Origin of the sequence: Bacteroides hominis (assembly GCF_033042785.2) — a bacterium.
Lineage (GTDB): Bacteria > Bacteroidota > Bacteroidia > Bacteroidales > Bacteroidaceae > Bacteroides > Bacteroides hominis.
Genome location: NZ_CP178829.1, coordinates 2,936,669 through 2,994,339, shown reverse-complemented (window position 1 = coordinate 2,994,339; position 57,671 = coordinate 2,936,669). Strand labels below are relative to the sequence as shown.

The window sequence follows — 57,671 nt, the reverse complement described above, 5'->3', positions numbered from 1 at the left end:
TTATTTTCGTCCCAATTGGAAGCATAAGCACGTTTACGAACCAGGTTGATATATTTCTCAACACCAGAATTATCACTTTCCATATTAGCAATTTCGGCTAATGAAAGATAAACCCAAGGTAGACGATAGAATGCATAATCCCCACAAAAAACACGATTGCCTTCAGAATTTATGTAACCTATATTCTTTTGGACATGAGTTCCCCAAAGACTTAAATTACCATCTTTATCTTTTTTATAAGAAGCCAGGAAAGTCGCATCACGACGAGTGTCTTCTACGTCAAATAATTGAAAGAGTTCAGGAATATACTCACACCATTGAGCACCACTTTTCTTTAATCCTAAAGGATCGTTCCATGGAGTCCCATCTTCACGAAAACCTCCTTTATCTATCTCTCCCTGACTCATGTATGTATAGTTGACATTTCTATTGGTCGCTTCTCCTTCAAGATAACGAATCGCAAATATTATTTCATTGTTGCCTTTATGGGATTTAGCTTCGAAAACATCTGAAAAATTATCCATCATACTCAGACCGTAATTATCAATGACACTCTGTAAATGTTGTTTTGCTACTGCCAAATCAGCAATATTAGCCTCGTTGTCACCTGTAGTAACCTTGGAAGTCCATAGATAAACTTCTCCCATCAAACACTCAGTAGCTGCTTTGGACCAATATACTTTTTTACCGCGATTATATGGATCAAAAGCTGTTACATTGCCAAAATACTCCATTGAAAGATCCAAATCTTTCTTGATTTGCGTCATTACTTCTTTAGGTGTTGCACGAGCCATATATAATTTATTGGGATCAAGCACTCCATCAATTACTTCTACATCCAATCTCAAAGGTACACCGCCATAAATACGATAAAGTTCAAAATAGATAAAAGCACGTAAACCATATGCCTGTCCTAAATAAAATTTCTTCTTGGCATCATCTACATAATCTGCTTTCGTCACACGGTCAATAAATAAATTAATATTAGCCAAACGTCCATAATGACCTCCAAAACCGGTTACACCAGTATTGTTCTTATCAAAATTCTGCAATATAATACTGCCATAATATAGTGCGTTACCATCAGATGCATTGCCACTTTTATAGATTCCTCCTCTTAGTTCTCCGAAGGTGAAAATGTGTTGTTCGGCTACATCACGCAGATGTTTATGAAGACCATCCATATAACCGGTAACTTGTGCTTCAGTGGTCCAATAAGAACCACTTCCGTAAAAATCAATTGGAGATAAATCCAATAAATCACTGCATGAAGTCATTATGCCACCAGATATTACCAGTAACATACCTGATATAATTATTGATTTTATTGTTTTCATATTTCTTATATTTCAAATTATTAAAATGTAACATTAATACCGAAGAGTAAAGTACGCGGTAAGGCATATCCAGAACCGGCACTTGAAACTTCCGGAGTTGCTACATTGGCTGAAGTAATATATCCTAAGTTTTGACCTGTTACAGATACATCTAATTTCTGGCAATAAAATTTCCGTGCGATATTCTGAGGTAAAGAATAAGACAAAGAGAGCTCACGGATTGCCAGATAATTACCTTTATAAGCAAACATGGTAGAGGTACGATAATAATTGGCAGTGCCTAACTGATCGGCCCATACATATCTTGGATATTTAGCGTTAGGATTTTCTTCGCTCCAAGTATTGAATACATCGGTTGTTGTATTATATCCACCTTGCATACATCCCAAGAACCAGGGAGTCGTATTATCATAAATCCAATAGTCCAATGCAAAGTCGAAGCGTCCATACAGCGTCAAACCTTTCCATGTCAATGTAGTATTGAAACCACCGAACCAATGAGGAGTCGTATTCCCTATTACTATCTGATCAAAAGCATCAATCATACCATCATTATTAATGTCTTTCCATTTTACATCACCGGGTTCAATCTGAAGAGCTTTCGCTTTTTCTGCATCTGACAATGCAGCATACGCTTTCGGACCATATTGATATTTTCCTTGATAATTTCCTGTTTTTACGACCAGATCTTCAGGAATATCCTTCCAATCTTTATATAATCCTTCCGCTTTATATCCGACTAAAATACCCGGTTCCTGTCCTTCTTGTTTGCCACCTACAAAAATTACTTCATCTACTTGATTCCCCGCTTCATCTAAAACTTTACGTCCGGTATAAATTTGCTGGCCACCAATACGATTCTTTGGCTGACCATTGTTCGGTAAGGTAACAACTTTATTTTTATTATACGAAATATTACCTCCCATTTTCCAAGTCCAATCTTTTATCTTGAGTATTGTACCAGATAACTCCATCTCAACACCACTGTTACGAAAATCTCCATTATTATTCTTTACTGATGAAAAACCGGTAGTAGTAGGCAAGCTCAAATCAGCATATTTATCCATCGTTAAACGGTTATAATAAGTAAAGTTTGCGTTCAGTCGGTTATCAAAGAAGCTTAAGTCTATACCAACTTCAGTTGTACGGGTCTTTTCCCATTTTAATCCCGGATTAGGGAGAGAGCCAATCAGATATCCTACATTACCATTGTATTTTTGAGAATTATAAGAACCCTGTAAAGTATAAGCTCCAATACCTGTTGCATTACCATTCACACCATAGCTGAAGCGTAACTTACCAAAAGACAAATCAGGAACGGCATTTTTTATGAAGTCTTCTTTTCCAAAAATCCATCCGGCAGATACTCCCGGGAAAAATCCCCAACGGTTATCCCCAAGCAACGAAGAATAACCATCATAACGGAACACCCCTGATAACAGATATTTCCCCAGATAATCATAATTCAAACGACCAAAATAAGAAAGAATGCGATACTGGCTATGCCATGAATCAATTGTGCGCTTCCCTTCCCCGTTATCTGTCAGGTTGAGATCTGCAAAATCGTCAGTAGGAGCACCGGAACCTGCCGCACTAAATCCTTTTGTCTTTTTATCGTAGTATTCAGAACCCAACATGACATCTATATTATGATTTTGAGCAAATGTGTTATTATAATTTAGTACCACATTATAAGTTTGAGAGAAGTCACGTTCAAATTTGGCAGAAGAAGATCTAGTTGTATTGAATTTACCCGGAGCTGTTTCGAAATCTTTGGTAAAACTCTCATAGACACCTTCCGAATAATACCAGTTGGCGGTACCTTTAATTACGAGGTTCTTCATTGGCCTGATTTCCAACGATTGGATCATTGTAAATTTATCTGTTTGGTTATCTACAAGCCATTTTTCAGGCTGATATGACTGGTTTCCATCGCTATGATTAGGACCGAGAACAGGATTTCCATCTTCATCTTCATATCGAACAGTAGGGGGTAAAGACATTATACGTCCAAAATAGTTCCCTTCATTATCTTGCGAACCGGGCATAGAACGCCAATTAGCACGATTGTAATTAAAATTAGAACTTGCGGTAATCCAATCAGCCAACTTATAACTGCCATTGAAAATAAAGCTATAACGCTCATAAAAAGAAGAAATGGGAAGTCCTTCTGATTTATTATACCCTAAACCAGCATAATAAGTTCCTTTATCATTTCCACCTGACATATTTACATTATAATCCTGAGTTAGAGAAGGGTTATTCAAATTATAATCAGAGGGTCTGATATCTTTATAAAGAAGGGTCACTGAAGGATCAAGCGGATCCTGCATTTGTTGCCAGCCTTTATTCAATAGAAATTCGTTTTCGTTGTCCTTTACCAGTAAATTCCAAACCAAATCGCTGCCATATTTATTTCCTGTCCCATAAGCGGAGGCACCATCCAATGATGATTTACTGGCCCATGGTGTCGTATCATAGGCTGTACGTAAAGCTGTGATAAAATCCTTAGCTCCTAGAAAATCATAGGGATTATTAATGTAGTTCATACCTACCTTAGCCTTAAGATTAATTTCCGCCTTACCGGCTTTACCCGTTTTGGTTGTAATCAATATTACACCATTACTGGCTCGTGCACCATACAATGCAGTAGCACCTGCATCCTTCAAAACTTCCATAGATTCGATATCTTCCGGATTGATATCATTTAAACCGTCACGGAGCTGTCCGTCGACCATTACTAAAGGAGAACCTGATCCATCCCATTCTGTACCTCCACGGAGTACAATGGTCGGCGTACTTCCTGGATTACCGGAACTCTGTGTCACTTTTAAACCAGAAACCGCACCTGATAGCGCTTGTGCCGGATTAGAAAAGACACCAACCTTTAATGATTCCTCACTAACTTTGGAAATAGAGTTCGTAACCTTCGTACGTAGCTGTTTACCACCATAACCGGTAACAACCACTTCATCCAGCATTTCAGAGTCTTCTTTCAACTTAATATTAAAAGAATTTTTGCCTTTTATGTCGATTACTTGAGGCTGATAACCAACATAAGATACTTTGATCTTTCCATTGGGATCGACCATTAACGTAAACTTGCCGCTAATGTCGGTTATAACACCATTGGTGGTACCGACCTCGACAACACTTGCTCCGATGACTGTTTCACCGGTAGCATCCGTAACCACACCTGTGATTGATTTCTTTTGCGCCATAGCTCCGATGGAACATAACAAGCACAAAATCAAGAAGATGGTTTTCTTCATAAGTATTGCTTTTTGAGTTAATAATAAAGATGTTTATATGTGTTTTGAAAATTTTTTGCTAAGTTCTATCGGAACCCCAGCACATTATTACTCTCAAAGCATTAAATAGGGAGAAACATTATATTACTATTAATCAATTATTTATAATCACATTTATAAATTAGATACAAATACATAATGCATATATTTAGTCTATTAAAAGACAGTATCATAATAGTCATTCTCTCTAAAAAGACATTTACCTTATATAGAACATAATAACACTGATTATAAGCAATATATAAATAGAGGAGAGAGAATCTTATAATAAGAAACTCTCTCCTCTCCCATTTGCATAGAAAAAATAAACATCTATCAAATCAATGATGATAGAAATTTACATAACAGCTCTATAATAAAAAACGCCTGGATTATTAATATTAACAATCCAGACGTTTTTTTATTATGCGTTTACCAAACTATAATTTAACTTTTGCTATAAGTTTACGAATCTTACCTTGTCCGATAAGGGGAGCATGGGGATCCTCCGGATATACAATCATGAATTGTCCCGGGAGCAAATCAACGAATGTAGTAGGCACATCAGAGTAAAGAGCACAATCCCCTTCTGCCGCATAAGGTTTCATTTCACTCTTTAGATCTTCAATAGCTTTCCAGCCTATAGTCTCTGTTCCTTCCAACAAAATATGTACATCAATGTAATCGCGATGTAACTCCAAAACTTGTTTATCGCGTGTAACACACTCAGGATTCACATTATTAATAAATAAGTTATCACCATCTATCTCAATTCGTCCTAATTCGGCATGAAGTAAATCATGTGTTTTTACGTAATCAAACAGAGTTTTAAACAGTGGGTGAAGTCCTTCTACCCTTTGGCTGTTCTGTAAATTAGATACAATCATTTCCTTTTATTTTTATTCCATATTATCTGTTTTCGGACGCAGGAAGTAGAGTTGTACTGCCAGTGCTATAAATACAATGATAGCCAACATGGCAAAACCTAAACCTAAATTTCCACCATCGGTCCACTTACCCAGCAAATCTGTGATAAATGCTCCTGCAAATACTCCTGTCATATTCATGATGCCATATGCTGTTGCACGATATTTAGAAGAAACGAACTGACAAAGAATAGGCATATTATTAGCATCAAAAATACCATAGCCGATACCGAATAACAACCCAGCCCCAACAACAGCAACAAAACTATGCCCAAATCCCAATAATAACAAAGAGGGAATCGTCAATCCCAAACCAATTGCACCGGTATATACACGCCCACGAATATTTTTTTGTACCCATTTATCAGAAAGAGTACCACCTAAAATTACACCAATAAATGAAGATAGTGCAATTGTTATAGTCGACATAGGTCCTGCCTGTGACATTGGAATATCAAGGTTTTCAGCAAACAAAGTTGGAAGCCAATTTTTAGTAGCCCATCCCGGCAAACTAGGAGCCGCAAAATAAAGCAATATAACCCAGAAAGCTATATTACTGAATAGTAATGATAGGCCTTTAAACAAACCTGCTTTCTCGCCATTCTTGGATGAAGGTTCCGGACGTTCTACTTTAACATGCTCTTTTTTATCTCTTAAAAATAATACCAAAACAAAGGCATATGCAATACCAATAATACCAAACCAATGAAAAGTAGTATGCCAAGAGAAAGCAGCCGCAACCGTAGCGCCAAAGCCACCAATAGCCTGTCCGGTATAAAGTCCGGTCATGTGAATACCAACCGCCAAAGAACGTGATTTTTCACCATGATAATCAGCAATTAAAGAAAGGCCGGCCGGAATATAAAGAGCTTCGCTCACTCCCATCAATGCACGTAACCAAAAGACTTGATTAAATGTTTCTGCAACTCCCATTAAATAGGTCACAAAAGACCAAACAAAAAGACTGCCAACAATCAACCATTTACGATTCAGTCTATCGGCAATCATACCAGAAATTGGGCTCATAAGACCATAAATCCAAAGGAAAACGGCCATTAAACGGCCAAAATTAGTTGCCGACTGAAGTTCTACAATATCTACTTGCATAGCATCTTTCATCGTGCTAAGCATTTGTCGGTCCATATAATTGAGTAGGGCTACCCCCCATAGGAGGGCAACCACTATCCAAGGATAAATTTTTGAGTTTTTCATGATATAAATAAGAGATTATTTTTCTGACAGCAATTCCTGACAAAGTGCATAGCCTTTCGTCATCATTCTAGGAATGTGGAATGGTCCCTTAAACAAATTTCCTTTTGCAGGCTGAGAAATTGTTCCGTCACGATGAAGATAACCGTACCATTCACCAAATTCCGGATCAGGGAAATGGGCATAAGTCCAATCACTGATTTGTTTATGCATAGCCAAATATTTTTCATCTTTAGTAGCTTGATATGCATATAATGTTGCAATAATGGCTTCTGTCTGTGGCCACCAGAACTTCATATCATGTGCGTAATCTTGCGAAGGCAGGTTTCGACAGTCACGGAAGTTTATAATACCTCCAAATTCCTTATCCCAACCCCATTCCCAGGACCAATCAAGAATCGTAAGCGCTGTATCGACCATCTCTTTATCCCAATTACGACTCTTAGCTTCTTCAAGAATAAACCACGAAGTCTCGATACAATGCCCAGGATTAATGGTACGAGTAGCATTTGTATCAATAAATTCTCCATTGGGACCTACTGTTTCAAGCAAAGCTTTAAACTCCGGATGCATGAAGTCTTTACGCAAAATGGCTATAGATTCCTCTATTTGTTGATCAAGAACCGGATCATTAATAGCAGCACGAATACGTGAAGCTACATTAATAAGAATCATAATAATAGAGTGTCCTTTCATCTGTACGCGTTCACAATATTTCGGTTCCAGAATTCCAGGAGTAGAAAGAAAGCGCCGGATATCATTGAACAGTTTCAAGGCTTTAACAGCGTAATTATGATCGCCCGATGCGATAGCATATTCCGACATCGCAATGGCAGCAAATGTTTCAGAGAAAACATAACGACGTTTACGAATAGGCAAACCCGTTTCAGTCACTTCAAAAAACATACGCCCATCTGTATCGAAACAATGTGCTCCAATAAAATCAAGGGTACTTTTCGCAGCTTCCAGCCATTCTGAATTATGTTCAATGTGATTATATGCATATGAACATGTAAAAGCAAATCTCCCTTGGAACCAAACAGATTTGGTTGTATCCATCAGCTGGCCATCTCGGTCTACGCAGGTATAAACACCTCCGTTTTTGCGATCCCAACCATATTTCATCCAAAAGGGCATGATATTGCTTATCATGTCATTTTTATAAGAGTCAGACCATGTCTGTAGATATTCTGTAGTATTCATAGCAATTGCAGTATTAGTTTATCTTAAAACTTATTGCAACGATCAAAGAAATGAATAGCCTCTAACTCAGCTTTCATACGTATTTCTTCATCATCTGTCATATTCTGGAAAGGAGTACGATTCTTACCTAAATCCAATCCTATCAATTTCATAATCCGCTTTCCACCTACAATATTTCCTCGGAAATGACAGATTACATTAATAACTTCCTGAGAGAAATTCTGTAATTCGCGCGCTTTATCAAGATCTCCGGCTTTCCATGCTTCTATAATACCAACCAGATTTACACCATTATAATTGGTAGTTCCTCCAATGCCGCCTTGAGCACCACCCATAGCCAGACATGGAAGAATGGTTTCATCTTGCCCATGCAGCATATCAAATTTACCTCCTTTATACAAGCGGCACTGATTGTATTCATACATACTCTCAAAAGTATATTTAATTCCCGCAAAATTCGGAATACGTCCATCTACTGCCTCCAGAAATGAAACCATTGATAAGAATGCTCCATTAAATGCAGGAATATGATAATAATAGAATGGAAGATTTGGAGCGCCACAGGCTATTTCTTCACAGTATTTCACGAGTTCTTCGACACGACCCACTTTCGGAAAAGGAGGAGCCATAGCGCCAATTCCCCATGCACCGATTTTCTGAGCATGTTCGGCAAGCTTACGACTTGACTTTACACAGCAACTACCTACATGTACAATTACCTTAAATCCTTCCGGTGAAACTTCTACCCAACGTTCGGCGAGTTTCATACGTTCTTCATCGGTTAACATATATCCTTCACCAGAAGATCCATTAATGAATACACCTTGCAGACCGTTCTTTACTAACATCTTAGCATATGCTTCAATGGGTTCATAATTTACTTCTCCATTTTCATAAAACGGAGTAAAAGGAGCATTGATCAATCCAATAATCTTTTCCATGATAATTTCGTTTTTATATTAATGATATAGAATTTTAATATGGATTAGGAACTAGTTTTTCATAATACACTCGTAATATCCTTAGCATATCGGTACAAATATACGCATATTTATTAAACAATCAACATATAATAAAATATTTTATTAATAAAAAGAAGATTCAAATATCCGCTTAATAAAATTCATTCACTATTATTATCAATTAAAAACAATAGAGAAACATCTTTTCACCCTGAAAACTCAGAATTAATAAACAAATTAACTATCTTTGTAGATATTACCAAAATAATTAATCTATATGAAACAACATCTTTTAAAAGAAATAGAACTAGGAACCAAAAGCGCTCTTCTCAAAAAGAAAATTATTACACATTATATATATAATGGCAGTTCAACAATTACTGACCTGTCTAAAGAGTTGGATCTTAGCGTCCCCACAGTTACAAAATTTATTAGTGAAATGTGTGAGGAAGGCTATATTAACGACTACGGTAAATTAGAAACAAGTGGAGGGCGCCATCCTAATTTATATGGCCTAAACCCGGAATCCGGCTATTTCATAGGAGTTGATATTAAAAGATTTGCTATTAATATCGGTTTGATAAACTTCAAGGGCGACATGATGGAACTTAAAATGAATATCCCTTATAAATTTGAGAATTCAATAGAGGGATTGAATGAATTATGCAAACTCATTTCAAACTTCATAAAGAAACTGACAATAGCCAAGGAGAAAATACTGAATATCAATGTAAACGTTTCAGGTCGTGTCAACCCGGAGTCCGGATATAGTTTCAGCCAGTTTAACTTTGAGGAACGTCCATTATCAGAAGTCTTGGCAGAAAAATTAGGATATAAGGTCACTATAGACAATGATACACGCGCCATGACCTATGGAGAATATCTAAAGGGATGCGTAAACGGTGAAAAGGATATTATTTTCGTAAATATCAGTTGGGGATTAGGTGTTGGAATTATTATCGATGGCAAAATTTATACCGGCAAATCAGGATTTTCCGGAGAGTTTGGCCATACCAGTACTTTTGATAATGAAATCATTTGTCATTGTGGCAAAAAAGGCTGTCTTGAGACCGAAGCTTCTGGTTCCGCACTACACCGTATCTTGTTAGAACGTATACAAAACGGAGAAAACTCTATTTTATCCAGCCGTATAGGAGATGTCAATAATCCTATAACACTGGACGAAATCATTGCTTCTGTAAACAAAGAAGACCTTTTGTGTATTGAGATAGTGGAAGAAATTGGGCAGAAACTAGGAAAACAAATTGCCGGACTTATCAATCTCTTCAATCCAGAACTTGTCATTATCGGTGGAACAATTTCACTTACAGGTGACTATATCACCCAACCTATAAAAACTGCCGTCCGCAAATATTCACTTAATTTAGTAAACAAAGACTCAGCAATCGTAACATCAAAACTTAAAGACAGGGCAGGTATCGTAGGAGCTTGCATGCTTGCAAGAAGCAGAATGTTTGAGTGTTAAAACTCAAGCATTCGCTCCATAAATAATCGGGCAGCCTCCTTGTCAGCAACTGGAGGTGCCCAAGATGCCAGATTCTCCGGAGTAAGAGGTACAAAAGGCCCCTGCTTAATCTCATAAATAACCGTTCCTGATTCCAAGACAATAATAGTATGCCATACGCAAGGAGGAATTTCAATTCCATAACAACCTTGAGTCGGATTCAGATTGACCTTTTCCATTACATTACCCTCATCATCAAATAAAATAGCCAATAAGCTCCCTCGTAAAACCAAGTAAACTTCTTCCTTATCCGGGTTTTTATGGCGATGAGGGGGTAAATAAGTTCCAGGCTCTAAAGCATTCAACATCCTATGAATAGCAGCTTCCATGGATTCATGGAAATTATAATTCATTCGAAGACGTGAATTCTCCTTAGCCTGATCAGTTACTCTATCAAGAAGTTCTTCGGTAATCAGTTTCATTGTTTTTCTTTTGATACTACACAATCTACAGATACTGTAGCCAAAGCACATCCCAACCCTTCAATCCGAAGTAACAACTTATTATTTCCCTGACATTCAACTAATTCAGCCACTAATCCCTGCAACTGTCCACGAATCACCTGTACAGTAGCTCCTGGAACAAAATCTGTAGGCGCGAACTCAACCAATTCATGGGAACGTTCTATCATCGTTCTGAAAGTTTCCATCTGCACCTCAGGTATAGAAACGTATTGTCCCTTTTCCTTCAACAAAAAAGCTACTCCATGAATACTGGTTATTTGTGCAATCTCTTCAGAGGAGATATATACAAATAGACATCCCGGAACAACAGGAATAAAAATCTTTTTCTTACGATTGTTCCACATACGAATCACTGGCTGAAGAGGCAGGTAGTTATCAATACCTATCTTATCCAGTTGTTCCTTCACTTTCTTCTCTGCTCTTGGTGCCGTATATACAGCATACCAACAAGAAGCATTTTCTTTTATTTTTCTGGCTGTTTCTTCCATCCGTTCAATAAATCTTTAACAAAGAGAATCCATCCTATACTACCAACACCCGCTAAGAATACAAAACCAATTAAAATCATGATTTTATTAGGTTTAGCCGGTCTCAAAGGGACTGTTGCAGGTTGTACTACAGTATAAACAGGAGTAATTTCCTGTACTTTAGCTTTCGCTACTTGCAATTGTTGCGCCACTTGAGTGAACACTCCATAAGCTAAATTTACCTCATTTTGCAAGCGCTCTTGCTCTGTACGAAAACTCTGCATAATGATATTCTGGTTGCCATCCATGAAGTGAGCATATTTCTGCTGAGCCTCATAGTAGTTCCCCTGAGCTTCATCAAATAGTTTCTCCGTAAAAGCCAAATCATGACGCGCTTTATTTGTGCGATAATCAGTTATATAATTTTGCAAGCAATGCATTACTGTATCTGTTAAAGCTGCAGAAATTAACGGATCCTGCATTGTTACAGAAAGTGTAGTCACTCCTGTTTTCTTATCTACTGAAACAGATATACGATGACTCAAAGCATCTGCAATCCCGGCCTGATCCGGAGTCAGACAAAAAGGATTTATTTTTGCGTCTCCAAGTTCTTCCGGTGTATCTTTAAACAAAGAAACCACCCAACCTAATGCTTTAAAAGGAGCTGATGCAATCGCCCCCCACCATGGAGATCGCTGATGTTTATCCAAGTACTCATATAGAGTCGTATTAATTTTGCCTTTCTGGTCAGTCACTTTTACATCAAACATTTCCAACAAGAATGGCGTAGAGCTGACAATATCCGGATATAATTCGGGAGAAAGAGCATCTTCTCCACTTGAACTGCCAATATTGATACCAGCCATAGCAGCTAATGCTCCCATACCTCCTGTAGATGACTTACTACCAGTCTCAGGCGCCAGCGTCACACTAGTAGAATATTCTTTGGGAATACTAAAAGCTACCACAAGGCCTACCAACAGGGCAATCCCACAAACTTTAAATACCAATTTCCGACCAGCCCAAACATTCTGAGCCAACTCTATCAAATCGATCTCTTGTTCTTCAGGTTGTGGAGTCGTTTTATTTATATTCTTATCTTCAGTCATAGTCATTACTTAAAAAGGTTAACCATAGTTGCAATCATAGTAGCTAATGAAGCCGCAGAAGTACCCATTCCTATAATTTCGGCTGCCGACATTCTCTTCTTCGGATCCTTACTTGGTACAATAATCTCACATCCCGGTTCTATTGCCTTGGAATTACCTGTACGCAGACGAGAAACGGTACCATTCATATAGACAACAAAAGCTCTTTTCTTTTTCGCAAGACTTGCAAAACCACCAGCCTGATTAATATAGTACTTCAAACTTTCATCCTTCTTATACAAGACTGTATTAGGATACATTACAGCACCATTGATTTTTACTGTACTTACATATTCCGGCACGAACAGAATATCACCTTCACGCAACACCATATCAAAGTCCGATCCGGGATTAGCCAAAGCCTTTTCCAATTCTATACCCACAGAATAAGTATCAGAAACATCCAGTGTCTTGACAGAGATAGAATCAGCCCCACCTTTATTAGCCATGCGGAGCGCATCTTCCTTGCGCCGTAATTCCTCTTCAGTCATTTTACGAATCAAACGCGCACCTTTTACATAAGCATCTTGGGTAATCCCACCGGCCTTGGCAATCAAGTCACTAAGGCGTTCATTCTTTTTCGATAACGCATAGCGACCACCAAATAAAACTTCACCGCCAACCGTAACATTTTGTTGTTGATGATAAGCAGGACTACGACGAATATACACCTCATCAAAAGGCTCCAAATGGAAATCCTGATCGCCTCCAACAAGGAAACCATCCTTCAACTCAAAAGAGAAAGTCTTACCAACCACATTGCTCAATTCTGTACTTTTTGAATTTTTAATTCGACGGGACACATCAACACGAGCTGTTGAAGCAGCTTCTAATAATCCACCGGCCTGCAAAACAAGATCCTCAACCGACATATTCGACGAGTATAAGTAAGTACCCGGATTGGCAACCTCGCCATGAATAGTAAGTGTCGCTTCTTCTTTCAAATCTTCAATACTTGGAATATAAAGTATATCATTCTTCTGAAGAGGAATATCAGCGACTGTGCCATTCAACAATCCCTTCAGATCAATTTGAATCATTTCATGAGTAAGGTCGTCGTTTTCACGATCGATAATGGCACGATTCAAAAAAGCATCTCCTCTTACCCCTTCAGCTTTCTTTATTAGCTGTTTTACAGTATTTACAGTACCATCAATTTGATACATACCGGCACGATAAACAGCTCCACGGACTTCTACACGATTCTCAAAACGTTCTAATACCGAATCAACAGCTAAAACGTCTCCATCATCCAGTTTAAATACCGAATAGTCCATTTCGTCCACATTATATACTTGATGTTCACGACCCGTTTTACGAATCAGGCGTATAGCTTTCTTATAAGCATCTCCAGTGAATCCTCCTGAGTATTTCAAAATAGTAGCCATCGTCTCGGAAGGTTTCATTTCATAAAACATTGGTCTTTTTACCTTGCCAGTAATTTGTACTAAGGATTCATAAGGATCAACAATAACCACATCACCGTCTTGCAAGCGGACATCGTCATTCAATTTACCTTTCATTATAAAATCGTAAACATCCAAATCGGCTATTTTCTTACCGTTACGCACGACTTTGATACTACGCAGACTACCGATCTTATTAACGCCACCAGCGCGATACAAAGCATGGAATACAGAAGAGAATGCCGAGAGCGCATAAGTGCCCGGTATAGCCACTTCTCCCATAATACTGATTTGGATAGTACGTATATTCCCCAATGTTAAATCGACAGAGGTGTTAGGGTTCGGACCTGAAATGCCGGCATAGATTTTTGAAAATTCACGACGCACCGTATTATTAGCTTCACGAACAGTCATCCCGCTTAAATAAATAGGACCGAGATTATCAACTAAAATACTGCCCTCTGGCGAAATAGTCTGTCTTATTGTTGTCTGAGAAGCTCCCCAAACATCTATAATCACCTCGTCTCCAGGACCCAAGCGATAGTTTACAGGAGTAGCAATATTTACATTAGGCTCGAATGTAAGATTCTCGTTAGTGAAGATATTATGTCCAAAAATCTGTTGTGTCGGATCCTCTTCCGGTTTCATCATATATTCATCAGACCAATCCTCTTCATACATCATGTCCTCATCAGTCATTTCCTGATTATCATCGCCCATACCCCGTTTATTTTTCTGGTTAGCCGATTGACGGAGACCTTTTATATTTTTCTGATTCTTTTGATTTTTCTGATCCTTCAGGTTTTTCTGAGAACGATTCGAATAGTCACTTTCATCATTTTGCTGAGTACGTGTACGAGCCCTTGTTGTATTCTGGTTACTCTGTGTACTTGTACTACCATTTCCATTTTCATATTTTTCCTGAATACGCTCGACCTGTTCCTTCGTAACGCCTCTTCTCATCAACTCTGTTGTAATCTGCTTCTGAGTTTTACCCATCTTTTGAGCATCTTTTACATACTGTACGACCTGATCATCGGACATTTGCTGAGCTACAGCTACACCGGATAAGGTAAAAATCAAGAAGAATAGTGTAATAAATCTACGCATAAGATATTCTGATTAATCTTTAGTGTTCCTCTAATAAATTATAAACCGGGCACAAAGGTAACATATTATTTTCATAATATACATTTATTTCATTCCTAAGTTTTCGAAAATAGATTAAAAGAGGCTTTATCCAATATCTCAAACTCAGAATTCTTACTAACAAACTCTGGAACGATCTTTTTCATAGAAGCAACAATGCCCATGGTGTCGGAAGTATAACTCAAATCTATTAACCTTTGAATTTCTTGCTTTATCTTCTCATAATCATATTCACGAACTTTTGCTATCATTATTTTTTCATGATAAGTAGGACAAGTAGACTCTTTTACATTCAGCAACTCTTCATACAGCTTCTCACCATGTCTTAATCCGGTAAACTCTATTTTTATATTTTTCTGCCCACTTAAATAAATCATTCTTCGCGCCAAATCAACAATCTTCACAGGATTACCCATATCAAAAATATAGATTTCACCTCCATTTCCCATGCTTCCAGCCTCCAATACCAACTGACAAGCCTCTGGAATAGTCATAAAATAACGTATAACCTGAGGATGTGTCACAGTCACCGGACCACCCTTTTCTATCTGCTGCTTAAATCTGGGTATTACAGAGCCATTTGATCCGAGTACATTTCCAAAACGAGTTGTGATAAACTTCACTTGTGCCCCATCTTTTGCATATTTAGATAACTTACGAGCAAGGGACTGAACATAGATCTCGGCAAGCCTTTTACTGCACCCCATAATATTGGTCGGATTAACAGCTTTATCTGTAGAAACCATCACAAACTTATCTACGCCATATTTCACAGCCAAGTCGGCCATAATGCAAGTTCCCAATACATTCACCTGTATCGCTTCAGACACATTATCCTCCATCATTGGCACATGCTTATAAGCAGCAGCATGAAAAACATATTGCGGCCGATACTCCTTATAAATATACTCCATCCTCGTTCGATTAGTTACATCAGCCACCAACATTTTAGCATCAATATCCCGCCAATTATCCAGTAATTCTAATTGCACATTATGTAACGGAGACTCCGCCTGGTCAACCAAAATCAACTTATATGGGTTCAGCCCCGCTATCTGCCTAACCATCTCACGTCCTATAGACCCAGCAGCTCCCGTGATCATAATCCGCTTCCCTTCAATGTGTGAAGATATTTTCCGGATATCAACATGTATTGGATCCCGTTGTAACAAATCTTCAATCTGTATATCTTTTATTTGCACGCCTTGCCTTCCAAGATCATTGATAGGAGGTACTGTAAGAATACGGATATCTTCAGCTATCAACCGATCAATCATGCCGGAAGTTTCAAGGCGATGTACTTTCTCGGAAGAAACAATAATAGCCTCGACTCTTTCTTCTTCTAATATATCAAACAAAGACTCATTATTCGCGTATACCCGGCAACCCATTGTTTGCTTCCCAATAAATCCCGTATCATCAGAAATAAACCCTTTCAATCTAAAATGATTACTTCTACTAACCCGTAGCGATTTGGCAATATTAATACCAGACCCTTTTGAACCATAGACAAAAACGCGAATACTGTGCCTACGATCAAAAGTCATCAACTCATGTATCATTTTCACCAAGATTCGCAAACAAACCATCAAGGAAAAATTAACTATATAAGCTGTAAGAATAACACTAATCGGCAGAACTTCTCCTCCACTCCACCCTATCCAAAGCAAATTGCCGATACAAACAACAAAATAGCCCAGAGTTAAAGAAATAAAAATACGAGAAATGTCAATAAAGGAAGAATAGCGAATTACTCCTACATAAGTACGATTCAGATGAAAGAAACACACATTACATATTACGCAGAATAGAGTTGTCCACACCCATAGTGAGAATTCAAAAACTAACACAGACAAACCTATTTGCAAAAGGCTCGCCAAAAACATTGAAAAAATCACTAAAAGAACATCGACAGCAAGTATCAGCCATTTTGAAGCAACTCGTGATGAAAGATACTTATAATAAAATCGTATATTCATAGTAATATAAAAGTAGATTTATCAGTAAATATGCAAAGATGAGTTTTAATATTTGAATCTACAACTATTTTCTAATTTAATCCTCAACCTTTTTATTTTATAAACATTTCAGAGAAAATATCACGAAAAAAGTATAGATTCATTTTGTTTTTAAAAATAAAGATGTAATTTTGCACGCCGTAAACGATAAAATGCAACGCCGCTATAGCTCAGTTGGTAGAGCAACGCATTCGTAACGCGTAGGTCGCCAGTTCAAGTCTGGCTAGCGGCTCTTTTATTATCCAAAAGGTGTAACTTGTATATAAATACCTGTTACACCTTAATTTTATCCATACAATAGCTGCTAACAATAATCATTGGAATACAATAATGCCTACGTACCCACATATTACTCGAAATTTCAAGCTTTAAATTTTCAATATCATGAAAAACAAGCGAAAAAAGTCGTCTAAAAAATATCATAGAAATTCGTTTAAGAGTATTTTCGGAATAGCCCTATTTGCAATCTTACCTTTAATTTATGGAATCTATCTTTGCATACCGGAGATTCAGACTACCCTCTTTCAGACAATAAAGGAATCAAAAAAGAAAGCTGTACCTAACTGTTTACGTTATGAGAATCTGGAGATTCCAATTTCTCAACACTCGCTAAACGGACAGCTGGTTTGTCACAAGGGATACACTGTATCTTATAATACAATCCAAAAGATTCCAAACTGGGTAGCTTATGAACTCACTCGACAAGAAACAAAGGGAAATGCCCAAAGAAACAATCAATTCCTCGCCGATCCTTCTATCAAAGGCAATATGGCAACTAATTCTGATTATTCACATTCCGGATTCGACAAGGGACATATGGCCCCCGCTGCCGACATGAAGTGGAGTAACGAAGCTATGAAAGAGTCTTTCTATTTCAGCAATATATGCCCGCAACACCCCGAATTAAACCGGCGAAAATGGAAAGACTTGGAAGATAAAGTACGTGAGTGGGCAGTAGCCGACAGTTCCATCTTCATTGTCTGCGGTCCGATAATGAATAAAGAATCCCATACAATCGGCAAGAACCAGGTAACCGTACCAACAAGATTTTTCAAGGTCATCCTTTCTCTTTACGGTTCTCCCCCCAAAGCTATTGGATTTGTTTTCAACAACGAACCTGCAACAAAACCACTACGAAATTATGCAGTCTCAGTTGACAGCGTTGAACAGCTCACCGGCTTAGATTTCTTTTCTCCTCTTCCCGATTCTTTAGAAAATAAACTAGAGAGCCAAACAAATATCGCTTTGTGGAAAATATGAACGGGAACAAAAGCGTATATCAAAAACTAAAAATGAAAAAGTAAATACCCCTAAAAAGTAAATAATAACTAAACAGACAGAAAACATTTATTATCCAAGAACAAACATCTTTGAAATCTTCTTAACTTTGGCACAACTTTATAAATAGTGAATATTCTATATGAATAAGAAAAGAAAAAATATATTTTTCAGCATACTGGCTATTATTCTCTTCATTGGCATTGCTGGTTCCGGAATAGTTTATTACTATTTGTTCTATCCTCAATTTCATCCAAGTAAAACCACTTATATTTATATAGATCGTGATGACACTACAGATTCTATTTTCAACAAAATAAAAAAGCAAGGAAATCCTCATAACTTTGATGGTTTTAAATGGATGGCCCATTTCCGTGAATTTAGTAAAAACATCCACACCGGACGTTACGCTATCAAACCGGGTGATAATGCATACCACCTATATAGTAGGTTATCAAGAGGATATCAAACACCTGTCAATTTGACCATCGGAAGTGTACGAACTCTGGACAGATTAGCCCGCAGCATAGGAAAACAGTTAATGATTGACTCCACTGAAATTGCTACAGCGTTATACGATCCCGCTTTCCAAGAGAAAATGGGATATACGAAAGCTACCATGCCTTGCCTTTTTATCCCTGAAACCTACCAAGTATATTGGGACATCAGCATAGAAGACTTTTTCGCCCGGATGAAAAAAGAACATAATAAATTCTGGAACGAGGACCGATGTTTAAAAGCTAAAACGATCGGAATGACACCTGAAGAAGTTTGTACATTAGCCTCCATTGTAGAAGAAGAAACTAACAACAACGATGAAAAGCCGATGGTTGCGGGATTATATATAAACCGTTTACATACAGGTATGCCTCTGCAAGCTGATCCAACAATCAAATTCGCCTTACAAGATTTTAGTCTGCGCAGAATTACCAACCAGCATTTAAGCATACAGTCTCCATATAACACTTACCTGAATACGGGTCTTCCTCCGGGCCCTATCCGGATACCTTCTCCCAAAGGGCTTGATAGTGTATTGAATTATGTAAAACATAACTATATTTATATGTGTGCCAAAGAAGATTTTTCGGGTACTCATAATTTTGCTTCCAACTATGCAGACCACATGGTCAATGCAAGAAAATACTGGAAAGCACTGAATGAAAGAAAGATTTTTAAGTAATCCCGTGATAAAATGATCTTAAAAACGTATCTTTGCCCGATATTATAACAAAATACGTGATTAACACCAAAAGAAAATAAGATATGAGCAAACAACTCTTACTTGGCGACGAAGCCATTGCACAAGCAGCACTGGATGCCGGACTTTCAGGCGTTTACGCTTATCCCGGCACTCCATCCACTGAAATTACCGAATACATCCAGATGGCTCCTATCACGAGCGAACGTAACATACACAACCGCTGGTGTGCCAATGAAAAAACGGCTATGGAAGCTGCCTTGGGTATGTCTTTTGTCGGCAAGCGTGCATTAGTCTGCATGAAACATGTGGGAATGAACGTAGCTGCTGACTGTTTTATCAATTCAGCCATCACAGGCGTAAAGGGCGGGCTGATTGTAGTTGCGGCAGACGATCCCAGTATGCACTCTTCACAGAACGAACAAGATAGCCGTTTCTATGGCGACTTCTCATTAATACCCATGTACGAACCGAGCAACCAACAAGAAGCTTATGACATGGTATACAATGGTTTCGAATTTTCCGAGAAAACCGGTGAACCGATACTAATGCGCATGGTAACACGTTTGGCTCACTCTCGTTCAGGTGTAGAAAACAAAGCACAAAAAGCACAAAACGAAATCTCATTCAGTGAAGATCCACGCCAGTTTATCCTGCTACCGGGCAACGCACGCAAGCGTTATAAAGCATTACTTACACGTCAGGATGAATTTATCAAAGCATCCGAAGAATCACCTTATAATAGATACGTAGATGGTCCCAATAAAAAAATGGGCATCGTAGCCTGTGGAATCGGCTATAATTACTTGATGGAGAATTATCCTGACGGTTGCGAATATCCCGTTTTAAAAATTGGGCAGTATCCACTTCCCAAAAAGCAATTGATGCAATTAATCAATGATTGTGACGAAATCCTCGTATTAGAGGATGGACAACCATTCGTTGAAAAGCAACTGAAGGGATATCTGGGCATAGGATTAAAAGTAAAAGGTCGTCTCGACGGTACATTGTCACAAGACGGAGAATTAAATCCGGACACCGTGGCACGCGCTGTCGGCAAAGAGAATCGTTCCGAATTCAGTGTTCCGAATCTTGTAGAGATGCGCCCTCCGGCTTTGTGCGAAGGCTGCGGGCATAGAGATATGTATATAACATTAACTCAAGTATTGAAAGAAGAATATCCCACTCACAAAGTATTCAGCGACATTGGTTGTTATACGCTGGGAGCAAATGCACCATTTAACGCAATCAATTCTTGTGTAGACATGGGAGCATCTATCACTATGGCTAAAGGTGCATCCGATGGCGGACTCCATCCGGCTGTCGCTGTAATCGGAGACTCTACTTTTACTCACTCCGGAATGACCGGACTTTTGGACTGTGTCAACGAGAATGCCAATGTTACCATTGTCATATCCGATAATGAAACAACAGCAATGACCGGTGGACAAGATTCTGCCGGCACAGGCCGACTTGAAGCTATTTGCGCCGGATTAGGCGTAGATCCGGCTCACATCCGTATAGTTGTTCCTTTAAAGAAAAACTATGAAGAGATGAAACAGATCATCCGTGAAGAAATAGATTATAGAGGAGTATCCGTTATCATCCCACGCAGAGAGTGTATACAAACATTAGCACGTAAAAAAAGAAGTAAGTAAGCCATGAAAAAAGATATCATATTATCAGGTGTGGGTGGACAAGGTATCCTGTCCATCGCTACAGTAATCGGAAAGGCCGCCCTCAAAGACGGTCTGTACATGAAACAGGCAGAAGTGCACGGCATGAGCCAGCGTGGCGGAGATGTACAGTCGAATCTCCGAATCAGTGACCAGCCCATTGCATCAGATCTGATCCCCTCAGGTAAATGTGATTTGATCATCTCCCTTGAACCCATGGAAGGGCTTAGATACCTCCCCTACCTCAGCCATGAAGGTTGGTTGGTAACAAACGAAACTCCATTTGTTAATATCCCCAATTATCCCGCTGAGGCAGATGTTATGGTAGAAATCAATAAACTGCCGCATAAGGTTGTTCTGAATGTAGATAAAGTAGCCAAAGAAATAGGCTCTACACGAGTTGCCAATATTGTTTTATTAGGTGCCACTATCCCATTCTTAGGCATCGATTACGAAAAGATACAGGATAGTATTCGTGAAATATTCCAGAAAAAAGGTGATACAATAGTCGAACTCAATTTAAAAGCCTTGGCTGCCGGAAAAGAGATCGCAGAAAAAACGATGAAATGACCAGGAACAATTGAATATAGAAAAGGTGATAATGTGATCGGGACAACCGTTGCATTATCACCTTGATACATTATCACCCCTACTTAAATAATTTATAAGCCATGAATACAACATATTGGGAAGAAGAGATAGAGACCATGAGTCGTAAAAAACTGCAGGAACTACAACTCGAGCGACTCAAGAAAACAATTAATATAGCAGCCAATGCCCCTTATTACAAGAAAGTATTTCAAGAGCATGGCATCACTTCGGAAAGTATCCAATCACTGAACGACATCCGTAAACTGCCCTTTACCACAAAAGCAGATATGCGAGCCAATTACCCTTTCGGACTTGTCGCCGGAAATATGAAAGAAGACGGAGTACGTATTCACTCTTCAAGCGGAACAACAGGAACACCAACGGTTATTGTCCATTCACAGCATGACTTAGATTCATGGGCCAATCTGGTTGCACGATGCTTATATTGTGTAGGCATACGTAATACAGATGTTTTTCAAAACAGTTCCGGTTACGGTATGTTCACAGGAGGACTCGGATTCCAATATGGAGCTGAACGGCTGGGAGCTTTAACTGTACCTGCCGCTGCCGGTAACAGTAAACGCCAGATCAAGTTTATTACCGACTTTAAAACAACTGCCCTCCACGCCATCCCCAGTTATGCCATCCGCTTAGCTGAGGTCTTTCAGGAAGAAGGGATTGATCCATGCAGTACCACTCTCAAAACTCTCGTAATCGGTGCAGAACCACACACAGACGAACAGCGAAAAAAAATAGAACGCATGTTAGGTGTTAAAGCATACAATAGTTTTGGAATGACCGAAATGAACGGCCCCGGTGTCGCGTTTGAGTGTACAGAGCAGAATGGCATGCACTTTTGGGAAGATTGCTATTATGTAGAAATCATTAATCCCGAAACCGGAGAACCTGTCCCAGAAGGAGAAATCGGAGAACTCGTACTCACTACCCTTGATCGGGAAATGATGCCGCTCATACGTTATCGTACACGTGACCTCACTCGTATTTTACCGGGAGAATGTCCCTGTGGACGTACCCATATCCGAATTGACCGCATCAAAGGCCGTAGTGACGATATGTTTATCATCAAAGGAGTCAACATCTTCCCCATGCAAGTAGAAAAGATATTGGTACAATTCCCCGAATTGGGAAGCAATTACCTTATCACACTTGAGACTGTTAACAACCAAGATGAAATGATTGTAGAAGTAGAATTGAGCGATCTTTCTACAGACAATTACATTGAACTTGAAAAGATACGTAAGGACATTACCCGCCAGCTAAAAGACGAAATACTTGTCACGCCCAAACTCAAATTGGTAAAGAAAGGCTCTCTACCACAAAGTGAAGGCAAAGCTGTCAGAGTGAAGGACCTGAGAAACAATAAATAATCATCCAATGAACCCAATATGCCAATGTACCATCCGAATACATCGGCGCATTGGCATATTGGGCACATTAACTTATTATTATAATCATGCAATTACTTAAAAAAAGAATCCTGCAAGACGGAAAATGCTATGAAGGGGGAATTCTCAAAGTAGATAGTTTTATCAACCACCAGATGGACCCGGTACTAATGAAGTCAATTGGCGTAGAGTTTGTGCGCCTTTTTGCCGGAACAAACGTCAATAAGATCATGACCATAGAAGCCAGCGGAATTGCTCCGGCCATCATGACGGGCTATTTAATGGACTTACCCGTCGTTTTTGCCAAGAAAAAGTCGCCAAGAACCATACAAAATGCCTTGAGCACTACAGTACATTCATTCACTAAAGACCGTGATTATGAAGTAGTCATCAGCTCTGACTTCCTTACCCCAAAAGACAATATATTATTTGTCGATGACTTCTTGGCCTATGGAAACGCTGCTTTAGGTGTTATCGACCTCATCAAACAGTCTGGTGCCAATCTGGTAGGAATGGGATTCATCATTGAGAAAGCATTTCAAAACGGACGTAAAACACTTGAAGAAAGAGGAGTAAGAGTAGAGTCTCTTGCCATTATTGAGGATTTATCCAATTGCCAGATTACAATAAAAGATTAACTCTGTAAAAAAGCCTTTGTATTCTCCCGGACAGGCTATACAAAGGCTTTTCTTTATAATACTTTCTACTTAGCTGATTCGTGTGAAATACTCACATTAGGGTTTAAATACTGCCCTTTACTTCTGGTTCTTTTCCCATATTGCACTGCATGCTTCGGACAAACGTGGTAACAAGCCAAACAAGATGTACAGTCCATCCCCCACACCGGTCTCCACCCTATCACAACTACATTCCCAACCGGACATATTCTTTCACAGCGCTTGCAACCGATACAATCATCAGTAACATAAAACGGTTTTGCAGAAGTCATAAAACGATTAAAAAGCGGATTCAGTATCTTCGTTTTCAACCATGGAAAACTCCCCTCATTGCAATGAAAACCCGTCTCACGAGCATTTATCGAGTAGTTAACTTCTTCTACCCTGCCGACAGCTTTTTCTAATTTCTCTTTCTCCAATTCTTTCTTATCCACGTCAAATCCGGGAAGCAACACATAATTATTAGGCATCGTCACCGAAAATCCGGCATTACACTCTATTCCTTTACGAGATAACGCCCTGCAAAACACTTTCTCCGTCAATCCTGTATCATCTCCGCAAGAACACACGAAATAGACATATTGGGAGTGATAATTAGCCAAAGTGACCCAATCCAGAAACTGCAACACGGCCAACGGAGGTCCCCATGAATAAACAGGAAAAATAAAACCTACTTTTTCATTATCCGCCAACACAAACTCTTTTATTCCATCCCTAATGGCATTCGGCATAAAAACAAGTGTTTCGTTTTGTACCCTTGCAATCTGCTCCGCAATCCATTTAGAATTTCCAGTTCCTGAAAAATAGAATATCATAACTATATGTGTATTTAAAAGAAAACAGCATAAAAAAAGGACGGTAGTCTTTAAATGATTACCGCCCTTTTCCTTTATTAAAAAGCCGCACCGATGATGTGATGAAACTCCGAATGACATGATTTGAGTGCCCGTCCTCTTTGTAATCCACCGACTATAAAGTTATCCCGAAGGATGTGGCCCGCCATTGAGAAGCGAAGCTTGTCTCGGTTTTCAGTTTAATTGATGAGTTTCCCGATCCAATCAATGCGGCTAATATTTTACTACAACAAATGTAGTTACTTTTAGTGAGATAAACAAGGAAAAAGAAGATTTTGTTTCTCTCTTAGACTATTTTTTAAATTATAAACCCAGCTTTAAAAATGAAAAATGCCGGTTACAGTTAATGTAACCAGCATTTTGTAAATCATAAAACTGTCGGAACTTAAGCTGCTTTAGCCTTAGCGACTACAGCTTTGAAAGCTTCCGGATGGTTAACAGCTAAGTCAGCCAAAACCTTACGGTTGATTTCGATACCGGCTTTGTGCAGACCACCCATCAGTTTAGAATATGACATTCCCTCCAGACGTGCAGCAGCATTGATACGTTGTATCCAAAGAGCACGGAAGTTTCTCTTCTTGTTTCTACGGTCACGGAACGCATAGGTCAAACCCTTTTCCCAAGTGTTTTTAGCTACGGTCCATACATTTTTTCTTGCACCAAAGTAACCTCTGGTCAATTTCAAAATTTTCTTTCTTCTTGCTTTTGAAGCAACATGATTTACTGATCTTGGCATAGTTTTCTCTTTTTTGAATGTTAGCGCCGTTACTTCACGTAACGAACTTGAAGCTAAAGCATTCGGTTAATAACTTTAATAATACTTTGTACGCTTTTGATTACTTCATAGCTAAGAGTTCCTTAACCTGGCTTACATTTGTTGTATCAACAGTTGTTGAATAACACAGGTTTCTTTTTCTCTTCTTAGACTTCTTAGTCAAAATGTGACTGTGAAAAGCGTGCTTTCTTTTGATTTTACCTGTTCCGGTAAGGGTAAACCTTTTTTTAGAACCGGAGTTAGTCTTCATCTTTGGCATCTTAATTGTTTTTAAATTATTAAATTATATGGCAACGCACTATACCTGCGCGTTACGCATTTTTCTTACTCTTCATTGTTTTCAGCAGGCTTTTCTGCTTTTACTGTAGCCGGAGCAGCTGGTTTGGGAGCCGCAGGCTTCTTTACAACTCCTTCTTTCTTCTTCGGAGAAAGCTGAATCGTCATACGTTTACCTTCCAGAATCGGCAATTGATCGACTTTTGCATAGTCTTCCAGATCATTAGCAAAACGCAACAGAAGCACTTCACCTTGTTCCTTAAAAAGGATGGAACGACCTTTGAAGAAAACATAAGCTTTCACCTTGTCACCATCTTCCAAAAAGCCTTTAGCATGTTTCAACTTAAAATTATAGTCATGGTCATCCGTTTGCGGACCAAAACGTATTTCTTTTACGTTTACTTTTACCTGTTTAGCCTTTTGTTCCTTCTGACGCTTCTTTAACTGATACAGAAACTTGGAATAGTCAATAATACGACAAACAGGTGGTTGGGCATTGGGAGAAATCTCCACGAGATCCATTTCTTTTTCTTCAGCCAATTTTAATGCCTGAAAAATGGGATATACTTTAGGCTCTACATCATCACCTACAATGCGGACTTCTTTCGCACGGATCTGTTCATTGATCCGATATTGCGATTTCATACTGTCATTCTTCATTAAATAACGTTTACTTCCAGTTTGTTTTTTATTGTCTACCAAATTAAATTATGTATTAAAGTAAAAGCTGTCTTTAGAACATTATCAAAATGCTGTGCTTTTACAATTGGGCGCAAAGTTACCATTTATTTATCATATTCTGAACTTCTTCGTTCAAAATTTCACCAAAATCTTCAAATTTCATGGTTCCTTTGTCTCCTTCTCCCTGTCTGCGGACAGAAACTTCACCATTTTCAGCTTCTTTCTCGCCGACAATCAGCATATACGGAATGCGCTTCATCTCGTTATCACGAATTTTACGGCCGATCTTCTCATTGCGATCATCCACAATTGCGCGAATTTCTTTTGTTTTCAAGTAAGTCTTCACTTTTTCCGCATATTCATTGAACTTCTCACTAATCGGGAGAATAACGACTTGTTCCGGAGTCAGCCATAACGGGAATTTACCGGCGGTATGTTCAATCAATACAGCAACAAAACGTTCCATAGATCCGAATGGAGCGCGATGGATCATCACCGGACGGTGCTTCTGGTTATCCGATCCCATATATTCCAGTTCGAAGCGCTCCGGCAGATTATAATCCACCTGAATAGTTCCTAACTGCCAACGACGACCGATAGCATCTTTCACCATAAAGTCCAATTTAGGACCATAGAACGCAGCTTCACCATATTCGATCTTAGCTTTCAGCCCCTTTTCTTCGCAGGCCTCAATGATAGCTTGTTCAGCTTTTTCCCAGTTCTCATCACTGCCAATGTATTTTTCACGGTTCACTTTATCGCGCAAAGAAATTTGTGCTTCAAAGTTAGTGAAATCCATAGAACGGAACACGATTGAAATAATATCCATCACGCGAAGGAACTCTCCCTTCACCTGATCCGGACGACAGAAAATATGTGCATCATCCTGTGTAAAGCTACGCACACGTGTTAATCCATGAAGTTCACCGCTCTGCTCGTAACGACACACAGTACCAAATTCAGCAATGCGCAGAGGCAAGTCCTTATACGAACGAGGGAAATTCTTATAAATTTCACAATGATGAGGACAGTTCATCGGTTTCAGGAAGTATTCTTCACCCTCTTCCGGTGTATGAATGGGTTGGAATGCATCTTTACCATATTTTGCATAGTGCCCCGAAGTCACATACAATAACTTGTTACCAATAGGCGGAGTAATCACTTCCTGATAATCGTAACGAGTCTGGATACGGCGAAGGAAATCCTGCAAACGCAAACGCAAAGCAGTTCCTTTCGGCAGCCACATAGGCAATCCCTTACCCACCGTATCGGAGAACATGAAAAGTTGCATTTCTTTACCAATCTTACGATGGTCACGTTTTTTAGCTTCCTCCATTAAAGCCAGATACTCATCCAGCATTTTCTTTTTAGGGAAAGTAATACCATAAATGCGAGTCAGCATTTTACGGTCTTCATGTCCGCGCCAGTATGCACCGGCAACAGAAGTCAGCTTAATAGCTTTAATAGGTGCGGTTGTCATCAAGTGAGGGCCACGACAAAGATCCGTAAAGTCACCCTGTGTATATGTTGTAATATGTCCGTCTTCCAACTCCGAAATCAGCTCACATTTATAAGTTTCCCCACGGTCGCCAAACATCTTTAAAGCATCGTTTTTTGCAATATCCCGGCGAACCACAGCTTCTTTCCTTGCAACCAGTTCAGCCATTTTTGCCTCAATTGCAGGCAGATCAGACTCTTTGATGACAGCCTCTCCCGGATCAACGTCATAGTAGAAACCGTTTTCAATAGCCGGACCAATACCGAACTGAATACCGGGATAAAGCTCCTGCAAAGCTTCAGCCAACAAGTGAGCACTTGTGTGCCAAAAAGCATGCTTACCCTGTTCATCTTCCCATTTATAAAGCACTACCGAAGCATCTTCATTGATGGGACGTCCCAAATCATAAATCTCACCGTTCACTCCACACGCCAATACATCTTGCGCCAGACGCGAACTGATACTTTCTGCAATTTGCAGTCCGTTTACTCCCTCGTTATACTCACGAACAGAGCCATCAGGAAATGTTATTTTTATCATAATGTTATGTTATATTTTTCATTATTGCACGCAAAAATAAGGATTTCTTTTTGAGTTTACTATTTTTTATCTAAAAAATGTTATTCCGGCACTTCTGTAAATCGTTTCAGGATATTATAGGCCGAAACAATGCCCAACTCGCCTGCCTTACTTAAGTCAGCTATTCCATTCTTATTGTTACCCAGGAAAATATGTGTCAATCCACGATTAAAATAAGCCTCCGCAAACTCTTTATTCAATTCGATAGCTTTATCATAGTCCGCAATTGCCGCACGATAATCTTTCAACATGGCCAATACATTGGCACGGTTATAATACGCATAAACAAAATCGGGGGCTAAAGAGATCACATGATCCAAGTCACTTTTCACTATATCATAGTCCAAGGCACTGATTTCCGACTTCGGTGGAGCGGATATACCCGGTAGTGTGGCCGGTGCTGCCGAGGCTGCATTAGCTTCTTCTGCCTTTTGATATTCCAACTGCTTGCAACGCACCAAGGAACGCATAAAGTAAGCAGGGAAGAATTTATCATCCAACAAAATGGCCTGAGTCAGATCTTCAACAGAACTGGCAAAATCTTGTACCAGATAGAAATCAAGTGCACGGGAGAATCGTATGCGTGCATCCTGCGGATTTTCAACAATTGCCGAAGTATGTGTATCAATCAATGCAAAGTGGAACTTCACTTGTTCTTCGGTAAGCGGTGATTCCATATTAGTGATATACAAACGTTTTGGTAAAACACCGGCACGATTCAAATCATCTATATACTTATAATAATGTACCGTCCGCTTCACATCGCTCATCTTCTCGTAATAGGTAAGAGCATACATCGGTTCCATCTTGATATTAACATTACGATCCTGTACCCTGCCCCGAATATCACTCTTATATTTCTGTTCCACTTCAGAATTATCTGCGATAACGATTTTCCGGTAATTATTCATATCCTTATCGGACTTTTTACGAGTTTTAGTCTCCTCTTTCTTATTACTTTTTTTATTATCAGCCACGGTCTTATCGCTATTACTTACACCATTTTGCTTGTCAAGTTGCGCTTTCATGACTTTAAACTCGTCCATTTCAGCACCTTTACGGTCGCCGATCTTTCTCCTTGCCTCTGCACGTTGATAATATCCGGCCAAAAAGTTCGGATACATATCAATCACAGTTGTATAATCCTTAATGGCTCCCCGGTAATCCCCCGTTTGTGCACGAAGTAATCCTCGGTTAAACGTAGCCATCATGTTATCCGGTTCTATTTGCAGTACAAAATCAAAATCCTCAATAGCTCGATTGTCATCTCCTACTTGTGCCCGAAGCAAACCACGGTTATAATGTCCGATAAAATTATTCGGATCAATATCAAGAGCCAGATCATAATCACTCATGGCTCCCCGCAGATTATTCTGATGGAAACGGGCTAAAGCACGATTAATATAATTCCCGGCGTTTCTGGCATTCAAATGCGTTGCATGATTCAAATCCGATTCTGCCTCTGCATATTTTCCCTGTTGTAACCTGACGATGGCCCGGGATGCCCAGGCATCAGGATCATACTTATCCATCTCAATAGCTGTATTGAAGTCATTCAAAGCCCGCAATGTATCCTGTTGCTTCAAAGCCACCTCTCCTCTCATCAGATAGGCTCTTGTATATTTGGGAGCAACTGCCAGCAATTTACCCAAATCATCTTCAGCAGCTTTATAGTCTTCTTTCTGTATATGGCATAAAGTCAGATTATGCCAAAGCGTAATATTTTCAGGGTCAAAATGAAGTGCTTTCTTATAGTCTTCAATAGCCCCATCATACTTATTCTGTTTAATCCTTGCAAGCCCACGAATCTGATAAGCACCCACTACAAAAGGATTCCTGTCAATGGCCGCATCACAGTCATCTTCAGCTCCCTGATAATCATCCAGGTTGATCTTGGCAAGCCCTCTGAAAAAATAGGGTTCATACAGGTAGGGTTTTGCATTGATCACTTGATTAAAATACTGAATGGAAAGGACATAGTCCTCAAAGTATAACGCGTTTCGGGCAATCATCATTACCCTGTCTGTGTTTATCTGAGCATATATAAATGTAGGAAACAACAATAATGCTGCTAATATCTTTTTAATCATCGGCTTCTGAATACTTTTTAAGTAGAGCAAAAGTAATGCTTTTCATCTATTAAACAGGGATAACGGACAACTTTTTATATTTTTTGATTATTTTATAGGACCCCTCCATGCAGATATTCAGTAGTCTATACACCTTCTTAACACCTATTAACCTCACATTCATTATTAATTTACGATTATTTCGTAGATTTGTAATATGTCCATAAATCAATATATGAAACGGGTTATCCGAAAATTAAAAATACAGAAAGAAAGACACCTGTACAATATTGCAAACAGGAACTCTTTTATACATAAAATAGTATCAACATGAAACAAAAATCACTTCTTTTACTACTACCTTTCCTGCTGCTTTCTTGCAGCGGAAAGAAGAACAGTGACCAGCCGTCCGAAGCAACGGTCCAAATTACAGAACCAGAATTCCCTCAAATCGTACCTTTCGAAACAGGTATCGAAACAGAACGGGAAATACTACTGAGTGAAATAGCCGATTCAATACGGTATATCCCGTTGGAGACAAACAATAAATGCCTGATAAGAGGGTTAAAGGGAACCAATATCATCCAGACAAAAGAGTATTTCTTCCTACCATGGCTCGATAAATTATTTCAGTACACAAAAGATGGTAAATTCATACGGACACTGGGCCGCAAAGGCGGTGGACCAGGTGAATTTAACTGGATCATGCAGATTGACGTGGATGAAGAAAAAGGATTGGTCTACATGCTAACAACTACAGGAAAAATCAATATCTACTCTATGGAAACAGGTAAATTCATCCGTGCAATGAAAGTTCCTAATATAGAAGTTAGTGAGTTTGCGATGTTACGTGTTCAGGATACAATTGCCGCAACATTCATGCGCAATAATAACGGAAGACGAAAAGAACGTATTTACCTTTCCAACCTGAAAGGTGATACGTTGCAAATCTTCAATCGTTGGGACCTATTTGAGCTAAACAGCCAATATCGCTGGATGATCAGTAGTGATATAGATCGTTATATGTTCCATTACGAAAACCACACCTGTTATAAAGAATATTATAACGACACCCTATTCACCGTCACTCCAGAAGCTTTAGAACCCCGATATATATTCCAGATGGGCAAATACTCATTACCGATGGAATGCAGGTTTGAATATCTCGATGGAAACGGAAAGCGTTTTCAGGAAATGGCCGCTCCTTACATACAGTACAGTGCCATAGAGACTGACTCCTACATATTCATGCCTTATTCCAATTGGGCAGGAGAGAAAGCGCGAGAAAGACAAATGGCTATTTACGACAAAAAAGCCAAAAACTGTTTCAAAGTAGCCACAGGCCATATAAAAAATGACTTGACTCCTGGTTTACCATTACGCCCGATAACGGCACTTGACAGCCATACACTGTTATATGTATGGGAAGCTCCTGAACTTTTAGAAAAAGCGGAAGAAACACCTTCCATACTTCAAATCGAACAGTTGAAAGGCTTAAAGGAAGACGATAATCCGGTAATGATGCTGGTATATTTAAAGCAACCATAACCGGGCTCTTTTAAGAAAAACATCAAATAGCCGTTGCAGGATATTTGAAATGCAGTCCTGAAAAGGTAATGGGTAAAATTGATTTATATGATCAACTTTACCCATTGCTTTTTATTCGAAAATCTCAGGTATATCATTTCACCTGCTTCATCTTATAGGAGCTACGAGCCTTTCCTTTCAACATCGTATTCAGTTTTCCTTTTATCATTTGTTTACGCAAAGGAGAAATGTGATCTATGAACATTTTCCCGTCCAAATGGTCAAATTCATGCTGCATAACCCGTGCCAGAAACCCTTTTACCACTTCGTTATGCTCTACAAAATTTTCATCCATATATCGTACGTGAATCTTACTGCCTCTCTTTACAGACTCGTGTATGCCGGGCAGACTAAGACATCCTTCTTCCATGGATACTTCTTCACCCTCCACAACATCAATATGTGCGTTTATATAAGCCTTACGAAAATCCTTGTATTCAGGATAATCTTCTGAAAGCACATCCAGGTTAATAACAACTACGCGGACAGGTAAGCCAATCTGAGGAGCGGCAAGCCCTACCCCATCGGCATGATCCATCGTTTCAAACATATTTTCAATCAGCTCTTTCAGGTTCGGATAATCCGGCGTGATATCCTCCGCCACCTGCCTGAGAACTGGCTGACCATATACATAAATAGGTAAAATCATATCTTATAATTATTCTTTTTAAATATTCTTTCTTCTTACAAACGTTTGCTTTCCAGATAAGACTGCAAAATAATAGTTGCGCTAATTTCATCGACCAATGCCTTGTTCTGTCTGTCTTTTTTCTTAAGCCCGGCTTCAAGCATCGTACGGTGTGCAAGCACAGAAGTAAAACGTTCATCTACATATTCAACGGGAATATCAGGCAAACGTTTTCTTAACGAACGTACAAAAGGCTCTATATTTTTCATATTTTCAGAAACCTCATTATTCATCTGCTTCGGCAAACCTATAATAATGCGTTCCACCGGTTCCTGTTTTACATAATTGGTTATGAAATCCAGAAGTTCATGACTTGATACAGTTGTCAGCCCGTTAGCGATAATCTGCATCGCATCACTCACAGCTATTCCTGTACGTTTTCGCCCGTAATCTATTGCTATTATTCTACTCATATTTGGAGTGCAAAAATACGATTAAAATTTGGATTATTCCCTATTTAACAAACAAAAAGGGTATCCGTTGTGCGGATACCCCTTCCATTATTTATCGGGCTATTGCCTCAATAAAGTTGTATTATTCCAGAATCACAACGCGGTTCAAGAAGTTCTTGCCAAACATGTTGGCAGTTCCACCGAAGCCTACCAGTTCAAGCTGATCCTTGCTTACACCTTCTTTAATAAGTGCATCGTAAACAGCCTGTGCACGAGCTTCAGACAACTTCTGGTTCCACTTGGCGCTACCGGTAGCTTTATCTGCATAACCTGCCACCTTATATTTCTTATCCGGATTAGCCTTCAGGATCTTAGCTGCCAACTGAATATTAACCATACCATAGTCGTCAATCTTAGATTTGCCAATCTGGAAGAAGATAGCACGAGGTCCGGCTACTTCAACTTCCTTCACAACTTCTTTTGTTACAGGTTTCACGTTAGCCAGCGCGTTCTTGGCATCAGCCAAGTCAGACTGAGCCTTAGCCAGTTCGCTTCTGTAACGATTCAGTTCTTCATTGATAGCATTCTGGTCTACCTGAGAACCACAAGATACGAATCTCTTGCCACCAAATGTATAAGTTACACCTGCAGTCAGAGAAACAGCGCCGTCGGTATGGGCAGAGCTAATATTACCGAACGGAGAAGGAGAAACCTCGCCTCTTGCTTCAATGTTGATATCTAAATACTTATTGATATTGAACTGTCCAGCCAAACCAACAGAACCGTTGATCAGTGCATTTACTTTATCCTGATCGCCATAAGCTTTGGCAAATGTCAAACCGGGACCTGCAAAAACAGAAACTGTGAACAAACGGTCCGGATTGTAACCGCCAATAGCATTCGACAAGTTAAACATACCGTCCGCACGCAGAGTGAAGTAATGTTTATTCTTACTCTTAATATAAGTATCGGCAGGTTGTCCGTAGTTAGAATACAAGGTAGTCCATGCGCCAGCCACCTGACCACGGATACCCCAAACCGGATTGAACAGTTTACCAACTGACACATTGATCAGCGGAGTTATGGCTTTACCAAAGCCATAATCAAAGTTGTCCGGGTTTACACAACCCTGAGCGCCAACACCTACACTCACAAAGATATTGTCCTTAAAGCTTTCGCTATAGAACGTCTCTTTAGTCTGAGCAGTAGCTGCAGTAGCACCGGCCAACAATAAAGATAATATTACTAATTTACTTTTCATTGTTTTTTGTTTTTAAATATTTCAACTCTTTTAGTTTCTTATTTGCTCCGACCATTCTGCTTACTTCAAATAAATCTTATATGTAAGCCCGCCGGTAAAATATTTCATTCTTTGCAATTCTACCTGCGCATGCAAATGGTTGAAAAGCAAATAGGTAGCACCAAACGCGAAGTCCTTTGCATCATATTCTGCGATCACTGTCAGATCAGGAGCAAAAGATGGAGCATAAGTGAACCCTCCGGCTAATCCATTCAAGTGGTAATCCACTCTTCGGTTGTACAGATATGACAGATGCACACCTATCTTCTCCTTTCCAACCGGGATATGCTTGGTGGCTGCGACATAAAAACGGCAAAAATAGCCATTACCATCGGCAGAACCTACTTGCCCATCGCCTGACTCAGTATAAGGATCAGAAGTTCCCACTACAACAGCCGGCATATGCTTCCACAATTGTCCTTCTTTCAAAACTCGCAAACGGGCAGAAAAATATCTGTCCTGATTCGTAAACTTCTTCTTTCCAACTTTCCAGTCAATCCCTATAGTCTGCGACTGAAACAGCGTACATGTATAGGCTATTTCGAGCCAGGGAAAGATAGTCACGTTCAAAAAGTAATTATACGTATGGTAGTCCCATGTAGGAGGAGTTATCTCCTTATTTAGAAAATTTCCACCGATCATCACTGTCTTATCCCGTTGCATTTCTGCTGACGGAGCATGGAGCAAACCGGTAGTTCCGTACGTCAACTGAGCCGAAAGTGCCAAATGACAGCAAAGGAACAAGCCCATAAGAAGTATCTTTTTCATCATTACCTGCAATTTCTATACTTTCGGTTCAACTCGTACTTTTTAATTCTCAACAATTACTTTTACCTCTGATTAGTCGTTAGATCCACCACCGGCGTTCGGGTTGAAGCCGTGAGAGTCATGAGAATCGTGAGAATCGTGGCTGTAATAGTTAGGATAGATCATTACGCTGTTCTGGTAAGAAACGATACCTTCATAATATTTGCCAGAGATCAAGAATGTCAGTTTCTTAGAAACCAATTGTCCTTTAACTCTATAGCCAATAATACCATAACCGCTCAATACGCTGATCTTAGCATAACCAACCTTCTGTACGAAACCGGCATTCTTATTCAAAGCTTTAGCAGCATTTGCAAGGAAAGCAGCCTGAATATCAGTAGAAACAGCGCCTTCTGCTCTTGTTGCAGGAGCAGCCACTTCTTTTACATCACCTGTAAGTTCACAACCTTCATTGTAGAAGTAAGGAACCAAGATAGCGGCATCTTTAACAGAGTTTGCAAATTCAAACGGAGTAGTAACCAAGATCGATCCATCAGCCTGAGCTTCAGCAGTAGTAGCTCCAGTAGTAACGTCACCGGTCAACTCTTTTGTAGTTTCCAGACCAGCCTTTTCCTCAGCTGTAGCTGTTGCACCATCCCACATATTCTTAACTGTTTCAGCAGAAGGTTTAGCTTCTTCAGCTGCTTTAGTTACCAATGCTCCGGCTTCAGATTCAGTAACATCAGTCTTAGGATCAGTCGGAGAAACTACCGGAGGAATAGTTGCTGCTTCAACAGAAACCAAAGCAACGTCTACAGTAGCAACACTTGTCTGACCGTCACTAACCTGGTTCAGGTATACTTGTCTTGTTACAGAATAATAACCGGTTGCAGAAACTTCCAAGCTATATCCTTCTGCTTTATAAGTAACTTCTTTGTTGAATGTAGCTCCAACTGATTCGCCACCCAATGTAACTTTAGCAGTAGTCAAAACCTGACCTGTAGTTGCGTCAGTAATAGTACCGGCAATATAATACTTTGCAGGGGCTGGTTTTGTTGCTTCATCAACTTCTGCTTTCTCGTAGCAGCTTGTAAACAGTGTACCGCAAACTGCCAAAACGGCTAACGCTAACTTAGCGCCATTACCGAAAAATTTACTTTTCATTTTCATCTCAATAAAATTAAAAATTTAATAATTCTGATTTTACAAAATATGGATTAAAACTATTATCATTCATTACATTATCACTTGCCTGAGAGTTATACCCTTTACCATATATACGTTCATTACCCGCATTATATTGGAATCCGAAATTATTAGGCATTACTCTTGGGATATACCCCTTTCTCTTATATTTGTATGGAGGCAAAGCTATCTGAAACAAGAAACCTCCATTCAGTCCTTTATTACCTGCATGTTGCACTTTCATTCCATAAAAGCCAATAGAGGCATAGCGAAAATGGCGAACCATATCAAAACGGACTCCATATTCTTCCTCCAAATATCGCTCTCCTTTTAAACTAAACTGTGTATTGTATTTCGGCCAATAGAAATTAGCTCCGATAGAACCGGTCAGAGTCCATTTGGTACCATGATAAAAGGCCCAATCTTCAAAATACCCTCTTCCGGTATACCCGATACGCGCATCTACTGAAAAGCGCTCATCTTTAAAGAAGTGTTTTGCTTTTAAATCACCTCCCCAGCGAAACTTATTAAAAAATCCGACTGAGGCGGTCAGAAATGTGCGTTGAGGCAAACGCACTGTCTGTGACAAAGTCACAAATCCGGGACGGATCTGCTTATACCTTTGACCATAATCATTATAGATAGGGAAAATCACTTGTCCGGTCAGTTTCATTCCCTTCCACAAAGAAACTTCTATGGCAGGAGAGACATTAACCACTATTTCATAGACCTTAGACAAAATATAGTTTCTGAATAATAATTCCGGATATACCACTATATCTACCTTAAACAAAGAACTGTTTTGCTTCTTAATACGTCTTGCTTGCTTCCATCCTTCTCCCAAATCATAACTTACATTCCAGTCGGCCCGATTTGCTTCAGCAATACTATCTCCTTTCATAGGCTGATAATAGAGAGATATCTGAGGTATATTATTGTCCAAAACTATTAACCTACATGGCTTATTTTCGGGTAAACCCATCTTTTGAATCAAATCAACAGCTTTACCTATTCCGACTCCTTCAAGACGATAGGCTGAATTCTGTATCACAAAAACCCGTTCCTCATTATCTTCTGTCCACCCTACATTCTCAAATCCCATTTTCACCAGTGCGTCAACAGTAGCCTCTCCTGTTTGACATACACCTTTTAAAGGGAGTAAACAGAATGATATGAGTAAAATTCTGAGCAAAGTAGCGTCAATTGTTATGTTTTTCCTCATGTAAGGGCTTTTGTGATTCATTTGTTTGCTTTAAAACTTATGTACCCTAAAAATTATAGATACAAAATATGGTGCAAAAATAGACACAATTTTAATAATACCAAAGAGTTTTACATGTTTTTTCGCAGATTTGTATCAGTTTTTTTTCATTCGAACTCCTGCTTACTTAAAAATAGACCAGAAAAACCATTTATAATCTTAAATAATATCCATTATATATTTTAGAATCACTAATAGAGCAAGTTATATAAATAAAGAAGTGATAAAATAAAATAGAAATATATATTAATACTAAATTTCCAATAAAATACCGCTATATTACAAATTTACTAAATCCGGGTAAAATCAAGTAGTAGCTAATCTAACCAAATGCACAATTATTACCAACTAAAACAGAAATGCATCGGAAAGACCAGTATATATATAATAATGTATTCATATATTAATATAAACCTACTATATAAAGCAGTTGAATTAACAATGTTAACTACAAAAGCAGCCAATTATATTCTTAGATTTACGAAGTTAACCTTATGTATTTACGAAGTTAATATCTTGGGTTTACGAAGTTAACTTTAACACAGTGTTAAAGTTAACTTCGTAAACCCAAGATATTAGTATTTAATGTCACTGTTTGTCAACATCTTATGTCTTATTAGCTTTTTATCGTTACTCCACAACATTCAGGCATAAGATTGAGGTTCACATTTTCGCAACTACATACCCGAACCATTTATCACCCTCTCAAGTTATATCCGGAATCAGATCAATAGCTTTCTCTTTACTTTCATCTACTATCTTGGCATATATCTGAGTTGTTTGAATGTTAGTGTGTCCCAGGAGTTTGGACACGGTATAAAGATCAGCCCCAAGAGTAATCATCATCGTAGCATGAGTATGGCGTGCCGAATGAAATGTGATATGTTTTTGAATACCGGCTTTAGCAGCCCATCTTGGCAATATCTCATTGGTCCTTCCTAAACTGATCAGTCCTTTGAATACTTTCTCTGTATCCTGAGCCTTCCCACGGACCGGGAGTTGTTTTAAAGCTTCATTACTCAAAGGAAGCGAAAGGAGTTCCTGAGTTTTCTGCTGTGTCATATGCAGTTCTATTTTCCCTATCTTATTTTTTTTTAGATTTCCCCATGTAAGTGCCACTATATCACTATGTCTCAACCCACAAAAACAACTAAATAGAAAAGCCCTCTTCAAAGTCTTATTATGAAAATCCGTTTGCGATAATGTTTTAACTTCATCAATAGTTAAAAAGGCCCTTTCGGTTCTTTTACGTTTAGGTTTTTCCTCTTTTTTTATCTTATCCATCGGGTTTGAGATTATAATTTCATCAATTATGGCACTATTAAGGCAATAATGAAAAACTTTATAATAATATACCTGAGTATTGGCATTTATATGCTTTATACTTTTGCAATGCTTCTGAGTTGCAGTTTTCAAGTACTCAATAAAGCCGAGTATATACTTTTTATCTATCTGCCTAAGCTTAATACCTAATTTATCATAACGCTGGAGATGATATATCAAAGTATACATAGACACTTTTCTTGAAGTTTTTTCTATATCCCTGTCTGCCAAATACTTTATATAGTCTATCAGTGTTATATCCTTTTTCTCTTTTTGATGGTTAAAGCCATATATTCCATTCTGCAATTCTACAATTCTTTGAGCTTTCACCGCATTAGCAAGCTTCATAGTACTCTGATTTAAATCTTTGTCTTCCCGCGTATGCTCAGGTATTATATATAACTTTAAAAACTCATATTGTCTCTTTCCATCTATATATATATCTAAATATATAGACTCACAACCATTCGACAGACACTTGGTTCTAATTCTAACCGGTTCTTTAATCCTTACTTCTTTTTTCATATTATTTGTTTGCATGTTATTAGTTATAAATATAGACATTATTCCGTTATAAGTAACAAACAGGTAACAAAAGTCTCAGAAAAAAGATTTCTAAAGAAAAATGATTAAACGATATCCGCCTACGAAACTCAAATAAATCTCTGTTTTCTAATCACTTATCAATTTCACAAAGATTCTTTATGAGTCTTAATTAAAGTAGCAGCTCGGTAACATATATACTTCATGAAAGTAAAGATCAATCAGAATCATAATAAACCAAGCAAAAGTGATATCTATATAAAATACTATATATCAATATTATACAATCAAACAGCAAGTAAATCCATATTACGTAAACCCATATATCGATTTCCCGAAAGAAAGCCATGTCGAATTATCGTTTTGAATAACAACGTTCCTCAGATTTCTCTTTATTATCAGCCATCTAAAAAAGACAGTACCATAGATATTAGCAAACAAGACTGGGAAGTCAGCTATAATCTTGGAAATAGCTGGAACAAAGTAAAAAGGAATAAAAAAAAGAATAGCTCTTTGTATAAAGTAGATATCACAATATATCCGGAATTATCACTAAAAAATCTGGTAATAACGCAAATCTATCAAGTACTTTTCAATTTATCACCCGCCATAGAAGTCTCTTTATGGAGAGGGATGAAATTCACCGCTCAAATGGTGATTCCGGTATACAATGACGGATATGCCAGCAGATACGATAAAGTGCATCCGGGTTTCCTTGAACTATCACAAACGGTCCGTTTACCTTATAACTTATGGGCAACACTGTCTGTAGGTAATTTTAATAATAGCCGATATGGCATTGATTTCAACCTGATTCATCATTTCAACGATGAACGTTTCAGCGTAGAAGGACGTATAGGATATACCGGAACCGGATATTGGGAAGGTTTTACCATGCACTACGGCACAAAGATGCGTACAACATGGTCATTGGGAGGAAGTTTCTATTGGCCCCGCTATAATGTAGAACTAAATGCAAGAGTGGAACAATATCTACTGCAAGAAAAGGCGGTCAGAGTAGAAGCAATCCGGCATTTTCGTTATGCCTCTATCGGCTTTTATGCCATGAAAGCCAAGAATGTAAAAGCCAATGGAGGTTTCCGTTTCCAAATAGCCTTACCTCCTTACCGATATAAACGTAAAGGATATATCCCCCGGATCACACCCTCCAACAATATGGGAATGTCCTATAATGCAGGAAATGAACAATATTACTATAAAACTTATCGGCCGGCACCCGATGACAACATAATGAAGAATAATAGTTTTAATCCATATTTTGTAAAATCTGAGTTATTAAATTTTTAATTTTATTGAGATGAAAATGAAAAGTAAATTTTTCGGTAGTAGCGCTAAATTAGCGTTAACCTTGTTAGCAATGTGCGGTATGTTCGCAAGTTGCTACGAAAAAGATGAGATTGATGTACCTAAAGTGACCGAGCCTACAGCAACAACATATCAAGTTGCAGGTATTGTTGCAGATGCTGAAAGCAATGCTGTGATGGATGGTGTAACGGTAACCAATGTTACAAACTCAAAGTCAATGACCACCGCCGCAGACGGTAAGTATGCTTTGGAAGCCAAAGTAGGAGAAACCAACGTAGTGACTTTTGCAAAGAGCGGCTACAAAACAGTGACAAGCTCTGTATTTGTTACCAAACAGGAAAATGGTTCTATCGTTGCCTATACGATTGATGCCAGAATGGAAAAAGGCAAAGAAACAAAACCGACAATGGATGTAGAATATCAGATTGAAGGTTCCGTATTTGATGCAGAAAGTGGTGAAGCCGTAGCTATTAAAGCTGCAACCATTCCGGGAGTACTGACAGCAACCATCCAGAACGGTAACAAATTCACAATGTCTAACGTAAGTCTGGGTCAGCATACAATCTATATTACTGCTGACGGATACAAACCGACTACTGCCAATGTTGCCATCAGTGAAGTAACAGGTCCGGAAGGCGAAGGTATTTTCATTGCAAAAACTCCGGTAACCGTTTCTATGCAGAAAAACGAAGTAGAGATTGCTCCTAAATATTATCTGTCAGGAAACATCTATAATCAAGATGGTGGTATGGTAACCAAGGCTGAAGTTACACTAAACCTTTCAGGATATGAAACTGTCGCAACTGCTTCCAACGGTTTTTATAAGTTCGAAATTCCAGCCGACAAGATAAAAGGGCTGACTAAAGCAACTGTAACAATCCGCCACAATAGCTATAAAATTTATGTATATACCGCATTTATAGCACCGGAAGGTAATGGTCAGGTATCTAACACCGTAGTCAACGTTACACTGATTCTGAAACCTGACACAGAAAAACCTGCTGATGACGATAATGTATTTATCGGCGGTAATGTAGATATCGAACTTCCAACAGAAAATGCCGTAGAAGCTGCTCCGGAAAAAGCAGAAGGTGAAAAAGTACCGAGCAAGTCTGCAGTAGAAGAATCAATCAACAAGGTATTGGAAGCTACAGGATCGGATATCAAGATCACTCCGGCACAAGCAGAGCAAGTGGTTAACACCATGGAGAAATACATCGCTAACGGAACTTTGACAGAAATCGATAAAGTAGCAGTTCTTCCGATCGAAAAAGAAACTACTTTCGAACTGAAATCTAAAGTGATCGATACCAATAACGACAAAGAAGAGATGGTTACTGACGAAATTGTTCTTCCGGCCAACACAGTGGTTATCTTCACAAGCGGCGTGGCAAGTACTCTGAACATCAGCCGCACCGACGAAGGTAAGGAAGGTGCTTCTATCCGCGAATATGACGGTACTCCTACCGGTACTATCTTCGTTACTCCGATGGAAGTGAAGTTCACACCTGCAGTTGTTGTTGCTCAGGGAGAAACTCCTGAAGTTGCACTGGCTACTCTCTACTTCAACGAAAAGACCAGCACTTGGGAAGCTGAAGAAAACTACGCAACTTATCAAAATGGTGTATTTGTAGGCAATGTTCACCACTTCTCTAAGTTTAAATTCGGTTTTGAAGAAGCTGACAGCCAAGCTGATGCAGAAGCTGCATTAGACACTATGAATTTTGATAAGGCATGCTACACTGAAGGTGAAACAGCTAAAGTAAAAATGGAAATCAACTGGAAGGGTGGCATCAAGTGCGAAAACGGTGCTTCTGTAGAAGAAATCGTTAAGAAAGCTCATTCTTCTTTGACCTCAACCACCATCAAGATGGTTGCTGCTGCTTTGGAAGAAGCTATTAAAGATGACAACGCTAATGTTACTCCGGGAGCAGCCTTTACTACAGATACAAAATTCACATACGAACTGGAAGTGCCCGCTTACACACAGTTGACCGGTTTCAAGGTAACAAGAAACGTTATCAAAACGACTTATACATTACCGTTTGCCGTTTACAACAAAGCGACCAAAGCTATTGAAAAGAAAACAGCTACAGTTACAATCAGCAAGGTTTCTTCAGTAGTAGTGGAAACTATAGAAGCAATCGGTCACGGACATGGTCACGGACACGGTGATGATCTGAATGCCGGTGGTGGTATCATCATCTCTGAATAATTGAGAAAATAAATGTAGTAATTGAAATCATTGAACCGAAAGCGTAGAGAATGTATACAATAAATTTAAAACGAATCTTCATCGTATCGCTATTTATAGCTATACCCTTTATGCTTTCGGCTCAATTGACCTACGGTACTACGGGATTACTGCATGCCCCTTCGGCAGAGATGCAAAAGGATAAAACAGTGATGCTGGGTGCTAACTTTATGAATAAGGAGATAACTCCTCCGACGTGGTATTATCATACGTACAATTACTACCTGAATGTAACCATTCTACCTTGGATGGAAGTGGCATATACTTGTACTTTGTTCAAGGCAGAAGCTCTTGGATTAAAGCCTTATGGTTACTCAGGGTTCACCAATCAGGACCGGTATTTTTCTCTCAGATTACGGGCATTGAAAGAGGGACAGTTCTGGAAATACATGCCCGCTGTGGTAATAGGAACCTCCGATCCTTTTACCTCGTCCGGTGACGGAGTTGTCGCCCCGACCGAAGGTAACGGATATTTCAGCCGTTTCTATGTCGCAGCCACCAAACATATCCGATTGGGATCAGAGACAATAGGAGTACACCTCTCCTACCTTTATAACAAACGGATAGAATACAAACTGAATGGGATCGCGGCAGGTATCAGCTACAATCCGTCTTTCCATCCGCAATTGAGATTGATTGCCGAATATGATTCGAAAGATTTTGCGTTAGGTGCCACCTATTTGCTTTTCAACCATCTACACGCACAAGTGGAATTACAAAAGATGAAGTACGTTACGGGAGGATTGACACTCCAGTTCCGCTTGTCAGGGAAAAATGGAATAAAAAAGCAAAAACGAAACAAAGAGTTAAAATAAAAAATGAAATAACATGAAAAGTAGAATAGCAATATTGTCTTTACTGTTGACAGGCGCAGCCATCTCCGCCTCAGCCCAGACCAAAGAGCATTATTATAGCGAGAAAGCTAAAGATAATATCTTTATCAGTGTGGGTGTGGGAGCACAGGGATGTGTAAACCCTGACAACTTTGATTATGGCTTCGGACATGCCATAACTCCGCTGATCCACGCATCAGTCGGTAAACTGTTCAACCCTATCTGGGGTATCCGCGGTCAGGTAGCCGGATGCTGGAGCACATTATACTCCGAATACGGCATGCCGGAAGGAGAATATAACAAAATGAAGAATAAAAAGTACTTCACTTTGCGTGCCGACGGATTGTTCAATTTGTCAAATGCCATCGGAGGCTACAACCCCGACCGTTTGTTCACCGTATCAGTGTTTGCCGGTCCGGGACTTACGTTTGCCAAGGCTTATGGCAACCAGGATAAACTGGATGCACTGATTAATGGTTCTGTTGGTCTGATGGGACAATTTAACATCAACAAATACCTGGACATTAATGTAGAGGCAAGAGGAGAAGTTTCCCCTTCCGTATTCGGACGCTATAGCTCAGCTCATACGGATGGCGCTGTTTCTCTGACAGCAGGTGTTACTTACACATTCGGAGGTAAGAGATTCGTATCTTGTGGTGCCCAGGTAGACCAAAGTGCTATTAACGAAGAGTTGAATCGTTACAGAAGTGAATTGTCAAAAGCTCAGTCTGACTTGGCTGATGCTAAGAACGCACTGGCTAACGTGAAACCTGTAACAAAAGAAGTTGTAAAAGAAGTTGAAGTAGCCGGTCCTCGTGCTGTTTTCTTCCAGATTGGCAAATCTAAAATCGATGACTACGGCATGGTTAACATCCAGTTGGCAGCTAAGATCCTGAAGGCTAATCCGGATAAGAAATACAAAGTGGCAGGCTATGCAGATGAAGCTACCGGTAGTGCAAAGTGGAACCAGAAACTATCTGAAGCACGTGCCCAAGCTGTATATGACGCTCTTATCAAAGAAGGCGTAAGCAAAGATCAACTGGAACTCATCGGTTTCGGTGGAACTGCCAACATGTTTGGCAAGAACTTCCTGAACCGTGTTGTAATTTTAGAATAATAGGGTTTCGATTTCCTAATAGAGCGGGAAACAAATTGCTCTATACTTTGAAAAGGTACGTCGCTGAGACGTACCTTTTTTCTTGCCTTGTCAAGTCATGACTCCCCGCTCCGGAATATTTTCTTCCAATGTAAACTAACAAAAAAAGATGTGTCCATTATTCATGAACACATCTTCGCTTATCCTTTTCGTCTGACAGAGTCCTAATATACTAACTTCACATTGTCAATATAGAGCGAGTTTCCAGGCGATCCGATATATGCACCACCATGACTGGACGTAAACTGGAGTACCATATGTGTCGGTACATCGTCAGCTTCTCCCCATGCTACTTCATGGATTGGGACACTCTCCCCCTTACTGTTCACCGTAAAATACTCAGAAGCCTGAAGACGCATCATATGAGCCTTATATGCCGGATCATTAGTTATATCGCCATACATAATATTGTAAGTGGCACCATTTTTCCAATCAGTCGAATGATAATAATAGTTCACCATTGTCCCGATACGTTTGGCATATACATTCCCTTTGGCATCCTCCCAACGTTTCTGCAACAACAAAATAACAGCAGGGAAATCCTTGCCCGGCACGTCTGTTATCTTACTGAATCCCGTTGCCCGTATGCGGTTTTCACGATCGGACATTTTCACTTTATAGTCAAACTGGATAGCTGACGGACGTTCGGTAAACGGCACTCCCATCTGTAACATTTTATTGGGATTCTTAGTGCTTTTAATCGGTTCATGTACTGTCCCCAGAAACATAGATCCTGCCGCCAGAACTGTGATATCTACAATTCCGAGCACTTTCACACTCTCCATACGGGTATCCAGACGTGCACAAAAGCCATCTCCTCTTGCTTCAGGAAACACCGAAGTATTGGTCTTCGTAATCCCTGACACGCGTGCCATAACGTTAGAAGTAGCCCATGGAGACCCTCCTTTATTCGTATAAGGTTTCGCACCTACAATGGTTTCCGTAGGTCCAATGGCATATACTTTTTTGGTATTTCCACCAATAATACCCGATTCTTTTATCTCACGTGTCACCCACTGATCCATATTCCCAAAAGAGAACATCTCCACCTTCTGCTGCGCCACAGCAGGAGCAGAACACAAAGTTACCAGACCTGCCACCCATAAGCGATATGTCTTCTGAATCATCTTTCCTCCTTTCTTTTATAAACTATAATCCCATTGCTTCAGTGCAAAATCCCAATGATCCTGCACCAGTTGAACAGTACGGTCATCATACTTATATTTGTTTTTCTTATATCCTTTTTTACCTCCCACATACTTTTCTATTGCACCACGTGCTTCGGAGAATCCGGGAATATCCAAAGCATGATAAATATTCTCAGTCATTCCCATAGCGTCTGCCTCAAAATCCTCAAATTTCACTTCCATCAGGTTTCCCTTGGGAATGAACTGCTTATCAGCTTCATATTTATGGTACAATTTAGCATAAATGGAAAGAATATTGTCCTCCAACTCGGCGGGAGTAATATCCTGCAATTTCAATGGCTGAATCGTATTGGTAAAGAAACTCCGTGTAGATTCAAATACTGTATACGGATTGCGCATCAGATAAACAAACTTCGCATTGGGGAACATTTTCACCAGCTCCTTCACCCGTCCTGTATGAGGGGGATTCTTACTGAGAAACTGGGTACCTTGCGTATTCCATAAAGAAATCTTGATCAACTTGGTAAATGTCTCCTCAAAAACCTTCAATTCAGCTTCGCTGATATCATCAAAAAGCAAATATTTATCAGCATATTCTTGCTGGTATTTGGGTAGGAACCAGAAATTATAGTAGGTATAAGGCATCATATTGGCAAGTGCGAACTCTTCTTCCTGCGGTAAATCGACGGCCAGTTCCATATTATCCGTCGGACGCTTATCCGGCATAAGCCAACTCATATTTTTCTTGAAGAACGGCTGGCCCCACATCATTAAATGTGGAAATACGGTTTGATAAGTCGTGTTATAGCCGAAATGTGTATCGCATGAAAAAACATTGTGCACAAAAGTAGTTCCACTACGCCAGTGACCAAGAATAAAAACCGGATCATGCTCTAATGGTTTATCTGCCAGTATCTTCTCATAACGCTTATCCTGAAGAGGGGCCAAAGTAGACAGTAAACGGCAAACAGCCTTTGTCAGACGATATTTACCTTTATAGGGCGCATCGACCTCCCTTCCTCCCGTAATAGCTTTAAATGTTTGCCAGTCTGCACCCACCAGAGTATTTATAGGAAGTTTATTAAATTCAAGTAATCCCATAATAATGTGTTAGTTGTTAATGTGTCAACAGGCCGTAACCAGCCCGTCGGCACATCGAATCATTATTTACTTTTCTATTCTGACTTCGAAACCTTGTTCACTCAACGATTTCACAGCCTTTTCAATCGCTTCATAATGCTCAGTCGTTATGCCCAGTTTTGGCAGGTTCAGAACCGGAAGATCATCAGAAGCATTCATGTCTTTTCTTTCAACCCGATCGATAATCATCCCCACAGCACTGGTATTATTGGTAATCGGATCAATCAGAATGAACGAGCCACACGATTTATTCTTCTGATACGGATCAAAGAACAACTCTTTGGCTGTAGTAAACACCACACGTGCTATTTCGTTCAAAGAAAGGAAAGGGACAGATGAATGTTCCATCGTATTGACATCCACTTTATACTTAATGCTATCAATACGGGTACGGCTAACGTTCGTTGTCTGTTTGATAAAGAACGATTTGTTGACATCCATCGGTTCTTCATCCATCCACACCAACATCGCTTCAAAATTACGGTCTACAATAGGCAGGTTGTCCGGATGAACCAACATTTCTCCTCTCGATACATCTATTTCATCTTCAAGTGTCAGTGTAACCGACTGTGGAGGAAAAGCATACTCCTGTTCACCATCAAAAGTAACAATACTCTTAACATGAGATACCTTACCGGAAGGCAAAGCCATCACTTTATCCCCTTTACGTATAACACCGGATGCCACCTTACCGCAAAACCCGCGGAAGTCAAGATTCGGACGAAGTACATATTGTACGGGAAAGCGGAAATCATCAAAATTATTATCACTGTCGATATGCACCGTTTCCAGAAAATCGAGTAAGGAGAGTCCTTCGTACCACGGAGTTCTTTCCGACCTATCCACCACATTGTCTCCATCGAGTGCCGAAAGAGGAATGCAGGTTACATCAGGAATCCCCAGAGGAGCTACAAACTTTTTATACTCTGTTACTATTTCGTTGAAACGCTCTTCCGAAAAATCGACCAAGTCCATCTTATTGACTGCCAACACCACATGCTTGATTCCCAACAAAGAAACCAGGAAGGTATGACGTCTTGTCTGAGTGATCACTCCCATGCGGGCATCTACCAGAATAATAGCCAGATTGGCTGTAGAACCACCGGTTATCATATTACGGGTATACTGTTCGTGCCCCGGAGTGTCAGCAATGATAAATTTGCGGTTATTGGTAGAGAAGTAACGATAGGCCACATCAATCGTAATGCCTTGTTCGCGTTCGGCCTTCAGCCCATCCAGCAACAGAGCATAATCAATGTGTTCTCCTGCATTACCCAACCGTTTACTATCGCGTTCCAGCGCATCGAGCTGGTCTTCATACAATTTCTTGCTATCGAACAGCAGACGCCCGATCAATGTAGACTTTCCATCGTCTACCGAACCTGCCGTCAACAGACGCAGCAAATCTTTCTGTTCGTCTTTATCCAGAAATGCTTTTATATCTAATTTATCTGCCATAGTTGTAATATTTAAAAATATCCTTCGCGTTTCTTCTGTTCCATGCTACCTTCCTGGTCGAAATCAATAACGCGGGTTGTACGTTCGCTCTTGGTAGTAGTCATCATCTCTTCCACAATCTTCTCAATGGTGTCGGCTTCGCTCTCGACAGCACCTGTCAACGGCCAGCACCCCAACGTACGGAAACGTACCATTTTCATCTCAATCTGATCACGATATTTCTCCGGCAGACGCTCATCATCAGCCATAATCAGATTTCCGTCCATCTGCACCACAGGACGCTCTTTGGCATAATACAATGGTACAATCGGAATATTCTCCAAGCGAATGTATTGCCAGATATCCAGTTCGGTCCAGTTGCTCAACGGGAACACACGTATGCTTTCACCTTTATGTACGCGGGCATTGTAAATATCCCATAGTTCCGGACGCTGGTTTTTAGGATCCCATTGATGAAACTTATCACGAAAAGAGAATATGCGCTCTTTGGCACGTGATTTTTCTTCATCACGGCGGGCACCGCCAAATGCGGCATCAAATTTATATTTATCGAGTGCACGCAATAAAGCTTGTGTTTTCATCAGGTCGGTATGTACCTTACTTCCATGTGTAAACGGTCCTACTCCCGCATGAAAAGCTTCCATATTGCTTTCCACAATCAGATTCCAACCATACTTTTTAGCATATTCATCACGGAACTGAATCATTTCCTTAAATTTCCATTTAGAATCGATGTGCATTAAAGGAAACGGCACCTTGCCCGGATAGAAAGCTTTCTCGGCGAGGCGTACCATGACCGAAGAATCCTTTCCGATGCTATACAGCATAACCGGATTCTCAAACTCCGCCGCCACTTCGCGGATAATGTGAATGGACTCGGCTTCGAGTTCCTTTAAGTGGCTTAATTTATATTCCTCTTTCATTGTTATGATTATTTCTTCATCTATATTCTATTCATGTCTGCTCACACGGGGCAATACAATGTCCAACAGACGCTTGACAGACTCTTCAAGTGAAAGTGTTGAAGTATCAAGTGACAAGGCCGGATGCTCCGGAGCCTCAAATGGGGCGGATATCCCGGTAAAGTTTTTTATTTCTCCTCTGCGGGCCTTGGCATACAACCCCTTCACATCGCGTTTCTCACATTCGGCAAGCGGAGTGCTGACAAATACTTCTAAAAAATCATCTTGCCCGATAATGCGGGCTGCCATCTCGCGGATATCATTATTAGGACTGATAAAAGCAGCAATCGTAATAATACCGGTATCAATAAAAAGTTTGGAAACCTCAGCTATACGACGAATATTTTCCACCCTGTCGGCTTCAGAAAAGCCTAAATTATTGTTTATCCCCGTACGGATGTTATCTCCGTCCAGGATACGGCACAACAATCCACGTTTATGCAATTCGCGTTCCAAAGCAATTGCAATCGTACTTTTGCCCGATCCGCTCAGACCGGTAAACCAAATCATCACGCCATGCTGCCTCAGGAGTCCTTCTTTATCCTGCCGGGTCAGCATCCGGTCGAATATTGGATATATGTTATTATTTTCTTCCATTTATAATATGTTAGATGTTGTTTCAGTCATTAAAACGGCCAGATTAAAGGAATCAGGAAAATAGAAATCAGGAATGTTATAAGATTTAAAGGTAATCCGATACGGACAAAATCCATAAACTTATAGTTACCAATACCTTGTACGATCAGGTTAGTCTGATAACCAATCGGTGTAGAGAAACTGGCCGATGCAGCCATACAAATGACCACAAAGAACGGCATCGGATCGACTCCCAACTGGGTTGAAAGCGACAAAGCCAACGGAAAAGCCAACGCAGCGGCCGCATTGTTTGTAATCAGTTCCGTAAACAGATTGGTAATAATAAATAGAACCGCCAGCAATACATGGGGACCGTAATCATCGCTCATGCCGATTATGAACTCTGCCACCTTATCGGCCACTCCCGAGTTCACCATTGCTTTACTGATGGCAAAAGCACAAGCAATCGTAATCAAAATATCCCACGAAATATATTTAGTGTACTTGCGTGCCGGGAAGATTTTAGTCCAGGCCATGATAATAGTAGTAACGGAAACAAAGAAAAACATATCCAGTTTCATGTCCGGAAACATTTCCTTCACTATTGGAAGTTCTCCGACAGTAGCACCTGCTATCATCAGAATCAACAGAATCAATGCAAACCAGCGTTTCCCTTTTCCTGGTACAGGTTCGTTATCATTGCCGTTGGCTAACAACACAAACACGGAAGATTCTCCCCAAGTAGGAATAAATGTATCATCTGCCATCACTACCAATGTATCACCTTCACGTAAAACAACCTCTTCCAGGTTATTGACGAACCGCTGTCCGTTGCGTTTCTTGATTTCTTTGACCTCAGCACCATAATGACGCTTGAAATTAAACTCACCCAACGTTTTATTAATACCCGGAAAACGGGCACCAAGCACAGCTTCCACCCGGTGGAGTTTATCTCCTTCTTCTATTTCCTCATCAGGTACGGCCGTATCGGGACGTGCATCAGGGAGCAACTTTTTAGAAAAAGCAAACAGATAAATGATGCCGGCAATTGCAATAAAGATCCCCACTTTACCCAATTCAAACATCGTAAATCCTTCATGTCCGGATTCCAGTATCATTCCGTGCACAACCAAGTTGGTAGACGTACCGATCAAAGTACAAATACCTCCCAATATAGTCACATACGAAAGAGGAATTAAGAATTTGGTAGCAGGTAAGTGGACGGTACGCGCCCATCGTTTAATGATTGGAGCAAAAATAACAACAACCGGAGTATTATTCAAAAAAGCCGAAATAAAGGCAACGGAAGGTAATAAACGCAATTGTGCCCTGAATACCGTCGTTCGCTTCTGAGGAAGCAACTTTTTAATGACCTGCCCCAACGCTCCCGACTGGCGGATACCCTCGCTTACCAAAAAAAGCAGGGCTACGGTTATCATCCCTTTATTACTGAATCCCTCGAGCATCTCCTTCGGAGTCAAAATACCTGCACAGAGAAACAACACCACTACTGAAAAAAGTATCATGCCGGGACGCATCTTGTCCAGAATCAAAGCAATAACCATCCCCAATAAGGATAATAACACAAACGCAATTTCAAATGTCATAAACGCAAACAATTAGTGGTTTATCTTCTCTTCTCAACAATAAACCAAGGATTCAGCAAATTTTCTTTATTATACTGCAAGGGAACATCTTTTTTATCCGCCTGATAAACCTCCATTCCCGCAGCACGTGCTATAGCATGTCCGGCAGCAGTATCCCACTCCATAGTAGGAGCAAAACGAGGATAAACATCCGCTTTACCTTCAGCAACCAAACATATTTTAATAGAACTGCCACTGGATATCAACTCCACATCGCCGTGTTTCTGCTTCAATGCCTCAATGTATGTCTCTGTCTCCGGAGTCAGATGTGAACGGGAAGCAACAACCACAAATTGATTTTGCCGACCGCCCTGCGGTAGCCGTACGGAAGCGGCAATCAATTTATCAAGTGTGGCATTATCCTCTAAAGCTGTAATATCCGACAATTTATAAGCACCGATCTCTTCACCGGCAAAATAGAGTTCTTTTTTCACCGGCAGATAAATAACTCCGATAATAGGAACCCCCGCTTTCACCAAAGCTATGTTCACTGTAAATTCACCGTTTCGCTTGATAAATTCTTTCGTACCATCCAAAGGATCGACAATCCACAACATTTCCCACTTACGACGGGTATCATAATCCAAATGTCTCCCTTCTTCGCTCAGAACAGGAAAAGGAGTTTCATTCAAAATAGTGGAAATTATTATATGTGCTTTCCGGTCAGCAATGGTCAAAGGAGAATTGTCAGCTTTCCGCTCTATTTCGAAGTCCGAAGCCGGATCGGTATAAATAGACAATATCTCCTCTCCTGCTTTCAGGGCTGCATCAACAGCAATAAATAAGTATTTATGTTCCATTTTATTACGCAATTAAAACCTTGTTTCCGACAAGGCGTAAAATCCCCAGGTAAATAGAAACACAAAAGTAAAAACTTTATCTCTTTAAAAAGTTTTTAAATAGCTAATTATAACTTCTTTTAGTAGAAACCGGCAAAACCCTAAAAAACCTTTCATATCAAAAAAACTATTCAGCTATACCTCCAATTTTTTATATGACACAGACAGTGCTAAAAAGAAGCTTCAAAGATAAAACATACGCTCCAAACAACTTCTCTGACGGAGCGTACAAATTAACATTGTTAATTCCTCTTTTGTATCATTTGCTTTCCATTCACAAACATCAAACCTTTTGCATTAAAAAGACTTGATATTTACCCACAAAAGACTTGGTTTAACACAATGTTAAACCAAGTCTTTTCCAAGCTTAAAACAAGCACCGCCATATCACTGGTTATAAGCAAAATAGTACAATACAGCCTTCTTTATCTAAAGAATCTTTATCTTATAGTTTCGGAAAAGATAATTGCTATTTAAGCAAGTAGCAACTCTCCCATCTGAATATATGAAAATAACGAACGGTAATTATACAGCTTAAAAGATGATTTATATAAAGAGTTTGCAAGCCTCTTGCGAGTATTAGACTTTTTTAATAACTTCACGCCGTACTCCGCAAGGATTACGAAACCAACCTATTAAGATTTAAAATCAAAAAAAAGAAAACACCAATAACTGATTATCAAAACCTACCACAATGAAGAAAAGCATTATTCTGCTATTTATCAGTCTACTTTTATCCCCGCTATGCATTAAAGCGCATCAGCCAGAATTCTCCACCGCCGGATTTTTCCGATTGGCCGATTCCGGTCGGGAGATCTATTCCATGAATCCTGCATGGCGCTTTTATAAAGGAAATTGCGTTGGCGCCGAAGCTGTTAACTTCAACGATCGATCATGGGAGGTAGTTTCCTTGCCCCATGGCATCGAATACTTGCCTACTGAAGCCAGCGGCTGTGTTAATTACCAAGGTGAAGTATGGTATCGCAAACATTTTACACCGGATGCAACCTTGAAAGGCAAGAAATTATTTCTGCACTTTGAAGCCATTATGGGTAAAAGTAAAATATATGTAAACGGTAAACTACTATCCGAACACTTTGGAGGTTATCTACCTGCAGTTGTCGATGTGACGGATGCCCTGGAATTTGGCAAAGACAACCTGATTGCCGTATGGGCCGACAATAGCAATGACCCTAATTATCCCCCCGGAAAACAACAGGAAGTGCTGGATTTCACTTATTTCGGAGGAATATACCGGGACTGCTGGCTGGTGGCACATAATCAGATATTCATTACCGATCCGAATTATGAAAACGAAGAAGCAGGCGGAGGATTATTTGTCGCTTATGACAATGTATCGGATCTCTCGGCCGAAGTATTGCTCAAAATACAGATTCGGAACTCCGGAAAAAAAGCTTTTAAAGGAGTCGTCGAATACGAGCTTCAACAACCGGACGGACAACAAATAGCTTTTCTGAATTCCGTCATTCGTGTCAAATCCGGTAAGGCAGCCAGTTCATCTGATAAGCTGACGGTAAAAAATCCAATGTTGTGGAGCCCGGAGACACCTACACTATACAATCTGATTGTCCGCGTTCGTGACGAACAGGGCAACGTAATAGACGGATACCGCCGCCGAATCGGAATCCGCAGCATCGAATTCAAGGGAGAAGCCGGATTCTGGCTGAACGGAAAACCTTATGAAACACCATTGATAGGAGCTAACCGCCATCAGGACTTCGCGATAGTGGGCAATGCAGTGCCAAACAGCATTCACTGGCGCGATGCCAAAAAGCTGAGAGATGCAGGGATGAAAGTAATTCGTAATGCACATTGCCCGCAAGACCCGGCTTTCATGGATGCTTGCGATGAACTTGGACTGTTTGTAATTGTCAATACACCGGGCTGGCAATTCTGGAACGATGCCCCTGTCTTTGCGCAACGGGTATACAGTGACATCCGGAATATGGTTCGACGGGACCGCAACCATCCCTGCGTATGGATGTGGGAACCAATCCTGAACGAAACCTGGTACCCGGCCGACTTTGCCCGGAATGCACATGATATAGTAAAAGCAGAGTATCCGTATCCATATTGTTACAGCGGATGTGATAGTGAAGCCAAAGGAAAAGAGCATTTCCAAATACTTTTCACCCATCCGCTCAATGGAGGCGGAGGAGCCTACTCAACCAACCATATCAAGAAACAGATCACTTACTTCACACGCGAATGGGGTGATAATGTGGATGACTGGAATTCTCACAACTCTCCCAGCCGGGTGGCACGCAACTGGGGTGAACAAGCCATGCTTATACAAGCGCAACATTATGCTTGCCCACCTTACAAATACACCAGTTATGATGCTTTATACCGTACCCCCCGGCAACATATAGGAGGCTGTTTATGGCATTCGTTCGACCATCAACGCGGTTATCACCCCGATCCGTTCTACGGAGGTGTGATGGATGTATTCCGACAACCCAAGTATTCTTACTATATGTTTATGTCCCAACGATCTCCCCGGAAAGAGAAGCGTCTTTTCAAGACAGGTCCGATGGTTTATATCGCCCATGAAATGACCCCGTTCTCCGGTAAAGATGTCACAGTCTATTCTAACTGCGACGAAGTGAGACTTACTTATCTCAAAGGTGGAAAAACACAAACCTATGTCCGCACCCCGGAGAAAGAAGGGATGCCTTACCCCATCATTACTTTCAAAGACGCATACGACTTTATGCAAGACAAAGCATTGTCACGCCAGGGCAAACAGGCCGACGTATACTTATTGGCAGAAGGGCTGATAGACGGCAAAGTAGTAGCTACGCATAAAGTTTATCCGGCACGACGACCGGAAAAACTACTCTTATGGATAGATAATGAAGGAGTAGATCTGAAGGCAGATGGTTCTGACTTTATCACTGTTATAGCTGCCGTTGCCGACAAGAATGGTAATATCAAACGTTTGAATAACTATACCATCAAATTTCAGGTAGAAGGTGAAGGACGTATCTTAGGCGGCGCAAATAACTTGGCTAACCCGGCATCTGTTCGTTGGGGAACGGCTCCGGTACTGATTCAATCTACTTTAAAACCCGGCAAAATCAAAATCACGGCCAGTGTTTTATTCGAAGGGTCACAAATGCCAAGTAGTGCCGTATTAGAATTAGAAAGTAAACCGGGAACCTTCCCTCAAATTTACAGTCAGGAAGAATCTGCATTTATTCCGACCTTTACCGGACAAGGAACAAACAGTCTAACTCTAAAGTCAGAAACACAACTGGAAAAAGAAAGATTGCAGAAAGCTAAGAATGCCGAAAAACTGAAAGAAGTAGAACAGCAACAGGAGGAGTTCGGCGAAAAGAAATAATCACATCACTATTTGAAAAAGGCAGTAACTTCACAGTTACTGCCTTTATCCGGGAGCAAACATCTGTTGCTCCCGAAATTACCAAAAAGAATTTCTTTATTAATAGATTCTATATAACAACCAGGCACCCTGGAAGTCTTTTCTATTAGGATATTTAGCCTTGAAAGCATCACGTGCCTGTGCAGCAGAAGCTCTATCGGCAAATGTATTTACAATCACACGATACATGGCTGTTTCAGCATTAAAAGCAATAGTTGCATTATAACCTTCTTTATCCAAAAAATCTTTCAGACCTTCTGCATTTGCTTTCAAACCAAAACTACCGCATACTACGCTATAATCTTTCAATCCATCGGCACCTGAAACCACTGTTACCTTTTCCTGACGAACGCCTGCAGCATTATCAACAGCTTTTTTAGTTTCTACCGGAGCAGTAACCACCGGAGTGACCTCTACGGGAGCTTCTACCTGCGGTTCAGCCAATTCCTGTTGTTTAGCTTTCTCGTATGCCTTTTTATAAGCGCTTTCGCTGGATTTACATGAAGCAAATGCCAAGGCAACGCATACGCCCATCCCTAATACTACTAATTTTTTCATAATCTATACACATTTAGTTAATAATTTCGTATCCACTGTTTGAAGGGGACAAAATAATAGAATTTTTATCACCCCACAAAACAATCTTCCTAAAAAACACCTTTTCAGAAATCTCAGCAATCCTTTTTCCTATAAGAAATCGTACCGGTGGCCTGATAAGTGGGCATCACCAATACCTCGGCTATCTGTATATGCTCGGGGGCAGAAGCAGCATAATAAACGGTTTCAGCAATGTCATCTCCGGTCAGCGGACGAATGCCCTTATAAAAAGCATCGGCAGCATCTTTATCTCCACGATAACGGACGACCGTAAAATTAGTTTCCACCATTCCCGGTTTTATATTCGTAACCCGCAGGGGAGTATCTACCAAATCGATCCGCAGACCGTCCGAAAGTGCTTTGACGGCAGCCTTAGTAGCGCAATACACACTTCCACCGGGATAGGCTGCATCACCGGCTATCGAACCGATATTAATAATATGCCCGCGGCTACGCTCCACCATTCCGGGAACCACCATACGCGTGATAGCCAACAATGCCTTAATATTGGTATCAATCATAATATCCCATTCGTCCAAATTTCCTTCAAACTCTTTGTCCACTCCAATCACAAGACCGGCGTTATTCACCAACACATCGATATTTTTCCACTCTTCCGGTAAAGAGGCCAATGCTGCGGAA

46 protein-coding genes and 1 tRNA gene (2 of these 47 running past the window's edge) are annotated in these 57,671 nt (G+C 39.9%); 14 read left to right on the top strand and 33 right to left on the bottom strand.

Annotated elements, in window-relative coordinates; genetic code table 11:
* From R3O62_RS12560 to R3O62_RS12535, 6 genes are all read right to left on the bottom strand, one after another.
* Window positions 1–1,337, bottom strand: partial view of a RagB/SusD family nutrient uptake outer membrane protein gene (locus R3O62_RS12560; RefSeq protein ID WP_033572623.1) — the 5' portion only. Its footprint begins 283 nt before the window's first position; only the first 1,337 of its 1,620 coding nucleotides appear in the window; the start codon lies at window positions 1,335–1,337; its stop codon lies beyond the left edge, outside the window.
* Window positions 1,338–1,357: 20 nt separating this feature from the next.
* Window positions 1,358–4,609 carry a SusC/RagA family TonB-linked outer membrane protein gene (locus R3O62_RS12555; protein ID WP_122296983.1) on the bottom strand — a complete coding sequence of 1,084 codons (3,252 nt, stop codon included), beginning with the start codon at window positions 4,607–4,609 and terminating at the stop codon, window positions 1,358–1,360.
* Between the two features lie 458 nt (window positions 4,610–5,067).
* Window positions 5,068–5,514: a YhcH/YjgK/YiaL family protein gene (locus R3O62_RS12550; protein ID WP_005776497.1), complete on the bottom strand. Its 447-nt coding sequence runs from the start codon at window positions 5,512–5,514 to the stop codon at window positions 5,068–5,070.
* A gap of 12 nt (window positions 5,515–5,526) precedes the next feature.
* Window positions 5,527–6,765 carry an MFS transporter gene (locus tag R3O62_RS12545; protein WP_005776496.1) on the bottom strand — a complete coding sequence of 413 codons (1,239 nt, stop codon included), beginning with the start codon at window positions 6,763–6,765 and terminating at the stop codon, window positions 5,527–5,529.
* A 15-nt stretch (window positions 6,766–6,780) separates the two neighbouring features.
* Window positions 6,781–7,965, bottom strand: a complete 1,185-nt coding sequence (locus R3O62_RS12540; RefSeq protein WP_165015391.1) for an AGE family epimerase/isomerase — start codon at window positions 7,963–7,965, stop codon at window positions 6,781–6,783.
* A gap of 23 nt (window positions 7,966–7,988) precedes the next feature.
* Window positions 7,989–8,906: a dihydrodipicolinate synthase family protein gene (locus tag R3O62_RS12535; protein WP_005776494.1), complete on the bottom strand. Its 918-nt coding sequence runs from the start codon at window positions 8,904–8,906 to the stop codon at window positions 7,989–7,991.
* Window positions 8,907–9,204: 298 nt separating this feature from the next.
* Between R3O62_RS12535 and R3O62_RS12530 the strand changes: the two genes are divergently transcribed.
* Window positions 9,205–10,413: an ROK family transcriptional regulator gene (locus R3O62_RS12530; RefSeq protein WP_005776492.1), complete on the top strand. Its 1,209-nt coding sequence runs from the start codon at window positions 9,205–9,207 to the stop codon at window positions 10,411–10,413.
* On the opposite strand, the gene R3O62_RS12525 is transcribed toward R3O62_RS12530, so the two are convergent.
* The 5 genes from R3O62_RS12525 to R3O62_RS12505 form a co-directional block, all read right to left on the bottom strand.
* A complete protein-coding gene (locus R3O62_RS12525; RefSeq protein WP_227559365.1) occupies window positions 10,410–10,874 on the bottom strand; it encodes a WbuC family cupin fold metalloprotein in 465 nt (154 codons plus the stop codon). The genes R3O62_RS12530 and R3O62_RS12525 overlap by 4 nt on opposite strands.
* Complete coding sequence (locus R3O62_RS12520) at window positions 10,871–11,404, bottom strand: UpxY family transcription antiterminator (protein WP_122330735.1); 534 nt, start codon at window positions 11,402–11,404, stop codon at window positions 10,871–10,873. The genes R3O62_RS12525 and R3O62_RS12520 overlap by 4 nt, the downstream gene beginning before the upstream one ends.
* Window positions 11,380–12,492 (bottom strand): Wzz/FepE/Etk N-terminal domain-containing protein, encoded by a 1,113-nt coding sequence (locus R3O62_RS12515; RefSeq protein ID WP_317472839.1) that lies wholly within the window; start codon window positions 12,490–12,492, stop codon window positions 11,380–11,382. The genes R3O62_RS12520 and R3O62_RS12515 overlap by 25 nt, the downstream gene beginning before the upstream one ends.
* Window positions 12,493–12,497: 5 nt before the next feature.
* Window positions 12,498–15,047 (bottom strand): SLBB domain-containing protein, encoded by a 2,550-nt coding sequence (locus R3O62_RS12510; RefSeq protein WP_317472838.1) that lies wholly within the window; start codon window positions 15,045–15,047, stop codon window positions 12,498–12,500.
* 95 nt (window positions 15,048–15,142) lie between these two features.
* Window positions 15,143–17,065 (bottom strand): polysaccharide biosynthesis protein, encoded by a 1,923-nt coding sequence (locus R3O62_RS12505; protein WP_220575866.1) that lies wholly within the window; start codon window positions 17,063–17,065, stop codon window positions 15,143–15,145.
* 198 nt (window positions 17,066–17,263) lie between these two features.
* Between R3O62_RS12505 and R3O62_RS12500 the strand changes: the two genes are divergently transcribed.
* The 7 genes from R3O62_RS12500 to xpt all read left to right on the top strand — a co-directional run bounded on the left by R3O62_RS12500 (window position 17,264) and on the right by xpt (window position 23,891).
* Window positions 17,264–17,336 (top strand) — tRNA-Thr (locus R3O62_RS12500).
* A 152-nt stretch (window positions 17,337–17,488) separates the two neighbouring features.
* Window positions 17,489–18,364, top strand: coding sequence for a DNA/RNA non-specific endonuclease (locus R3O62_RS12495; protein WP_005819334.1), 876 nt, complete (start codon window positions 17,489–17,491; stop codon window positions 18,362–18,364).
* Between the two features lie 160 nt (window positions 18,365–18,524).
* Window positions 18,525–19,562, top strand: a complete 1,038-nt coding sequence (gene mltG / locus R3O62_RS12490; protein ID WP_032530690.1) for an endolytic transglycosylase MltG — start codon at window positions 18,525–18,527, stop codon at window positions 19,560–19,562.
* Window positions 19,563–19,645: 83 nt separating this feature from the next.
* Window positions 19,646–21,238, top strand: a complete 1,593-nt coding sequence (locus tag R3O62_RS12485; RefSeq protein WP_032539456.1) for a thiamine pyrophosphate-dependent enzyme — start codon at window positions 19,646–19,648, stop codon at window positions 21,236–21,238.
* A gap of 3 nt (window positions 21,239–21,241) precedes the next feature.
* Window positions 21,242–21,826: an indolepyruvate oxidoreductase subunit beta gene (locus R3O62_RS12480; protein WP_005819328.1), complete on the top strand. Its 585-nt coding sequence runs from the start codon at window positions 21,242–21,244 to the stop codon at window positions 21,824–21,826.
* Window positions 21,827–21,927: 101 nt separating this feature from the next.
* Window positions 21,928–23,235, top strand: coding sequence for a phenylacetate--CoA ligase (locus R3O62_RS12475; protein WP_005819326.1), 1,308 nt, complete (start codon window positions 21,928–21,930; stop codon window positions 23,233–23,235).
* An 86-nt stretch (window positions 23,236–23,321) separates the two neighbouring features.
* A complete protein-coding gene (xpt, locus tag R3O62_RS12470; RefSeq protein WP_005776479.1) occupies window positions 23,322–23,891 on the top strand; it encodes a xanthine phosphoribosyltransferase in 570 nt (189 codons plus the stop codon).
* A 65-nt stretch (window positions 23,892–23,956) separates the two neighbouring features.
* Here xpt and R3O62_RS12465 read toward each other — a convergent pair whose 3' ends face one another.
* The 6 genes from R3O62_RS12465 to R3O62_RS12440 all read right to left on the bottom strand — a co-directional run bounded on the left by R3O62_RS12465 (window position 23,957) and on the right by R3O62_RS12440 (window position 30,683).
* A complete protein-coding gene (locus tag R3O62_RS12465; RefSeq protein ID WP_005809022.1) occupies window positions 23,957–24,745 on the bottom strand; it encodes an EFR1 family ferrodoxin in 789 nt (262 codons plus the stop codon).
* A gap of 424 nt (window positions 24,746–25,169) precedes the next feature.
* Complete coding sequence (gene rplT / locus R3O62_RS12460; protein ID WP_002561638.1) at window positions 25,170–25,520, bottom strand: 50S ribosomal protein L20; 351 nt, start codon at window positions 25,518–25,520, stop codon at window positions 25,170–25,172.
* A gap of 100 nt (window positions 25,521–25,620) precedes the next feature.
* Window positions 25,621–25,818, bottom strand: a complete 198-nt coding sequence (gene rpmI, locus R3O62_RS12455; RefSeq protein WP_004297539.1) for a 50S ribosomal protein L35 — start codon at window positions 25,816–25,818, stop codon at window positions 25,621–25,623.
* A 65-nt stretch (window positions 25,819–25,883) separates the two neighbouring features.
* Window positions 25,884–26,495 (bottom strand): translation initiation factor IF-3, encoded by a 612-nt coding sequence (infC, locus tag R3O62_RS12450; protein WP_032530688.1) that lies wholly within the window; start codon window positions 26,493–26,495, stop codon window positions 25,884–25,886.
* 118 nt (window positions 26,496–26,613) lie between these two features.
* The gene (gene thrS / locus R3O62_RS12445; protein WP_005809024.1) at window positions 26,614–28,554 is read right to left on the bottom strand and encodes a threonine--tRNA ligase; all 1,941 of its coding nucleotides are present in this window, start codon (window positions 28,552–28,554) and stop codon (window positions 26,614–26,616) included.
* 80 nt (window positions 28,555–28,634) lie between these two features.
* Window positions 28,635–30,683, bottom strand: coding sequence for a tetratricopeptide repeat protein (locus R3O62_RS12440; RefSeq protein ID WP_005809025.1), 2,049 nt, complete (start codon window positions 30,681–30,683; stop codon window positions 28,635–28,637).
* Window positions 30,684–30,992: 309 nt separating this feature from the next.
* Between R3O62_RS12440 and R3O62_RS12435 the strand changes: the two genes are divergently transcribed.
* On the top strand, window positions 30,993–32,210 hold the full coding sequence (locus R3O62_RS12435; RefSeq protein WP_005809027.1) for a 6-bladed beta-propeller: 1,218 nt from the start codon (window positions 30,993–30,995) through the stop codon (window positions 32,208–32,210).
* 133 nt (window positions 32,211–32,343) lie between these two features.
* On the opposite strand, the gene def is transcribed toward R3O62_RS12435, so the two are convergent.
* The 7 genes from def to R3O62_RS12400 all read right to left on the bottom strand — a co-directional run bounded on the left by def (window position 32,344) and on the right by R3O62_RS12400 (window position 39,670).
* Window positions 32,344–32,898, bottom strand: a complete 555-nt coding sequence (gene def, locus R3O62_RS12430; RefSeq protein WP_317472837.1) for a peptide deformylase — start codon at window positions 32,896–32,898, stop codon at window positions 32,344–32,346.
* Window positions 32,899–32,933: 35 nt separating this feature from the next.
* The gene (gene ruvX, locus R3O62_RS12425; protein ID WP_032539460.1) at window positions 32,934–33,350 is read right to left on the bottom strand and encodes a Holliday junction resolvase RuvX; all 417 of its coding nucleotides are present in this window, start codon (window positions 33,348–33,350) and stop codon (window positions 32,934–32,936) included.
* Window positions 33,351–33,471: 121 nt separating this feature from the next.
* Entirely contained in the window at window positions 33,472–34,590 is a 1,119-nt protein-coding gene (locus tag R3O62_RS12420) for an OmpA family protein (protein ID WP_005776469.1), read from the bottom strand.
* 60 nt (window positions 34,591–34,650) lie between these two features.
* Window positions 34,651–35,400, bottom strand: coding sequence for a YjbH domain-containing protein (locus R3O62_RS12415; protein WP_317472836.1), 750 nt, complete (start codon window positions 35,398–35,400; stop codon window positions 34,651–34,653).
* Between the two features lie 69 nt (window positions 35,401–35,469).
* Window positions 35,470–36,546, bottom strand: a complete 1,077-nt coding sequence (locus R3O62_RS12410) for a DUF3869 domain-containing protein (protein ID WP_005776467.1) — start codon at window positions 36,544–36,546, stop codon at window positions 35,470–35,472.
* A gap of 10 nt (window positions 36,547–36,556) precedes the next feature.
* On the bottom strand, window positions 36,557–37,804 hold the full coding sequence (locus tag R3O62_RS12405; protein ID WP_005776466.1) for a hypothetical protein: 1,248 nt from the start codon (window positions 37,802–37,804) through the stop codon (window positions 36,557–36,559).
* Between the two features lie 723 nt (window positions 37,805–38,527).
* On the bottom strand, window positions 38,528–39,670 hold the full coding sequence (locus tag R3O62_RS12400; protein WP_005776464.1) for a site-specific integrase: 1,143 nt from the start codon (window positions 39,668–39,670) through the stop codon (window positions 38,528–38,530).
* Between the two features lie 381 nt (window positions 39,671–40,051).
* On the opposite strand from R3O62_RS12400, the gene R3O62_RS12395 reads away from it, so the two are divergent.
* The 4 genes from R3O62_RS12395 to R3O62_RS12380 are packed head-to-tail and all read left to right on the top strand — an operon-like array spanning window position 40,052 to window position 45,218.
* Window positions 40,052–40,996: a hypothetical protein gene (locus R3O62_RS12395; RefSeq protein WP_032531324.1), complete on the top strand. Its 945-nt coding sequence runs from the start codon at window positions 40,052–40,054 to the stop codon at window positions 40,994–40,996.
* A gap of 10 nt (window positions 40,997–41,006) precedes the next feature.
* The gene (locus R3O62_RS12390) at window positions 41,007–43,229 is read left to right on the top strand and encodes a carboxypeptidase-like regulatory domain-containing protein (protein ID WP_005809040.1); all 2,223 of its coding nucleotides are present in this window, start codon (window positions 41,007–41,009) and stop codon (window positions 43,227–43,229) included.
* Between the two features lie 50 nt (window positions 43,230–43,279).
* Window positions 43,280–44,083, top strand: coding sequence for a YjbH domain-containing protein (locus tag R3O62_RS12385; RefSeq protein WP_005776460.1), 804 nt, complete (start codon window positions 43,280–43,282; stop codon window positions 44,081–44,083).
* Window positions 44,084–44,096: 13 nt separating this feature from the next.
* Window positions 44,097–45,218, top strand: a complete 1,122-nt coding sequence (locus R3O62_RS12380) for an OmpA family protein (RefSeq protein WP_005776459.1) — start codon at window positions 44,097–44,099, stop codon at window positions 45,216–45,218.
* Window positions 45,219–45,421: 203 nt separating this feature from the next.
* Here R3O62_RS12380 and R3O62_RS12375 read toward each other — a convergent pair whose 3' ends face one another.
* The 7 genes from R3O62_RS12375 to cysQ all read right to left on the bottom strand — a co-directional run bounded on the left by R3O62_RS12375 (window position 45,422) and on the right by cysQ (window position 52,987).
* The gene (locus R3O62_RS12375; protein ID WP_005776458.1) at window positions 45,422–46,384 is read right to left on the bottom strand and encodes a PCMD domain-containing protein; all 963 of its coding nucleotides are present in this window, start codon (window positions 46,382–46,384) and stop codon (window positions 45,422–45,424) included.
* Window positions 46,385–46,399: 15 nt separating this feature from the next.
* Window positions 46,400–47,506 (bottom strand): sulfotransferase family protein, encoded by a 1,107-nt coding sequence (locus tag R3O62_RS12370; protein WP_005776457.1) that lies wholly within the window; start codon window positions 47,504–47,506, stop codon window positions 46,400–46,402.
* A 66-nt stretch (window positions 47,507–47,572) separates the two neighbouring features.
* Entirely contained in the window at window positions 47,573–49,003 is a 1,431-nt protein-coding gene (gene cysN, locus R3O62_RS12365; protein WP_005776456.1) for a sulfate adenylyltransferase subunit CysN, read from the bottom strand.
* A gap of 11 nt (window positions 49,004–49,014) precedes the next feature.
* The gene (cysD, locus tag R3O62_RS12360) at window positions 49,015–49,926 is read right to left on the bottom strand and encodes a sulfate adenylyltransferase subunit CysD (RefSeq protein ID WP_005776455.1); all 912 of its coding nucleotides are present in this window, start codon (window positions 49,924–49,926) and stop codon (window positions 49,015–49,017) included.
* Window positions 49,927–49,953: 27 nt separating this feature from the next.
* On the bottom strand, window positions 49,954–50,562 hold the full coding sequence (gene cysC / locus R3O62_RS12355) for an adenylyl-sulfate kinase (protein ID WP_005776453.1): 609 nt from the start codon (window positions 50,560–50,562) through the stop codon (window positions 49,954–49,956).
* Window positions 50,563–50,591: 29 nt separating this feature from the next.
* A complete protein-coding gene (locus R3O62_RS12350) occupies window positions 50,592–52,148 on the bottom strand; it encodes an SLC13 family permease (protein ID WP_005776452.1) in 1,557 nt (518 codons plus the stop codon).
* 20 nt (window positions 52,149–52,168) lie between these two features.
* Window positions 52,169–52,987, bottom strand: a complete 819-nt coding sequence (cysQ, locus tag R3O62_RS12345) for a 3'(2'),5'-bisphosphate nucleotidase CysQ (RefSeq protein WP_005776451.1) — start codon at window positions 52,985–52,987, stop codon at window positions 52,169–52,171.
* 733 nt (window positions 52,988–53,720) lie between these two features.
* Here cysQ and R3O62_RS12340 point away from each other — a divergent pair.
* A complete protein-coding gene (locus R3O62_RS12340) occupies window positions 53,721–56,393 on the top strand; it encodes a glycoside hydrolase family 2 protein (protein ID WP_032539785.1) in 2,673 nt (890 codons plus the stop codon).
* 99 nt (window positions 56,394–56,492) lie between these two features.
* Here the strand turns inward: R3O62_RS12340 and R3O62_RS12335 are convergent, their stop codons facing one another.
* A complete protein-coding gene (locus R3O62_RS12335) occupies window positions 56,493–56,990 on the bottom strand; it encodes an SPOR domain-containing protein (protein ID WP_005809050.1) in 498 nt (165 codons plus the stop codon).
* A 113-nt stretch (window positions 56,991–57,103) separates the two neighbouring features.
* On the bottom strand, window positions 57,104–57,671 hold the 3' portion of the coding sequence (locus R3O62_RS12330) for an SDR family NAD(P)-dependent oxidoreductase (RefSeq protein ID WP_005809052.1). 203 nt of this gene lie beyond the right edge of the window; only the last 568 of its 771 coding nucleotides appear in the window; its start codon lies beyond the right edge, outside the window — the gene reads right to left on this strand; its stop codon occupies window positions 57,104–57,106.

Excerpts from the sequence above, each read along its gene's own strand:
- R3O62_RS12555 (WP_122296983.1), bottom strand. The coding sequence starts at position 4,609 with ATGAAGAAAACCATCTTCTTGATTTTGTGCTTGTTATGTTCCATCGGA.
- R3O62_RS12550 (WP_005776497.1), bottom strand. The coding sequence starts at position 5,514 with ATGATTGTATCTAATTTACAGAACAGCCAAAGGGTAGAAGGACTTCAC.
- R3O62_RS12545 (WP_005776496.1), bottom strand. The coding sequence starts at position 6,765 with ATGAAAAACTCAAAAATTTATCCTTGGATAGTGGTTGCCCTCCTATGG.
- R3O62_RS12540 (WP_165015391.1), bottom strand. The coding sequence starts at position 7,965 with ATGAATACTACAGAATATCTACAGACATGGTCTGACTCTTATAAAAAT.
- R3O62_RS12535 (WP_005776494.1), bottom strand. The coding sequence starts at position 8,906 with ATGGAAAAGATTATTGGATTGATCAATGCTCCTTTTACTCCGTTTTAT.
- R3O62_RS12530 (WP_005776492.1), top strand. The coding sequence starts at position 9,205 with ATGAAACAACATCTTTTAAAAGAAATAGAACTAGGAACCAAAAGCGCT.
- R3O62_RS12525 (WP_227559365.1), bottom strand. The coding sequence starts at position 10,874 with ATGAAACTGATTACCGAAGAACTTCTTGATAGAGTAACTGATCAGGCT.
- R3O62_RS12520 (WP_122330735.1), bottom strand. The coding sequence starts at position 11,404 with ATGGAAGAAACAGCCAGAAAAATAAAAGAAAATGCTTCTTGTTGGTAT.
- R3O62_RS12515 (WP_317472839.1), bottom strand. The coding sequence starts at position 12,492 with ATGACTGAAGATAAGAATATAAATAAAACGACTCCACAACCTGAAGAA.
- R3O62_RS12510 (WP_317472838.1), bottom strand. The coding sequence starts at position 15,047 with ATGCGTAGATTTATTACACTATTCTTCTTGATTTTTACCTTATCCGGT.
- R3O62_RS12505 (WP_220575866.1), bottom strand. The coding sequence starts at position 17,065 with ATGAATATACGATTTTATTATAAGTATCTTTCATCACGAGTTGCTTCA.
- R3O62_RS12495 (WP_005819334.1), top strand. The coding sequence starts at position 17,489 with ATGAAAAACAAGCGAAAAAAGTCGTCTAAAAAATATCATAGAAATTCG.
- mltG (WP_032530690.1), top strand. The coding sequence starts at position 18,525 with ATGAATAAGAAAAGAAAAAATATATTTTTCAGCATACTGGCTATTATT.
- R3O62_RS12485 (WP_032539456.1), top strand. The coding sequence starts at position 19,646 with ATGAGCAAACAACTCTTACTTGGCGACGAAGCCATTGCACAAGCAGCA.
- R3O62_RS12480 (WP_005819328.1), top strand. The coding sequence starts at position 21,242 with ATGAAAAAAGATATCATATTATCAGGTGTGGGTGGACAAGGTATCCTG.
- R3O62_RS12475 (WP_005819326.1), top strand. The coding sequence starts at position 21,928 with ATGAATACAACATATTGGGAAGAAGAGATAGAGACCATGAGTCGTAAA.
- xpt (WP_005776479.1), top strand. The coding sequence starts at position 23,322 with ATGCAATTACTTAAAAAAAGAATCCTGCAAGACGGAAAATGCTATGAA.
- R3O62_RS12465 (WP_005809022.1), bottom strand. The coding sequence starts at position 24,745 with ATGATATTCTATTTTTCAGGAACTGGAAATTCTAAATGGATTGCGGAG.
- rplT (WP_002561638.1), bottom strand. The coding sequence starts at position 25,520 with ATGCCAAGATCAGTAAATCATGTTGCTTCAAAAGCAAGAAGAAAGAAA.
- rpmI (WP_004297539.1), bottom strand. The coding sequence starts at position 25,818 with ATGCCAAAGATGAAGACTAACTCCGGTTCTAAAAAAAGGTTTACCCTT.
- infC (WP_032530688.1), bottom strand. The coding sequence starts at position 26,495 with ATGAAGAATGACAGTATGAAATCGCAATATCGGATCAATGAACAGATC.
- thrS (WP_005809024.1), bottom strand. The coding sequence starts at position 28,554 with ATGATAAAAATAACATTTCCTGATGGCTCTGTTCGTGAGTATAACGAG.
- R3O62_RS12440 (WP_005809025.1), bottom strand. The coding sequence starts at position 30,683 with ATGATTAAAAAGATATTAGCAGCATTATTGTTGTTTCCTACATTTATA.
- R3O62_RS12435 (WP_005809027.1), top strand. The coding sequence starts at position 30,993 with ATGAAACAAAAATCACTTCTTTTACTACTACCTTTCCTGCTGCTTTCT.
- def (WP_317472837.1), bottom strand. The coding sequence starts at position 32,898 with ATGATTTTACCTATTTATGTATATGGTCAGCCAGTTCTCAGGCAGGTG.
- ruvX (WP_032539460.1), bottom strand. The coding sequence starts at position 33,350 with ATGAGTAGAATAATAGCAATAGATTACGGGCGAAAACGTACAGGAATA.
- R3O62_RS12420 (WP_005776469.1), bottom strand. The coding sequence starts at position 34,590 with ATGAAAAGTAAATTAGTAATATTATCTTTATTGTTGGCCGGTGCTACT.
- R3O62_RS12415 (WP_317472836.1), bottom strand. The coding sequence starts at position 35,400 with ATGATGAAAAAGATACTTCTTATGGGCTTGTTCCTTTGCTGTCATTTG.
- R3O62_RS12410 (WP_005776467.1), bottom strand. The coding sequence starts at position 36,546 with ATGAAAATGAAAAGTAAATTTTTCGGTAATGGCGCTAAGTTAGCGTTA.
- R3O62_RS12405 (WP_005776466.1), bottom strand. The coding sequence starts at position 37,804 with ATGAATCACAAAAGCCCTTACATGAGGAAAAACATAACAATTGACGCT.
- R3O62_RS12400 (WP_005776464.1), bottom strand. The coding sequence starts at position 39,670 with ATGAAAAAAGAAGTAAGGATTAAAGAACCGGTTAGAATTAGAACCAAG.
- R3O62_RS12390 (WP_005809040.1), top strand. The coding sequence starts at position 41,007 with ATGAAAATGAAAAGTAAATTTTTCGGTAGTAGCGCTAAATTAGCGTTA.
- R3O62_RS12385 (WP_005776460.1), top strand. The coding sequence starts at position 43,280 with ATGTATACAATAAATTTAAAACGAATCTTCATCGTATCGCTATTTATA.
- R3O62_RS12380 (WP_005776459.1), top strand. The coding sequence starts at position 44,097 with ATGAAAAGTAGAATAGCAATATTGTCTTTACTGTTGACAGGCGCAGCC.
- R3O62_RS12375 (WP_005776458.1), bottom strand. The coding sequence starts at position 46,384 with ATGATTCAGAAGACATATCGCTTATGGGTGGCAGGTCTGGTAACTTTG.
- R3O62_RS12370 (WP_005776457.1), bottom strand. The coding sequence starts at position 47,506 with ATGGGATTACTTGAATTTAATAAACTTCCTATAAATACTCTGGTGGGT.
- cysN (WP_005776456.1), bottom strand. The coding sequence starts at position 49,003 with ATGGCAGATAAATTAGATATAAAAGCATTTCTGGATAAAGACGAACAG.
- cysD (WP_005776455.1), bottom strand. The coding sequence starts at position 49,926 with ATGAAAGAGGAATATAAATTAAGCCACTTAAAGGAACTCGAAGCCGAG.
- cysC (WP_005776453.1), bottom strand. The coding sequence starts at position 50,562 with ATGGAAGAAAATAATAACATATATCCAATATTCGACCGGATGCTGACC.
- R3O62_RS12350 (WP_005776452.1), bottom strand. The coding sequence starts at position 52,148 with ATGACATTTGAAATTGCGTTTGTGTTATTATCCTTATTGGGGATGGTT.
- cysQ (WP_005776451.1), bottom strand. The coding sequence starts at position 52,987 with ATGGAACATAAATACTTATTTATTGCTGTTGATGCAGCCCTGAAAGCA.
- R3O62_RS12340 (WP_032539785.1), top strand. The coding sequence starts at position 53,721 with ATGAAGAAAAGCATTATTCTGCTATTTATCAGTCTACTTTTATCCCCG.
- R3O62_RS12335 (WP_005809050.1), bottom strand. The coding sequence starts at position 56,990 with ATGAAAAAATTAGTAGTATTAGGGATGGGCGTATGCGTTGCCTTGGCA.